Origin of the sequence: Lelliottia nimipressuralis, from assembly GCF_004402045.1 — a bacterium.
In the GTDB taxonomy this organism is placed as follows: Bacteria; Pseudomonadota; Gammaproteobacteria; order Enterobacterales; family Enterobacteriaceae; genus Enterobacter; species Enterobacter chinensis.
In genome coordinates this window covers 1-57,671 of the sequence record NZ_SOMG01000003.1, presented here as the reverse complement: position 1 = coordinate 57,671, position 57,671 = coordinate 1, and the positions used below count along the sequence as shown (strand labels likewise).

Genomic DNA, 57,671 nt, shown 5'->3' with positions numbered 1-57,671 from the left:
TGCGAGCTTCCAGAAACAGTTTAACTACAGCGCGGAAGAGCTGGACTCTGTTATTCGCGTGCTCGGTGAAAACGGCCAGGAAGCGGTCGGATCCATGGGTGACGATACCCCGTTTGCCGTGCTCTCCAGCCAGCCGCGCATCATTTATGACTACTTCCGTCAGCAGTTCGCGCAGGTCACCAACCCGCCAATCGACCCGCTGCGTGAAGCGCACGTCATGTCGCTGGCAACCAGCATCGGTCGCGAGATGAACGTCTTCTGCGAGGCCGAAGGCCAGGCGCACCGTTTGACCTTTAAATCGCCGATCCTGCTGTACTCCGATTTCAAACAGCTCACCACCATGAAAGAGGAGCACTATCGCGCCGACACGCTCGACATTACGTTTGACGTGAACGAATCGAGCCTCGAAGAGACGGTGAATGCGCTGTGTGACAAAGCCGAACAGATGGTACGTAACGGTACCGTTCTGCTGGTGCTTTCTGACCGTAATATCGCGAAAAACCGTCTGCCGGTACCCGCGCCAATGGCGGTAGGTGCTATCCAGACGCGTCTGGTCGACAAAAGCCTGCGCTGCGACGCCAACATCATTGTTGAAACCGCCAGCGCCCGCGACCCGCACCACTTTGCCGTGCTGTTAGGCTTTGGTGCGACGGCGATTTATCCATACCTGGCCTACGAAACGCTGGCCCGTCTGGTGGATACCCGCGCGATCGACAAAGACTACCGTGCAGTGATGCTGAACTACCGTAACGGCATCAACAAAGGTCTGTACAAGATCATGTCCAAAATGGGCATCTCGACCATTGCTTCCTACCGCTGCTCGAAGCTGTTTGAAGCGGTCGGCCTGCATGATGAGGTAGCCAACCTCTGCTTCCAGGGTGTGGTCAGCCGCATCGGCGGCGCCGGTTTTGCTGACTTCCAGCAGGATCTGGTGAACCTGTCTAAACGCGCCTGGCTGGCACGCAAGCCGCTGGATCAGGGCGGTCTGCTGAAATACGTTCACGGCGGTGAGTATCATGCTTACAACCCGGACGTGGTGCGCACGCTGCAGCAGGCGGTTCAGAGCGGCGAATACAGTGATTATCAGCAGTACGCTGAGCTGGTCAACAACCGTCCGGCGGCGACGCTGCGCGACCTCATTGCCCTCAATCCGGGTGATGAAGCGGTCAGCATTGACGAGGTTGAACCTGCATCCGAACTGTTCAAACGCTTCGACACCGCGGCGATGTCCATCGGCGCGCTGAGTCCTGAAGCCCACGAGGCGCTGGCGGAAGCCATGAACAGCATCGGCGGTAACTCCAACTCCGGCGAAGGCGGTGAAGATCCGGCGCGTTACGGCACCAACAAAGTGTCACGTATCAAGCAGGTGGCATCCGGTCGTTTTGGCGTGACGCCGGCGTACCTGGTTAACGCCGACGTGATTCAGATTAAAGTTGCTCAGGGTGCTAAACCGGGCGAAGGCGGTCAGTTGCCGGGTGATAAAGTTACCCCGTACATCGCCAAACTGCGCTATTCGGTACCGGGCGTGACGCTGATCTCCCCGCCGCCGCACCACGATATCTACTCTATCGAGGACTTAGCGCAGCTGATTTTCGACCTGAAGCAGGTCAACCCGAAAGCGATGATATCCGTGAAGCTGGTTTCCGAACCGGGCGTTGGTACCATCGCCACCGGTGTGGCGAAAGCCTATGCGGATCTCATCACCATCGCCGGCTACGATGGCGGCACCGGTGCAAGCCCGCTCTCCTCCGTGAAATACGCGGGTTGTCCGTGGGAGCTTGGCCTGGTAGAAACCCAGCAGGCGCTGGTGGCTAACGGTCTGCGTCACAAGATCCGCCTGCAGGTGGATGGCGGCCTGAAAACCGGCCTCGACATCATCAAAGCAGCGATTCTGGGTGCTGAAAGCTTCGGCTTCGGTACCGGCCCAATGGTTGCGCTTGGCTGTAAATACCTGCGTATTTGCCACCTGAACAACTGCGCAACCGGTGTTGCGACCCAGGACGAGAAGCTGCGTAAGAACCACTATCACGGCCTGCCGTTCAAAGTGACCAACTACTTTGACTTCATCGCCCGTGAAACCCGCGAGCTGATGGCGCAGCTGGGCGTGAAGCGCCTGGTGGACCTGATTGGTCGTACCGATCTGCTCAAAGAGCTGGAAGGTTTCACCGCCAAGCAGCAGAAGCTGGAGCTGAGCAAGCTGCTGGAAACCGCGCAGCCGCACCCTGGCAAAGCGGTTTACTGCACCGAGAACAACCCACCGTTCGATAACGGCGTGCTGAACGCGCAGCTGTTGCAGCAGGCGAAACCGTACGTGGACGACAAGCAGAGCAAAACGTTCTGGTTTGATATCCGCAACACCGACCGTTCTGTGGGTGCCTCCCTCTCCGGCTACATCGCGCAAACGCACGGTGACCAGGGGCTGGCAGCGGATCCGATCACCGCACACTTCAGCGGTACTGCGGGTCAGAGCTTTGGCGTGTGGAACGCAGGTGGCGTTGAGCTGTACCTGACTGGCGATGCCAACGACTACGTCGGTAAAGGCATGGCGGGCGGTCTGCTGGCGGTGCGTCCTCCGGTGGGTTCTGCTTTCCGCAGCCACGAAGCAAGCATCATCGGCAATACCTGTCTGTACGGCGCGACCGGCGGACGTCTGTTTGCTGCGGGACGTGCAGGTGAACGTTTTGCGGTGCGTAACTCCGGTGCTATCACCGTAGTGGAAGGCATTGGCGATAACGGTTGTGAATACATGACGGGCGGGATTGTTTGCGTCCTGGGTAAAACCGGCGTGAACTTTGGCGCAGGCATGACGGGCGGTTTTGCGTACGTACTGGATGAAGACGGTGAGTTCCGCAAACGCGTGAACCCGGAACTGGTGGAAGTGCTGGACGTTGATACGCTGGCCATCCACGAAGAACACCTGCGCGGTTTGATTACCGAACACGTGCAGCATACCGGTTCTTCGCGCGGCGAAGAGATCCTGGCGAACTGGCCGGCGTTCTCAGCGAAATTTGCGCTGGTTAAACCGAAGTCCAGCGATGTTAAAGCCCTGTTGGGTCACCGTAGTCGTAGCGCAGCAGAGCTGCGTGTGCAGGCGCAGTAAGGAATTCAGATGAGCCAGAACGTATACCAGTTTATCGACCTGCAGCGTGTTGATCCGCCAAAGAAACCGCTGAAGATCCGTAAAATTGAATTTGTAGAAATCTACGAGCCGTTTTCAGAAGGCCAGGCCAAAGCACAGGCAGACCGCTGCCTGTCCTGCGGTAACCCTTACTGCGAATGGAAATGCCCGGTCCACAACTACATCCCGAACTGGCTAAAGCTGGCCAACGAAGGGCGTATTTTTGAAGCCGCCGAGTTGTCTCACCAGACCAACACCCTGCCGGAAGTGTGCGGCCGCGTGTGTCCTCAGGACCGTCTGTGTGAGGGTTCCTGTACGCTGAACGACGAGTTTGGCGCAGTGACCATCGGTAACATTGAGCGCTATATCAACGATAAAGCGTTCGAGATGGGCTGGCGTCCGGATATGACCGGCGTGAAGCAAACCGACAAGCGCGTAGCGATCATTGGCGCGGGCCCGGCGGGCCTGGCCTGTGCGGACGTCCTGACCCGTAACGGCGTGAAGGCGGTGGTCTTTGACCGTCATCCGGAAATCGGCGGTCTGCTGACCTTCGGTATCCCGGCCTTCAAGCTGGAAAAAGAGGTCATGACCCGCCGCCGTGAAATTTTCACCGGTATGGGCATTGAGTTCAAACTGAACGTGGAAGTGGGCCGCGACGTGCAACTTGACGACCTGCTGAAGGATTACGATGCCGTGTTCCTCGGCGTGGGCACCTATCAGTCCATGCGCGGGGGTCTGGAGAACGAAGATGCTCCAGGCGTATTTGACGCTCTGCCGTTCCTGATTGCCAATACCAAGCAGATCATGGGTTATGGCGAAACCGCCGAAGAGCCGTTTGTGAGCATGGAAGGCAAACGCGTGGTGGTGCTGGGCGGCGGTGATACCGCAATGGACTGCGTGCGTACCTCCATTCGTCAGAATGCGGCACACGTGATCTGCGCCTATCGTCGCGACGAAGAGAATATGCCGGGCTCTAAACGCGAAGTGAAAAACGCGCGTGAAGAGGGCGTGGAATTCCAGTTCAACATCCAGCCTCTGGGTATTGAAGTGAATGCCAACGGTAAAGTGAGCGGCGTGAAAATGGCGCGCACTGAGATGGGTGCGCCGGATGCGAAAGGCCGTCGTCGCGCAGAAATCGTGGCAGGCTCTGAACACGTGATCCCGGCCGACGCCGTGGTGATGGCGTTCGGTTTCCGTCCTCACAGCATGGAATGGCTGGCGAAGCACAGCGTTGAGCTGGATTCGCAGGGCCGCATCATTGCGCCAGAGGGAAGCGATAACGCGTTCCAGACCAGCAACCCGAAAATCTTCGCCGGTGGCGATATCGTTCGCGGTTCCGACCTGGTGGTGACGGCGATTGCCGAAGGCCGTAAAGCGGCTGACGGGATACTGAACTACCTGGAAGTGTAAAAAAACAGGCCCAATTGGGCCTGTTTTATTATTTCACGACGCGAAGGGCTGGACGACCACCGCGCGGCGGTGGATCGTCATCAGGATCATTGTCGTCGTGATGATCGGGCTTATCACCATCGATAAGTGACATCACCGTGTCGCTTTCGCGCTCATCAGCTGCATTGTCATCATTCAGGCTGGCAACATCTTCATCATACGCCGCTTCCGGCTCGAACATGGTACCCGCACCGTTTTCACGGGCGTAAATCGCCAGCACGGCAGCCAGCGGCACAGAAACCTGACGCGGGATACCGCCGAAACGCGCGTTAAAACGCACTTCGTCGTTTGCCAGTTCCAGGTTACCTACCGCACGCGGCGCAATGTTCAGCACGATCTGTCCGTCACGTGCGTATTCCATTGGAACCAGCACGCCCGGCAACGTCACATCCACAACCAGGTGCGGCGTGAGCTGGTTATCCAGCAGCCATTCATAGAAGGCGCGCAGCAGATACGGACGGCGTGGGGTTAATTGTGACATTTCCACAGTCATTAGCCTCGGCCGAGACGCATTTCACGTTCCGGTTCAGTTAAAGATGCCAGGAAAGAGTCGCGCTCAAATACGCGAGTCATATAGCCCTTCATCTCTTTCGCGCCAGGGCCACTGAACTCAACCCCCAGGGTTGGCAGACGCCATAGCAACGGAGCCAGGTAGCAATCCACCAGGCTGAACTCATCGCTCAGGAAGAACGGTTTCTGGCCAAACACAGGTGCGATTGCCAGCAGTTCTTCACGCAGTTGTTTACGGGCAGCATCCGCTTCAGAAGAGGAACCGTTAACGATAACGTTCATCAGCGTGTACCAGTCTTTCTCGATACGCTGCATGTACAGGCGGCTTTCACCACGCGCGACAGGGTAAACAGGCATCAGTGGTGGATGCGGGAAACGCTCATCCAGATATTCCATAATGATACGGGATTCCCACAGGGTCAGCTCGCGATCCACCAGCGTCGGCACGCTTTGGCTCGGGTTGAGATCGATCAGATCCTGAGGCGGGTTATCCTTTTCCACATGCTCGATCTCAAAACTGACACCCTTCTCGGCCAGCACGATACGAACCTGATGGCTATAAATGTCAGTAGGACCAGAAAACAGCGTCATTACCGAACGTTTGTTGGCAGCGACAGCCATGAAAACCTCCAGGTATATTCAGAATTTTTACTGCTACCAGCCCAACAGGGGCCAGCCAGATGTTGTATCGCCCATCCCAGAGAAAACACATTGTTCAAGAATCGAACAAAAATCGAGTATTCACTGATATTTGGGCAGAAAATTGGATGATAGTTTACCAGATTTTGATGGCTTTGTGGTGAGGGGATTCTGGAAATGTGGAAAAAGAGAAGATATATGCATGGATATTGTGGATAACCTGCGCATTATCCATAAAAAAACCCGCCGAAGCGGGTTTTTCGCCAATCGTTCTGCGTGAGCAGAATGGATTAACGTTTGGAGAACTGTGGACGACGACGTGCTTTACGCAGACCCACTTTCTTACGTTCAACCTGACGCGCGTCACGAGTAACGAAGCCAGCTTTACGCAGTTCAGAACGCAGGGATTCGTCGTACTCCATCAGAGCGCGGGTGATACCGTGACGGATCGCACCTGCCTGACCGGAGATACCACCACCTTTAACGGTGATGTACAGATCCAGTTTTTCTACCATGTCAACCAGTTCCAGCGGCTGGCGAACTACCATGCGGGCAGTTTCGCGACCGAAGTATTGTTCCAGAGAACGCTGGTTGATTACGATTTTACCACTGCCCGGTTTGATGAAAACGCGAGCTGCGGAACTTTTGCGGCGACCAGTGCCGTAGTATTGATTTTCAGCCATTGCCTATAATCCCGATTAGATGTCAAGAACTTGCGGTTGCTGTGCCGCGTGGTTGTGCTCGTTGCCTGCGTAAACTTTCAGTTTACGGAACATAGCACGACCCAGCGGGCCTTTTGGCAGCATGCCTTTAACCGCGATTTCAATCACACGCTCAGGACGGCGAGCAATCATCTCTTCAAAGGTCGCTTCTTTGATACCACCGATGTGGCCGGTGTGATGGTAGTACACTTTGTCAGTACGCTTGTTGCCGGTAACAGCAACTTTTTCTGCGTTCAGAACGATGATGTAGTCACCAGTATCAACGTGCGGAGTGTATTCCGCTTTATGCTTACCGCGCAGGCGACGAGCCAGTTCAGTAGCCAGACGGCCCAGAGTTTTACCGGTCGCGTCAACAACATACCAGTCGCGCTGTACGGTTTCTGGTTTAGCTGTAAAAGTTTTCATTAAAAGCTTACCCAAATAAATAAGTTACACGTTGGTGAACACCCAAACGTTTAGTCAGTTGAGGCTCACACGACAAAGTCCGGCAAACCTACCCCTTCGAATAGCACATGCCGACACATAGAAAGTTTTGGGAAAAAAACCTTCTCGTAACGTGGGGTCGCAAGATTATAGAGAAGTTGAGGTCAAAGATCGACCCTTAAATGCGTTTGAAATTGGGTTTTTCGAGGGTGTGGAAAATGCCGGGTGGCGGTTGCGCCTTACCCGGCCTACAAGGTTCCCTTCTCAGGGAGAGGGTGGCATTTGTTACGGCATATGCTCAAGCTTCAGGTATTCCTCGCTCTGCATCTCCTGCAGGCGCGAGAGACAGCGCTGGAACTCAAACTTCAGCCGCTCCCCCTGGTAGATCTCATATAAAGGTACCTCGGCGCTAACCACCAGCTTGACGTGGCGCTCATAAAACTCATCCACCAGCGCGATGAAGCGCCGTGCTTCGCTCTCCATCAGCCGCGTCATCACCGGAACATTCAGCACCATCACGGTGTGGAACAGACGCGAAAGTGCGATGTAGTCATGCTGGCTGCGGGCATCAACACACAGCGTCGTAAAGGAGACCGCCAGCGTTTGGTTTTCAACGCCGAGCGTTGGCAACGGGCGATGGTTAATCTCAAGTTCCGGGGCGTGCTCACGTTTTGCCCCCGCCAACGCCAGCCAAAGTTTGTCCATCTGGCGGGTGGTCTCTGTATTCAACGGTGAGAGCCACAGATGCGCCTGGGTCAGCGTGCGTAGGCGGTAATCCACCCCCGCATCAACATTCATTATGTCACAATGTTGTTTGATGGCGTCGATGGCAGGCAGGAAACGTGCCCGCTGCAGGCCATTGCGATACAGCTCATCAGGCGGGATGTTCGACGTGGCAACCAGCGTAATCCCACGGGCAAATAACGCTTTCATCAGGCCGCCTAATAGCATGGCATCGGTGATGTCAGACACAAAAAACTCATCGAAGCAGAGCACGTCAGTTTCCGCCTTGAATCTATCGGCCACAATATCCAGCGGATCGCTTTGGCCCTGCAGTGCAGTCAGCTCTTCATGCACTCGCAGCATAAAACGATGGAAGTGCAAACGCTGCTTACGTGCGCCCGGCAGGCTCTGGTAGAACATGTCCATCAGCCAGGTTTTTCCGCGCCCGACACCGCCCCACATATATAAACCGCGCACCGGAGCGTGATCCTGCGGCGCTTTTTTGCCAAGCAGCCGCCCAAATGCCGCCTTGAGCCCACTGCTCTGTTCGACTTCAGCGGGTTTTGCCGTGAGTTCCTGATAGATCGTCTCCAGACGGTTTACCGCCTCACGTTGAACGTCATCCGGCTGATGAGTGCCCTCGTTAAGGGCCAGTTGATAGCGCGATGCAGGGGACAGGTTTTGCATAATCTTATTGTTATTCCTTCAATTAATGCTCACCAGCAGGCGTGACTGATGAAAAAAAGGCCGTTCTACACTACGCGATGATACGTCAGGATTCCACTTCTGCGGAAATAGCGGTTATAGTGGCATTATCAGGCACAGGCAGGAGCCGAGCCAACACCCTACGGAACAACAAGACAACGGGAGAAGTTCATGACCTGGGAATATGCGCTAATCGGTTTAGTCGTCGGCATCGTCATTGGTGCTGTGGCCATGCGTTTCGGTAATCGCAAATTGCGTCAGCAGCAGTCACTGCAGTACGAACTGGAAAAGAACAAAGCCGAACTGGAAGAGTATCGTGAAGAGCTGGTCAGCCACTTTGCCCGTAGCGCCGAGCTGCTGGACAACATGGCAACCGACTATCGCCAGCTGTATCAACACATGGCGAAAAGCTCCAGCAGCCTGCTGCCGGAAATGACGGCGGAAACCAACCCGTTCCGCAACCGTCTGGCAGACTCTGAAGCCGGTAACGATCAGGCTCCGGTTCAGATGCCACGTGACTATTCAGATGGCGCGTCCGGCCTGCTGCGCGGCGGTGTAAAACGCGATTAATCGCACAACCTGAATTTATTTTACGGGCGCAGCGATTGCGCCCGTCCTTTCTTGATGACCCCAGCTATCATTTAGTTAAACACTTCATTGTTCAGCGGTTTAAAATTCAATAACATCAACGTGTTTTTGGGGCCGTTTTTCCTTTATTCCAGGTTACGAGAGTCAACATCGATGAAGAAAAAAAACCAGCTGTTGAGCGCTATCGCGTTAAGTGTCGGGTTATCTCTCTCGGCGTCCGTCCCGGTCTTCGCCGCTATTCCCTCCCAGGTACCTGGCCAGGCGGCCATTCCAAGCCTCGCGCCAATGCTGGAAAAAGTGTTGCCTGCGGTGGTCAGCGTACAGGTTGAAGGCACGGCAGTACAAAGCCAACGCGTCCCTGAAGAACTGAAAAAATATTTTGGCGATGAGTCTCCCGACCAACAGGCTCAGCCTTTTGAAGGCCTGGGTTCTGGCGTCATTATTGATGCGGCCAAAGGCTATATTCTCACCAACAACCACGTCATCAGCCAGGCCGATAAAATCAGCGTTCAGCTTAATGATGGACGTGAATTTGATGCCAAACTGATTGGCGGCGATGACCAGAGCGACATCGCGCTGTTGCAGGTGCAAAACCCGAGCAACCTGACCCAGATTGCCATTGCGGATTCCGACAAACTGCGTGTCGGTGATTTTGCCGTCGCCGTGGGCAACCCCTTTGGTTTAGGGCAGACCGCGACTTCCGGGATCGTCTCGGCGCTAGGACGCAGCGGCCTGAATCTGGAAGGGCTGGAAAACTTTATCCAGACCGATGCCTCCATCAACCGTGGGAACTCCGGCGGGGCATTGCTCAACCTTAACGGCGAGCTGATTGGGATCAACACGGCTATTCTGGCCCCGGGCGGCGGCAGCATTGGGATCGGTTTTGCTATCCCCAGTAATATGGCCAAAACGCTGGCGCAGCAGCTCATTCAATTTGGTGAAATCAAACGCGGGCTGCTGGGTATCAAAGGTATGGAGATGAGCGCAGATATCGCAAAAGCGTTCAACATCAACGTACAGCGCGGGGCGTTTGTCAGTGAAGTGCTGCCAAACTCCGGCTCGGCAAAAGCAGGCTTAAAATCGGGCGATGTGATCGTCAGCCTGAACGGTAAACCACTGAGCAGCTTTGCGGAGCTGCGCTCGCGGATTGCCACAACCGAACCCGGTGCGAAAGTGAAGCTGGGCCTGATACGTGACGGCAAGCCGCTGGACGTTGAAGTGACGCTGGATAAGAGCACCTCTTCCTCTGCCAGTGCGGAGCTTATCGCTCCGGCGCTGCAAGGAGCTACGTTGAGTGATGGGCAGATGAAAGACGGTACGAAAGGCATCAGCATCGACACCGTCGAGAAGAGCAGCCCTGCCGCGCAGGCCGGATTACATCAGGATGACGTTATCATTGGTGTAAACCGCAATCGCGTGCAGTCCATTGCCGAACTGCGCAAGGTGCTGGAAAGTAAACCGGCGGTCATTGCCCTGCAGGTTATGCGTGGCAATGAGTCCATCTATATTCTGTTGCGCTAAGCATTTGCGACCCCGGACATCACCGCTGCGTGTGATGTCCGGATAACTCATGTTATGCTGCAAATCGTTCCTTTTTTAACGACACGCGCATCATGCTTGTAAAGCTCTTACGTTCTATTGTCATCGGTTTGATTGTCGCAGGCCTGCTGCTGCTGGCGCTGCCGTCTTTACGTCAGTTCAACAAACTGTCGGCTCCCCAGTTCGATAGCACGGATGAAACGCCGGCCACCTATAACCAGGCCGTGCGCCGTGCCGCCCCTGCCGTGGTTAACGTCTATAACCGTGGCCTGAACACCTCAGCCCATAACCAGCTGGAGATCCGCACCCTCGGCTCCGGGGTAATTATGGACGAGCGGGGCTACATTATTACCAATAAGCACGTGATCAACGATGCCGACCAGATTATCGTCGCCCTGCAGGATGGCCGCGTGTTTGAGGCATTACTCGTCGGGTCAGATAGCCTGACCGACCTGGCCGTCCTGAAAATCAACGCCACGGGCGGTTTGCCGGTCATCCCGATCAACCGTAAACGTACTCCGCATATTGGCGACGTCGTACTGGCTATCGGTAACCCTTACAACCTGGGTCAGACCATCACCCAGGGGATTATCAGCGCGACCGGTCGTATTGGTTTGAACCCCTCCGGGCGGCAGAACTTCCTGCAAACCGATGCCTCCATCAACCACGGTAACTCCGGTGGTGCGCTGGTCAACTCGCTGGGCGAACTGATGGGCATCAACACCCTCTCGTTCGATAAGAGTAACGACGGCGAAACACCGGAAGGGATCGGTTTTGCCATTCCGTTCCAGCTGGCAACCAAGATTATGGATAAACTGATCCGCGACGGACGCGTGATCCGCGGCTATATCGGTATTGGCGGTCGTGAAATTGCACCTATGCATACCCAGGGCGGTGGTATCGATCAGATTCAGGGCATCGTGGTGAACGAGGTAGCGCCAGGTGGTCCGGCGGCCAGCGCGGGGATTCAGGTAAATGATGTCATTGTGTCGGTCAACGGCACGCCAGCGGTCTCTGCGCTGGAGACAATGGATCAGGTGGCAGAAATTCGCCCGGGTTCTATTATCCCTGTTGAGGTCATGCGCAACGATAAGAAACTGACGCTCCACGTGACGATTCAGGAATACCCGGCAACAAACTGACAGCCATAAAAAAACCGAAGCCATTAGTGCTTCGGTTTTTTTTGCCGGGAGACGGTTCGTTTTACTTGTTAACGAACTCTTCGCCCAGGGTGATATCTTTCTTCAGCGTATCCAGCATGCCTTCCATCGCGTGTTGTTCAAACGCGCTCAGCGTACCAATGGATTTACGCTCTTCGATACCGTTTTTACCCAGCAGCAGCGGCTGAGAGAAGAAGCGAGCGTGTTCGCCATCGCCTTCAACGTAAGCGCATTCAACAACGCCTTTCTCGCCCTGCAGAGCGCGAACCAGTGACAGACCAAAACGCGCAGCTGCCTGGCCCATAGACAGGGTCGCAGAACCGCCACCCGCCTTCGCTTCCACCACTTCGGTGCCCGCGTTCTGGATGCGTTTAGTCAGATCAGCCACTTCCTGCTCGGTGAAGCTCACGCCTGGGATCTGCGACAGCAGAGGCAGAATGGTGACACCAGAGTGACCGCCAATGACCGGAACTTCCACTTCTGTTGGCTGTTTGCCTTTCAGCTCAGCAACAAAGGTGTTGGAACGGATGATATCCAGCGTGGTTACGCCGAACAGTTTGTTTTTGTCGTAAACACCCGCTTTCTTCAGCACTTCAGCCGCGATAGCCACGGTGGTGTTCACCGGGTTAGTGATGATACCGATGCACGCTTTCGGGCAGATTTCAGCAATCTGCTGCACCAGGTTTTTCACGATGCCCGCGTTGACGTTGAACAGGTCTGAACGATCCATGCCTGGCTTACGCGCCACGCCTGCAGAAATCAGCACCACGTCGGCACCCTGCAGTGCAGGACGCGCATCTTCACCGGAGAAGCCTTTGATTTTTACAGCGGTCGGGATGTGGCTCAGGTCAACCGCCACACCTGGGGTTACCGGAGCAATATCGTACAGGGAGAGTTCTGAGCCTGAAGGCAGTTGGGTTTTCAGTAGTAGGGCAAGCGCCTGGCCGATACCACCAGCAGCGCCGAGGACTGCGACTTTCATCCTAAACTCCTTATTATGGTTAACTTAAGTATCTGTAAATCCGTTGCGGCGACCTTAATTCAGCAAGTAAATAATTACAATTTTCGTAGCTAAAGAATTTGAGGTCACGCGACTTTATCTCTCTTCAGAAGACTATCTGAGGACAGACGGCAACGAATTAAGAGGTGGTTACAATACACCCTGCCCCGTCACCAAAACAACATCATTTTGATAACATTTAATTTACTTTTAAGCTTATTTGCGCGGCGTGACCCAGGCATGTTTTCTGATAACGAAATCTGATAAAATCACTCCCTTTCATAACATTATTTCAGCCTGGCGCTGAGTAGATAATTTGCATAAAAATTCATCCACATGCATAATAATGTTGTTTCTATCGTCATATTCCGGGTGACTTATGCGAAGCTCGTCTAAGCAAGAAGAATTAGTAAAGGCGTTTAAGGCGCTACTCAAAGAAGAGAAATTCAGTTCTCAGGGAGAAATTGTTCAGGCGCTGCAGGAACAAGGCTTCGATAACATCAATCAGTCGAAAGTCTCCCGCATGTTAACCAAATTTGGCGCGGTGCGTACCCGTAACGCCAAAATGGAGATGGTTTATTGCCTGCCTGCAGAACTTGGCGTGCCGACCACCACCAGCCCGCTCAAGAATCTGGTTCTGGATATCGATTACAACGACGCCGTTGTGGTGATCCGCACAAGTCCTGGTGCCGCGCAGCTGATTGCCCGCATGCTGGACTCGGTAGGTAAAACGGAGGGTATCCTCGGGACTATCGCCGGCGATGACACCATCTTTACCATCCCGGCTAGCGGCTTCTCCGTTAAAGATCTCCACGAAGCGATTCTGGGTCTGTTCGAACAGGAACTGTAATCCTCTCTCCCCGCAGCGCCGCTGCGGGGATCATTCTGCTCCCGCATCATTTCCCCTTGTCTTCTACTGCCGATAGCTTTGACAAATAGTGCTTTTTACCACCCATTAACATTCACCTAGTGAATGATAAATCAAAAAATCGCACAAAAAATCAAAAGCCAATATCCATATGATTTAATTAGAGATAACGCCACAAAGCGGACAAAAAACAAACAATATTATGCAATTTGGTTATAAAAAAAAGACTGGTTAACACGTAATAACAACGGAAACCATTAGTCTGGTATTAATTTTTACCGTTATTAGTGTATACTTGATTTTGTGATGAGGGTCACGAAACAAGACCCCACTAAAAAATTCGACGAGGTAAGAATCATGAAAATCAAAACAACTGTAGCGGCGCTGAGCGTCCTGTCTGTTCTGTCATTCGGTGTTTTTGCGGCTGACTCCATCAATGCCGATCAGGCGCAATCCCGTCAGGCAATCGGTACGGTTTCTGTCGGTGCGATCGGCACGTCTCCGATGGACATGCGTGAAATGCTGAACAAAAAAGCGGAAGAACAGGGTGCGTCATCGTATCGCATCATCGAAGCGCGTTCTGGTGACCACTGGCACGCTACCGCTGAGCTGTACAAATAAGTTTTAGTAATAACTGACAACGTAAATCTCCACTCAACGGCACCAGGTATAAAAATAGCGGTTCAACCCTTCTCGCCGTTGAGCAAAAACCCTATTCAGGAGTAAAGACTATGAAAACTAAATTGATCATCGCAACCCTCGGTCTGGCTTCCGTTCTCTCTTTCGGCGCGAGCGCAGCCGTACAGCAAGTGAATGCCGACCAGGCACAAAATCTGCAGCGTATGGGCAGTGTCTCCGTAACGTCTGTCACCGGCTCACCGATGGATATTCGTCACGAACTTGCCGCAAAAGCTGAAAAAGCAGGCGCCAGCAGCTATCGCGTCACCGAACTGAATCAAGGTGACCACTGGCATGCTACGGCTGAACTGTATAAATAAACCCTCGTCGTATCTCATCATACGACTTGCCCCTGGCCTCATGGTCAGGGGCTTTTTTTTTTCATTTTCATTCAATGACGAGCGTTAAAACGCAGCTGCCCTTCCAGTTCTTCTTCCGCTTCATCGAACAGTAGTATCAGTGCGCCAAAACGTCTGCGCAGCTTATCGGGCAAATGGATGAACTCAATCTCCAGCGGTAGCGGCAACAGACTACCGGTTACCACGTCCCACAGCGTGTCCAGATTCGTCACGCTTCCCCGTTCAAGATCAAACACCTGGATAAATTCACGGTAGAAGTCTTCCTGACTGTCGATCTCGTCAAAATCAAAGGTATAGGTTTTCATTGCCAGCCACCCAGTCCAGGCGAGCGGCAGATGCCGCCCTGTCTATTATAATCCCCCGATATGCAGGGTTTTAACTTCCAGATACTCTTCCAGCCCCAGCACGGAGCCCTCACGTCCAAGGCCTGACTCTTTTACGCCGCCAAACGGTCCAAGCTCCGTGGACACGGCGCACTCGTTAATACCAATCATCCCGCTCTCGATTGCCTGTGAAACGCGGAAAACCCGTGAGAGATTCTGGGTGTAGAAATAAGCCGCCAGTCCATAGGGCGTGTTGTTGGCGCGCTGGATAACTTCATCTTCCGAGGTGAAACGGAAGCACGCGGCAACAGGGCCAAACGTCTCTTCTTCTGCCAGCTTCATACCTTCATGGCAGTCACCCAGCACGGTTGGCATCCAGAAATTCCCTCCAAGCGGATGAGGCTTACCGCCCGCCAGTACGGTCGCGCCCCGGGCGACGGCATCGTCAACATGCTCACGCACCTTGTTGACCGCAGCAGGTTCAATCAGCGGCCCGACGACGACTCCGTCTTCAAGGCCATTGCCGACCTTCAGCGCCTTCACCGCATCGGCAAGTTTATTCACAAACTTGTCGTAGACGGTTTCCTGAATATAGAAACGGTTCACGCTGACGCAGACCTGCCCGGCATTACGGAACTTGTTGGCGATCGCCCCCTGAACCGCAGCGTCGATATCCGCATCCTCAAAAACGATATATGGGGCATTTCCCCCCAACTCCATGGAGACTTTCTTCATGGTTTCTGCAGCATTACGCACCAGCGTTTTGCCGACGGAGGTCGAACCGGTAAAGGAAATTTTACGCACCTCCCGGCTTGCCATAATCGCGTCGCTAATCTCATGCGTATTCCCGGCTACGGCGTTAAGTACGCCATCGGGCACACCGGCCTGTTTTGCCAGCGTAAGCAGCGCAAAGGCGCTGAGCGGCGTGTTATTTGCCGGTTTGATTACCCCGGTACACCCTGCTGCCAGCGCCGGGCCTAACTTGCGGGTGAGCATGGCCATCGGGAAGTTCCACGGCGTAATTGCCGCGACCACGCCAATCGGTTCACGGGTCGCCAGAATGCGCGATCCGGGTTTGACAGGTGGAATTATTTCACCGTTAGCGCGCTTGGCCTCTTCGGCAAACCACTGGATAAAGCTGGCAGCGTATTCCACCTCACCTTCCGCTTCTTTCAGGGGCTTGCCCTGCTCGGTAGTCATTAACCGCCCGAGCCAGCTTTTATTCTCAATAATCAGTTCGTACCAGCGGTACAGAATGGCCGAACGTTCTTTCGCGGTTTTAGCACGCCATGCCGGGAAGGCTTTGGTGGCCGCTGCGATAGCATCTTCTGTTTCCGCTTTACCCGCTTTCGCCACTCTGGCGATGACCTCACCGGTAGCGGGGTTCAGCACATCAAACGTCGTGTCCAGCGTTTTCCAGATTCCATTGACCAGATAACCGGTCTGAAAAAGGATGTGGTCCTGTAGCGCCTGAGTCGTCATATGCCCTCCCTTTCTGTAATGTAAAAGACTGCCGAAATAAGTATAGCCACAAAAAAACCGACGCTTTTGGCGTCGGCTTTTTTACTTCAGTCAGTTATCCGTGAGGGCACTCTGGTAGCGATGCAGCATTGATACCAGCCGTCCTACCGGCTCGGTCACCTGCGGCGGTGCTTCCCAGACCTTAAGCTTCTCCTGGTAGATATCCAGCTCTTCAAGCAGTTGCGTAAAGTAACGACGCCGTTTGTCGTCACTTGTCGCGGAAAGCACGTGATCGGCGGTACGACGCAGTTGACGGTGGTAAGCCGACAGATCGTCGTTGACCGGCACAGGCGCGTTACGCAGACGCTGGTGTGCAATGATCATGGTTAACGCCAGCCGGAACTTAGCGATATCCCCCGGGAACTTGTTCAGCAGTAAAAACAGCTGCTGATAGAGCGCGGGTAAGTGGTTCTCTTTACGACGCGCGGTATTGGTTGTCATAGACGACACCGCAGCCGACACAAACTGATTCAATAACACGCGGCCCGTTCTTGCCTGCGAGTTATCCCGTACCAGCAGAATAACCATCATCGCCAGGAAACAGCCCACCAACTGACCTAACGCGCTGTCGAGAAACTGGCTGAAATGGAAGGTCATCGGGTTATCCAGCACAAGAATGTTAATCGTACTCGCCAGCGCCCCCAGCGATCCCAGCCGCCGTTTTTGGACTTCAATGCCGATAAAGAACGCCATCACCGCCAGGCTAATACAGAGCAGCAACATGCTCTGTTGCGTAGACGGAATGATGACCAGGAAATAGAGCGCGCCTATCGGCAATGCGGCAATCGTACCGTACAGAAAATCAATGGCGACCATACGCGGGTTAGGCAGACGCATCGCCAGTGCGGTAACGACGGCAATCATCACCATTGCACCGCTGCCGGACGTCCAGCCGGTCCACAGCCAGAACAGCGTGCCGAGCATGCAGGCAAGCGTTGTACGCCAGAAGTTAACCATCGCATGATGACGCTCGGCAGATTCCGCCTTGATCACCACTTCCCCCTGAAGCACCTCTTCTTCCGCCGCGCTGATTTTGGTGTTACCGATCGCGCCACGTTTCAGCAACAGGTAGCGCGTCGCAGCGCCGACCCAGGTGTAGATCGTCACGGGCGTGTCGCGTTCCCCCGTCCAGGCGATGACCCTACGCATGCGCTTAAGCTGCTTGTGCACGTCCTGCACCGTTTCCACCGGCTCGGCAAACAGTTCGCGGAACGTATCGGTCACCACTTCCGGGCGCGTGTTCTGGATAAGATAGGTTTCGCACGCCTGGGTGATGAGCGTCAGAGAGACGGTATTGAGCGCTTTAAGGCGACGGTTAGCGCGGGCCCAGCGCGAAGATTCCATATTAAGATTGCTGCGCATCCCTTCCAGGGCCTGCGTACGACGAACCAGCCCGCTCCAGGCTTTATCCACTTCTTCGCTGTCGCCATGCTTAATGCACAGCTGCATCAGCTGGTACTGGGCAACGATCAGCGCGTCGAGTTCACGGTCAACTTCCTGCTTGATGGAGCGCGGGGAGAAAAGCAGGTCAGCGACAATGGCGCAGACGATACCAATCACAATCTCACTGCAGCGTTCAACCGCAAACTGCGGGGCGAGCAGCGGCTCGGATTGAATGGTGATTACAATAATCAGTGCGGTATAGCCCGCCAGGCCCCAGGCGTAGGAGTTCTCCACTTTCACCAAAGAGGAGATCCAGGTGCAAAAACCCGCCCAGATACAGCAAACCATCAGCATCAACAGCGGCGTGCGGATCATCAGGATAATAATGGTGAGCGCCGCGAAACAGCCGATGAACGTCCCGATGATACGCAGCATTCCGCGGTAGCGGATGGCGCCTGAATAGGGCTCCCCACCCGCGGCGAAGGCAGGACCCGCCGCGACAATCGCAGCCGTCAGCACCGCCCAGCGAGGGGTTTCAAGCTGGAAGTGAAAGCCAACAAACAGCGCCAGCACAATGGCACACGCCAGCTTCACGGCGAAGCGAATGTGCTGGCTGGCGATGGAAAAGATCCCCATAGCGATTAACCAAACTCGCGCAGGCGATGGGCTATTTTACGGAAGAAAGAGTCCTGGCTGGCATCCCTGTCTTTTTCACCGGTTATCACCACCGTTGCAGTCGTACCCGCAGGCCACAGATTTCCCTGCTGCTCGTCAAGGTGGATACGCACCGGCACACGCTGGGCCAGACGCACCCATTCCAGGTTGGAATCCACCGTCGCCATCCCTTTGGCATCGTTAGAACTGCTGGAGTTGGTCACCCCCGCGGCGACGCTGTCGACGGTGCCTTTAAAGACGCGGTTGCTGCCGAGCGGCGTAATTTCCGCCCGGAAACCTGGGCGCACGCCTTCCAGCTTGGTCTCTTCCATATAGGCGAGCACGTAGAAGGAGTTCTGTTTAACCAGCGCCACGGCGGTTGAGCCGCGGGTGATAAATTCCCCGGCATAGACATTAAGGTTAGTGACCCAGCCATCGGACGGCGCGCGGATCACGGTGCGCTCGAGATCGAGCTTCGCCAGGTCGCGCGTCGCTTGCGCTTTCGCCAGCTGGTGCAGCACGGTTTGCAGCACGTTGTTGGACTGGTCAATCTCTTCACGGGACATTGCCTGAACGCCCAGCTGGTTACGGCGGCCTGCCTCACGGCGTTTCTCCGCAGCCAGCGCCTGGTAATAGGCCACGTCCGCTTCCGCTTCTTCCAGCGCTTTCTGGTAACGAGGCTGGTCAATGGTGAACAGGACCTGATCTTTTTTCACCAGCTGGTTATCGTGAACGTTAACCGCCGTGATAAGACCAGCCACGTCGGGGGCGATTGCCACTACATCGGCGCTGAAGCGCGCATCACGCGTCCACGGCGATTCGGTGTAATAGACCCAGGCGCGGAAAATAGCGATGAAGGCGAGGATAACCAGCGCCATCGTGATGGCAGTGCGGGAGATTTTTCTTGTTAGCGTTTTCACATCAACCTCAGACAAACATGCGCGATATCAGGTAAAACAGGCAGCAATACAGCGCGGTATTGAACAATGCAGGGTGCCAGACGAAATCGTAGATCCCGGTAGGGACCAGCACCTTGCGCACCAGCCAGAAGATCGCCAGTGATAAAAGAAGCTCGAAAAATATCGGTGGGAACGACAGACCGAACACCACGATAACGGGAAACAGACTCATGTTGACCTTGATAAGAGAGAGTGCAGGCTTCAGAATTTTTAAGCGCACGCCACCGCAGGAGAGCAAGAAACGTCGGGCGAGAATGGCGCAGCCGTTATGTAATTAATAATATATTAACGTAACTGTTATGCTGTTATCTATAATATGTGATCTAAATCACTTTTAAGCCAGAGTGAACAATGGAACGTTTAAAACGCATGTCGGTCTTCGCCAAAGTGGTGGAACTGGGCTCTTTCACCGCGGCTGCACGCCAGCTTCAGATGAGTGTCTCATCCATTAGCCAGACGGTGTCCAAACTGGAGGATGAGCTTCAGGTTAAGCTGCTCAACCGCAGTACCCGCAGCATTGGGTTAACCGAAGCGGGTAAAATTTACTATCAGGGCTGTCGCCGCATGCTGCTTGAAGTGCAGGATGTTCACGAACAGCTCTATGCCTTCAACAACACCCCCATCGGCACGCTGCGCATCGGGTGTTCTTCAACTATGGCACAAAATGTTCTCGCTGCCATGACCGCGGATATGCTGAAAGAGTACCCCGGGCTTACCGTCAATCTGGTGACGGGCATCCCGGCGCCGGATCTGATTGCCGACGGGCTGGACGTGGTGATCCGCGTCGGCGCGCTGCAGGATTCCAGTCTGTTCTCGCGTCGGCTGGGGAGCATGCCGATGGTCGTCTGCGCCTCGAAGAGCTATCTGGCGCAGTACGGTGTTCCGGAGAAACCCGCCGACCTCACCAACCATTCGTGGCTGGAGTACAGCGTGCGGCCCGACAATGAATTTGAGCTGATCGCCCCGGAAGGGATCTCCACCAGACTGCTGCCGGAAGGACGGTTTGTCACCAACGATCCCATGACCATTTCACGCTGGCTGGTGGCCGGCGCCGGGATCGCCTACGTGCCGTTGATGTGGGTGATCAACGAGATCAACAGCGGCGTACTGGAGATCCTGTTCCCTCGCTATCAATCCGATCCGCGTCCGGTGTACGCCCTGTATACCGAGAAAGACAAGCTGCCGCTTAAAGTACAGGTGTGTATTAATTATCTGACCGAGTATTTTGTGGACGTAGCGGAGTTATTTCAGGGGATGCGGGGAAGAAGGAAAGAATAGCTAATTGGCGCTAATTGACACTACAGCCACTAGCCCTTTACTTTATAAACAGTCTGATATTCAGACTGTTATTGATTTGTTGCTGATTTGAATAACAAAATGTATTCCGCAGGATGACGTTAAACAAGGAAAAGAAATGAATATATTTGAACAAACACCGCCTTCGCGCAGGCGCTATGGACTCGCCGCGTTCATCGGTTTAATTGCAGGGATTGTCTCCGCTTTTGTCAAATGGGGCGCTGAGGTGCCGCTCCCGCCCCGAAGCCCCACCGATTTATTCACCGCCGCGTGCGGGCCCGAACAATTAATAAGAGCCGCAAGTCAGATTGATTGCTCCCGTAATTTTCTAAACCCTCCCTATGTATTTTTACGCGACTGGCTGGGCGTCGTCGATCCTAACGCGGCGGTTTATACCTTTGCCGGACATATATTTAACTGGGTTGGCGTAACACATATTATTTTCTCAATCGTGTTCGCTGTAGGGTATTGTGTAGTTGCTGAAGTCTTTCCGAAAATTAAACTCTGGCAGGGTTTGCTGGCGGGTGCGTTAGCTCAGCTTTTTGTTCATATGATCTCCTTCCCGCTGATGGGGCTGACGCCACCGCTGTTCGAACTTCCCTGGTATGAACACGTGTCAGAGATCGTGGGTCATCTGATCTGGTTCTGGTCGATCGAAATCATTCGCCGCGACTTACGCAACCGCATCACGCACGAGCCGGATCCGGAGATACCGCTGGGTCACTTACGTTAAAAAAAAGGCGCTACTCAGTAGCGCCTTTTTTTATGTGAACGCAGGTCAGGCCGTGCCGCCCACCGTCAGGTTGTCCACTTTCAGCGTTGGCTGACCCACGCCAACCGGCAGGCTCTGGCCTTCTTTACCGCAGACGCCCACGCCGTTATCCAGCTTGAGATCGTTACCAACCATGGAGATCTGCTGCATGGCTTCAATACCGGAGCCAATCAGCGTCGCGCCTTTCACCGCTTTGGTCACTTTGCCTTTCTCGATGAGATACGCTTCTGACGTGGAGAAGACGAATTTACCGGAGGTGATATCCACCTGACCGCCGCCAAAGTTTGGCGCAAAGATACCGTAATCAACGGATTCGATAATCTCCTGCGGCGTGGATTTGCCCGGCAGCATATAGGTGTTGGTCATGCGCGGCATTGGCAGGTGCGCATAGGATTCACGACGACCGTTACCCGTTGGCGCTACGCCCATCAGGCGCGCGTTGAGTTTGTCCTGCATATAGCCTTTCAGCACGCCGTTTTCAATCAACACATTGTACTGACCTGGCGTACCTTCGTCGTCGATAGCCACCGAGCCACGGCGATCGCGCATGGTGCCGTCATCCACAACTGTGCACAGTTCAGAGGAGACGAGTTGCCCGATCTGACCGCTGAATACGGACGTACCGCGACGGTTAAAATCGCCTTCCAGACCGTGTCCTACCGCTTCGTGCAACAGCACGCCCGGCCAGCCGGCACCCAGCACCACCGGGAATGACCCCGCCGGTGCCGCGACAGCATTAAGATTCACCAGCGCCATGCGCACGGCTTCTTTTGCCCACGCGTCAGCGCGCGCTTCACCGTCAACATCCCCCAGGAACCAGTCGTAGCCGAAACGACCGCCACCGCCGCTTGAGCCGCGCTCGCGTTTACCGTCGTCATCGACCTGCACGCTGATGGAAAGACGTACCAGCGGACGAACATCTGCCGCCAGAGTGCCGTCAGTGGCCGCAACCAGAATCAATTCATAGACACCGCTCAGGCTGGCTGAGACTTCCTGCACACGTTTATCGGCAGCACGCGCCACTTTGTCTACGCGGCGCAGGATATCCAGCTTCTCTTCACGGCTCATGCTCTGCAGCGGATCGATGCTGGTATAAAGTGCAGAATGCGACACTTCACCCAGGGTTTTCACACGACCATCGCCGGTATCACGCACAATGGTACGCGCGGCCTGCGCGCTCTGCTCAAGTGCAGCCAGGCTAATCTGATCGGCATAGGCAAAACCGGTTTTCTCGCCGCTGACGGCGCGAACGCCGACGCCCTGGTCGATGTTATAAGAGCCATCTTTGATGATGCTGTCTTCTAAAACCCAGGATTCGTGATAGCTCGACTGGAAATAGAGATCGCCGTAGTCGAGACGGCGTTCGGTCAGTTGACCAAGAATGGAGAACAGGTCCTGATGGCTCAGGCCGTTCGCTGCGAGCAAATGTTCACTTACCAGGTTCAGACTCATCGTATTGCTACTCGTTCGTTGCCGCCCGTGGCGGTATAAAGATCGTATTTATTGAGAGTGAGGCAATTACCTGCCCACGTCAAATCATTGCTGTGCATCTTTGCGCGGCTGGCGCAGCACCTCGTTAATCTGCGGTTTATCCACCGGACCGGTGATGCGGTAGCGCAGAATGGAGACCTTGCTCCAGAGCGGCCCCAGCACTTTACTGGCGGCAAACACCGCCGCACCGACAATCGGGTTCACCACAAAGGCCGCCGCCACGCCTACGCTTGCGGAAATTTCCGGTGCCACGACGGCTTCCATATCCAGTTCACGGCGCACGAGGTTGACTGAGCCTTTCATGGCGATATCCGCTTCCAGGCCGTCCACCAGCGTATCGTCCGTATGCATAACGCCGTCCTTGATCCACGCCGTACTGCGGATGGAATCGTAGTAGAAACCTTCGCTAAAAGTATCGCTGAAATCGAAGCGCAGCTTACGCAGCAGCGCATCAAAACTCAGCAGGCGCAGGATCTGCCCGGCGCGCCCCGTGCTCACGTCGGCGATTTCACCTTTGCCGAAGCGGGTTTTCAGAATGCCGTTCAGCGAGGCCTCATCCGGCTTCCACGGCGCATCACGCCAGTGAAGATCGTAATCGACGTCAAATGACGAACCACGCAGCGGCGTGGTGATACCAAAGAAATTGGCTGCCGCATCCAGCTTGTTGCCTTTAATGTCACCTTTCAGGGACGTACGCTGCTCGCCCGGGTTATTCACCCATTCCCCTGCGGCCGTCATGCGGCCAAAACCGGTATCGACCAGCCCGCCGGTGAGCGTAAGCGAGTTTCCATGAATGGCGAAATCACCGTCGATACGGCCATATTTTTGCCCCCACAGCCAGCACTCTGCACAGCGCAGCTGGAGATCGGGCCAGCCGCTAAAATCGACGCGGGATGTCTTACTCAACGGCGACGTCTCTGCCGGCTGGTCTTTCCCGCTCGCGCTTGCCGGGTTGTAATAGAGATAGCGGATCGCCGCCTGCCACGGTGCATTATTGCGCATAGTCAGCGTGCCGTTAATCTCTCGACCCTGGGCCTCCACCTTCGAGCCGTTAGCGGTGGGCTGTGAGACAATACTTAGGTTGTTCCACTGCTGCCCGCCCAGCATCAGCGACGGCGTGCGTACGGTAATGGCTTGTGGGAACTGAGCGGTTTGATCGACGTTTTGCCCTACGCCTTTCTGGAACAGCGCCAGCCACTCTGCACCGTCCATCGGCGGGAGATTAAGCTCAATGCCTGCCTGCTCCGGCAGCGGCGGCGTGGAACGGCTATCCGTTGTCCAGATAGCTTTATCGAGGGTGAGCTTGCTGTTGAGCAGCCAGCGGCTGTTGAAATGGTTTGTCCCACCCGCGCTTCCGGTAAGCTCGAAGCTGTTCAGGTTACCATCGACGTTTAGCTTCACCGGCAGCGGCTGTCCGGACTGTTTATCCAGCGGTGCAGGCAGCTGGCTATGAAGGTTTTTCAGATCGCCCGTGATGTCGACCTGATAATGTGCCCCCGCGTGATAAGGCAGCTCAATGGCGACTTTGCCCTGCCAGGCTACCGCGCCGTTCACGGATGCCTCAATGGGCTTCGGCAGAACATCCATACGCGATGGCTGCCAGTTACCGTCCAGATTGACGGCCACCTGATAAGCCTTTTCACCCTCGGTGGTCGTGAAGTCGATATTCACGGGCTGATTAAACCAGCTGGCGGTCAGCGGCTCGCTCTTCAGGTTACCGTTCTCAAAGCTGAACTGCCCGCTGAGATTTTTGAGTGTGCTTTCAAGGGGTTTGATGTACAAACTGTTGTTCTTCAGGCGGACGTCGCCTTTGGCGGTGGTCATTTCACCGTCCAGCGGGATATCAAGATGTAAGCGAGCATTCACATCGCCATCAAGCTGCAGCTGCTGGAGCGTCGCCGCCAGCGACTCTTTCAGCGGCGTCTCCTCGAAGTAAGGTCCCACCGCTTTGCCCGGTCCGTTAATGTCGGCATCAATGAGCAGTTTCTCTTTTGAATAATCCGGGATGTTTGCCGTCAGGTTGCTGGCCGTCACGCCGCCCAGCGCAACGCTGTCTGACTTCATCCATAATCCGTCATTGAGAAAGTTAAGCTCGATGTCCAGGTTTTTCAGCGCGGGCCAGCCTGGCTGGAACGCGAAGGTCGCGTTGTGTAACGGCACCAGCACCTGGAACTGACCTTCATTATGCTTGTACGGGAACAGATGCGGATTACCGCCGTAGACCAGCGTGGCACTATCGGCCTGACCGCCCTGAATCGCACCGCTCAGATAGTCCACCAGCGCTTTACCCATCAGGTTTTCCGGGAAATAGCGCCAGGCCTGAGAACCGTCACTGGTACTGATGCCGGCCAGAATACCCAGCCACGGCTCTTCACCTTCTGGCTGCAGATACCGGAAATCGCCACGCGCATGTACCGCTTTGGCTTTTACGTCGATATGGCGGCCATCAAGCTGGAAACCTTTATCGTTACGGAGCCAGTTAAGCACCGCGCTGCCCTGTTCAATTTCCAGCGGCGCGCGGAAGACCGTCTCGTAAGGCATTCTGGCGTCGTGCATATCAACCGTCAGCCTGCCGTTCTCCACGCTGCCTTCCAGCTTGCCGCTAAAGTGCTCCGCCCCCGGCAGCAACTTCCACTGCTTCCAGGCAAGATTTTTCCATTTTGCCTGGAAACGGGTTTTTTCTGTCGCCTGTAGCGGGATATCCAGCGCCAGGGCGTCTATATTCCCGCTCGGCTGCGTGGCCAGCCAGATCTCCCCCAGGTCCGGAGAGAGCTTTGCTGCCATTGAGCGCAGCCCTTCAATGGCGGCCAAATCCAGGTTACTGGCACGGATGCGCAGCTCGTCGCTGCGTTTGCTGGCCGCACCGCCAACGTCCTGCTCCGGCATCCAGGCCAGCGTCAGCGCACCGCGCGGCCATGGCTTACCGTCCATGGTGATGCGCGTATCCGGAATGGCAAACTGCCAGCCCTCTTTCTCCTGCGTCACGTGCGCAGTGAGGTTATCAACGGAAAGCTGATGCTGCTGTTTTTCGCCTTTCCAGCTTGCGCCCCCCTGCTTGAGCCAGATATCACCGCTGGCAAATTCACCTTTCGTCAGGGTCAGCCAGCCTTCAAGGCTGAAACGGGCCGTTTCCAGCTGCATATTTTGCTGGAGCCAGTCGCCCAGCCACGGCTTCACATCCACATCGTCGGCCTGTAGCCAGACTTTACCGTTGTTTAACAGGCCGTCATCGTCTCGCAGATCCATGCGCACCTGCATCACGCCGTGCTGGCCGTTCAGGCTTGAGAGACTGACCAGCCCCTCGGCGCGGTGTCGATCTTTGCCATTGAGCCAGGTTAGCTGGGGGATCGCGAGTTCGGCGCGCTGGCCAGAAAGAGTAATAAAGCTCACTTCGCTGTCGCGCAGATCGAAATGATCGAACTGGCGGAGGAAGAGATCGCTGAAGCGGTTGGCTTCAAGACCCTGACTGCTATCGCCACCAGACAGCGGCGTATTGGTCAGAAACTGGAGTTGATAAAAGGTGAGATCGCGAAACTGCCAGCGCAGATGCAGCAGGCTTTGCCAGACGTCCAGCGCCAGGGTCACACGTTTAATTTTGAGGTAGCCGCCATCTTTCAGGCTGGCGTTGATATCCCGGACATCAAGTGTCGGGCCAAAATTCTGCCAGTTAGCGCTGAGCTGGCTTACGTTCACCGGCACGCCGGTGGTGGACTCGATTTTTGCCAGAAGCTGCGGACGCCAGCTATCCAGATGCGGTAAAACGAGGCGTAGCCCGCTCACGAGCAACGCGACAATCACGACCAGCGTTGCCCCTGTAAGCAATAAAATCCCCGGCAATCGCCTCACGCATCTCTCCTTGTCAGCTTTCGTCACGCAGCGTACTGCGTCTTACATCATCACGACGTCGAACTGCTCCTGGTTATAGAGCGGTTCAATTTGTACTTTTACCTGTTTGCCGACAAAGATTTCCACTTCCGCCAGCGCGTGTGATTCTTCGCCTTTCAGCGCTTCAGCCACCGCAGGGGAAGCATAGACCAGAAAACGATCGGAGTCGTAGGCATGATGAACACGGACGATTTCACGCATAATTTCGTAGCAGACGGTCTCAACCGTCTTTACCGTTCCGCGTCCATGGCAGGTTGGGCATTCATTACACAGCACATGCTCAACGCTTTCACGGGTACGCTTGCGCGTCATTTCCACCAGCCCCAACTGTGAGAAACCGTTGATGCTGGTTTTCACGCGATCTTTACTCAGCGCCTGCTCAAGCGAGTGCAGCACGCGGCGACGATGGTCTTCATTACTCATATCGATAAAGTCGATGATGATAATGCCGCCCAGGTTGCGCAGACGAAGCTGGCGCGCAATCGCCTGTGTCGCTTCAATGTTGGTATTGAAGATGGTGTCATCCAGGTTGCGATGGCCGACAAACGCGCCGGTGTTGATATCGACGGTGGTCATCGCTTCGGTCTGATCGATGATCAGATAGCCGCCGGATTTCAGCTCTACCTTACGCTCCAGCGCACGCTGGATCTCATTTTCGACATCGTAGAGATCGAAGATCGGCTGACGCCCTGAGTAATGCTCCAGCAGGCCGGGCATCTCGGGGATATATTCGGCGGTAAACTCCAGCAGGGCTTCATAGGTCAGGCGAGAGTCCACGCGAATGCGGTCGAGCTGCGCATCGGCAAAGTCACGCAGAACACGTTGAGCAAGGGCCAGCTCACCATAGAGCTGGTAGCGAGTCTGGTTGCGTTTTTTACGCTCCATCACTTTGGTCCAGACGCGCTTCAGGTAAGCCGCATCAGACGCCAGGTCTTCTTCGCTGATCCCTTCCGCGGCGGTACGGATGATAAACCCGCCCTGTTCATCGCAGTAGGCACTGACCACTTTCTTCAGACGTTCGCGCTCAGTTTCGCTCTCAATACGCTGCGAAACGCCCACGTGCGACGCCCCGGGCATAAAGACCAGGTAGCGGGAAGGTAAGGTAATGTCGGTGGTCAGACGGGCGCCTTTGGTGCCGAGGGGATCTTTCACCACCTGCACCATCAGATCCTGTCCCTGACGCACCAGTTCAGAAATATCGCGCACGGCAAACTGCTTTTGCTCTTCGCCCGCAACGCACTCGGTGTGCGGCATGATATCGGAGGCATGTAAAAATGCCGCCTTATCCAGTCCAATATCTACAAAAGCCGCCTGCATACCCGGTAGTACACGACTGACACGACCTTTGTAGATATTGCCTACTATTCCGCGCCGCGCTTCACGCTCAATATGAATTTCCTGAAGAATGCCACCATCAATATAGGCCACACGGGTTTCCGATGGCGTTACGTTTACCAACAATTCAGCCGTCATAATTATCCCTTCCCTCACGCAGTGAGTTAAAATTGCTCAGCAACTCATACGTTTCCACCAGCGGTAAGCCGACTACGGCGTGATAGCTGCCATGAATCTTCCTGACAAAACAGCCACCCAGCCCCTGAATACCGTATGCACCTGCTTTATCCATCGGTTCACCGCTGGCAATATAAGCGGCGATTTCGTCGTCGGTAAGAACTCTGAATGTCACGTCCGTCACCACCAGGCAATCCAGCACGTGCTGGCTGTCAGCCAGCGCGACGGCCGTCATCACCTGATGCGTTTGTCCGGACATTTTGCGCAGCATACGCGCCGCATGATCGGCGTCGCGCGGTTTCTCAAGCACTTCACCGTTAAGAATAACGATGGTATCTGCCCCCAGCACGGGGAGATCGCGTGGCACACTGGCTACGCCGGCCTGCGCTTTCTCGCGCGCCAGGCGAGACACGTACTGTTGAGCACTTTCGCCCTCAGCACGTTTTTCTTCAATGCCGGTCACGATGCGTTCAAAAGAGACTCCTAGCTGCGTCAGGAGTTCCTGACGGCGCGGGGAGCCGGAAGCGAGATACAAAGACGTCATAGAAACCTTTTATTGCACAGCAAACTGCTGGCGAACCTTACGCATCAGCAGGAACAGCCATGGCCAGAGCACACCGTTTACTACACTACTCCAGAACACTTCCGGTCGGAAAGAGACGTTGATCACTAAAAACTCTGCCCAGAAAACAACGATATCCGCCGCGAGCGACAATAGCATCACGACCAGGGCCTGTTGCCAGAGCGCAAGGTTACGAAAGAGCTGGAATTTGAGTGCGACGAGGTACGCAATAATGCTCATGGACAAGGCACGCACGCCAAGCGTAGAGCCGCTAATGAGATCCAGTATGGCACCCATCACAAAACCTGTGCCGACATTTACGCGATGCGGCAGGGCGAGGATCCAGTAGAGCAAAATGAGCAATACCCAGTTTGGCCGGAAAACGAGAATGTCATCCGGCCAGGGCATCACTTGCAGTAACAGTGCAATGAGAAACGAGAGCCAGATGACCCAGCGTCCCTGGCTACGATAGCTTGCCACTACTGCCCTCCCGAAGAGAGTTTAGGCGGTGGCGGCGCATCCGGCAGCGGCTGCGTTAACCCGGTTGCCGGCGCCGGGACTGGCGCAGGCGGTCCCATGGAATCCGCAGGCGGGAGAACCTGTGGCATCATCTGCATCAGGCGTTCATTCGCCACACGATGCACCTCTTCAGGCGTCATCGGGTTAGCACCATTGCGATCGGCGCCCCACAGCAGCAGCAAATAGCGCAGACGCTGTAAACCTGCGGTTGGACGCGCCTGAATCACGGTATAGGCACGCTGAGTATCCAGCTTCACTGACGAGACTACCGCAACCGGATAGCCTTCAGGGAAGCGTCCGCCCAGACCGGACGTCACCAGGACGTCACCCACGCGGATATCCGTGTTAGCAGGCAGGTGTTCCAGCTGCAGATCGTCCGTACAGCCATTACCGGCCGCAATCACGCGAATGTCGTTACGCAGAACCTGGATCGGCAGCGCATGTGTGGCATCGCAAATCAGCAGCACGCGGCTGGTCAGTTTGGCCACGGCAACAACCTGGCCCACAACGCCTTTATCACTGATTACAGGCTGACCTTCATACACACCGTTCACGCTCCCTTTGTCGATCACAACCTGATCGCTGTAAGGGTCGTTCACGGTGGAGATCACCTGCGTCACCATTTTCTGCTCATCCTGACGCAGCGGCGAGCCCAGCAGCTCACGCAGACGCGCGTTTTCCTGCTTATATTGCCCCAGCATCAACAGTTCGCTGTTTTTCAGCAGCAGTTCCTGACGTAATGCCCGGTTTTCGAGTTCGAGTTGGTCACGCGAAGACAGCGTTTGAGAAACGGAGTCGAGCAGTTCACGGGGACCATTTGATACAAAGTAGAAAGGACTGACGGCGGTATCCATGTACGTTCTTATCTGGCTGAACGTACCGAGGCGGCTATCGGCAATAATGACCCCAAGCGCAACCAGAACCGCCAGAATGAGGCGAAACTGTAGCGATGGGCCACGGCTAAAAATTGGCTTCATAGGCTATGCGTATTCTCGCGTCAGAGAGAAAGGGTAGCGATGCGCTACCCTTTCACAATGACTACTCTTCGCTGAACAAGTCGCCGCCGTGCATGTCGATCATTTCCAGCGCCTTGCCACCACCACGGGCGACGCAAGTCAGTGGATCTTCTGCAACTACGACAGGAATACCTGTCTCTTCCATTAACAGGCGGTCGAGGTTACGCAGCAGCGCACCACCACCGGTCAGAACCATACCGCGCTCGGAGATATCAGACGCCAGCTCTGGTGGGCACTGTTCCAGCGCAACCATTACCGCGCTCACGATGCCAGTCAGTGGTTCCTGCAGTGCTTCCAGAATTTCGTTGGAGTTCAGGGTAAAACCACGTGGAACACCTTCAGCCAGGTTACGGCCACGTACTTCGATTTCACGCACTTCATCGCCCGGATAAGCAGAGCCGATTTCGTGTTTGATACGCTCTGCGGTGGCTTCACCGATCAGAGAGCCGTAGTTACGGCGCACATAATTAATGATGGCTTCATCGAAACGGTCACCACCGATACGCACGGAAGAGGAGTACACCACGCCGTTCAGAGAGATAACGGCCACTTCAGTGGTACCACCACCGATATCCACCACCATAGAACCGGTAGCTTCAGAAACAGGCAGACCTGCACCGATTGCCGCAGCCATTGGCTCTTCAATCAGGAACACTTCACGTGCACCTGCACCCTGGGCAGATTCACGGATAGCGCGACGTTCAACCTGGGTTGCGCCAACCGGCACACACACCAGAACACGCGGGCTTGGACGCATGAAGCTGTTGCTGTGAACCTGCTTGATGAAGTGCTGAAGCATTTTTTCAGTCACGAAGAAGTCAGCGATAACGCCGTCTTTCATTGGGCGAATGGCGGCGATGTTGCCAGGGGTACGACCCAGCATCTGCTTCGCGTCATGACCCACTGCGGCCACGCTTTTCGGCGAGCCCGCACGATCCTGACGAATGGCCACAACTGAAGGCTCATTCAATACGATGCCTTGTCCTTTTACATAAATAAGGGTATTCGCGGTACCCAGGTCAATGGACAGGTCATTGGAAAACATGCCACGAAATTTTTTCAACATACTAAGGGATAATCCTGAAAGCTGGGGCGGAAAACAAAATCCGCTTACTTTACCAACCACACGCAGCAGCGACAAGGCGCAAAAATCATCTGCAACGGTGAAAATTTGTGCAGTACGTTTCCTGATGTTACAAATTCATTCCCCGACTCCCTCAGGGCTGAGTAAACAGTAGCGCTCCCCACTGACATTTGTAACCCGTTAAAGGTCGTTCACTGGCTTTTTGCTCGACATACTCAAAGCTACAGGCGCGATATTCTACGTGAAAACAGCGTAAACGGCAGGTCAAACAGAGTATCTTTGCAAATATTTTTTCACGTTGGTGTCAAGCGGTTGAGAGGCAGCAAAAAAATCTCCCTGACCACCCATTACACCGCGCTCTTTTAACATCTGCCATTCGCTTCTGGAGCGCACGCCCGTAGCAAATACTTGTGTCCGCGTTCCTTTGCATGCTTCTACCAGACTCTGTACCAGCAGCTGGTTTTCCGTACGCTTCTCAATATTCCTTACCAGCCCTGGATGTAGCTTTAATAACTCCACATCCAGTTCCTTAATCCAGTTGGTACTGACCAGCGTTAAACCTGCCTGCGTCACCGCTACACGCGCGCCAAGTGCATTGATCAAACGTACCACCGGACGTAACCGGCTGATGTGTTGACCTACATCCGCCTCAGCAAGTTCAAAAATAATGTGTTTGCGTTGCGATTTTTCGCATTGCATTAATATATCACGCAGCCAGCGCTGAAAACGTGGGCGTATTAACGACTCCACGGTAACCTGTAACGCCAGGTTTTCTTCAGGCCAGAAGGATAAAAATGGAATCAACCGGGTTATTTGCTGGCGGTCATACTCTTCGGACAGCCCAAATTGCAGCACCATCGGCAGATATTCCGCAGAGATAACCTCTTCCGTACCGTCAAAAATACGACACATCAATTCACGGTGGTGGACGTTGCCATTTTTCATGACCGCAGGTTTTTGATAAATGCGAGGCCCGCCGCGGCTAAGCATTTGCTCAATCAGCGTTCGCCAGCGCACGTTGCCGCGCCCTTTTTCCGGTAGCGAGTCATCATAAACCGCCCATCCGTTCGCCCCCTGCAGTACGGCGTTGCGGGTGGCGGCTTCGGCATGTTCCATCACCTGTTCTGCCGACTGCCCGCCACGCCAGGCGCAGATCCCCATGTGCACCATATCGTCCCTGTCGAGCATTTTACTTTGCGGCAGCGCATCCACCGCCTTCAGCAGCTGACTGGCGATGCTTTCCGACTCCTTCAGCGTGCGATGAGGCAACAATACGGCAAAGTCGCTGCGGTGATAGCGGGCCAGCAACGCGCCCGGGTAGCGCATAATAAAGGTGGAGAGCAGGTTAATCAGCGTAAAGAGATTTTCTTCTGCGACCCGCAGTCCCCAGGTGTCGCGCAGAAGATCGAAATCGGGCAGGCGAATCATCATCACCACCCCGTGCGTTCCCACCTTTTCCGAATCGTCGAGCAGCGTGGCGAGCTGATTATCAAAGAAAAGGCGGTTGTTCAGGCCGGTTTTATTATCCTGCGCGGCATAAGAGCGGATCAGCGTATCCATACGGCTTCGCTGGTCGCTGGCAAACTGGATTTCGGAGAGCAGGGTATCCAGCGCGCTGCTGGCGCGCGACGGCCACTCGTGGACTGAGCCTCGTACCTGCGGGCCGCGTTCGCCGTTAAGGATCCGCACAGAGCGCATCTCCAGCAGCTCCTGGCCCGAGAGCTGGCGCCGCAGCCAGCGGACCGCGAGAAAGATCAGCAGGACAATAAACGCCACAGCGACGGTAAGTGGCGCGGTGGTCATCATGGAACGGAAGTAGCTGGCCATCGGATCGAGGTAGACCATGTGTATGGTCATGCCCGGATTTTTGAGTGAATGAACCGTCACTTCCCGGTACTGGCTCACCACGCCCGCAGGACGATAACTTCCCTGACGTTCATGGCTTAAAACACGATGCTTTCCCTGCTGAATGTCGATCTGAACAATATCAACAGGTACCATCAACTCATCGAGCTCACGGGACAGCGCCGGTAGCGGCGTCGTCAGCAGACGCGTATCAATCACCGATGCAACAGACTGTACCCGGTTGACCAGCTTGTCCTGAATGGCGTTGTAAAAGCTCAGAGAGCAGCCCAGAAGCGTGACAAAAATTGTCAGCCCCGTCAGCAAGGTGATAAAAGCTGAGAACTTCGTCGTTAATCGCATCCTTGAGATAACTCCGTGGGTTGATGGGGTAGCGAGTAAGCGCTAACTTGCATTTCAAATGCGGCATACTACCAAATCGGGTGTATCTGGCAATTTATTGCGTTAAATCGGCACTGCGTTTCCCTGAGCGAGTATAGTCTTCAGAAATTATTTTCCAATCATCTGAGTCAAGAGGACCCCGTATGCAGGCTTTGATCTTAGAACAGCAGGACGGCAAAACGCTTGCTTCAGTGCAGGCAGTTGAAGAGAGTCGCCTGCCGGAAGGCGAAGTAACCGTCGACATCGACTGGTCCAGTTTAAATTATAAAGACGCGCTGGCTATCACCGGTAAGGGTAAAATCATCCGAAATTTCCCTATGGTGCCAGGTATTGATTTCGCTGGCCGGGTTCATACCAGCGAGGATCCGCGCTTCCATCCAGGCCAGCAGGTGCTGCTCACCGGGTGGGGCGTAGGAGAAAATCACTGGGGCGGCCTGGCAACGCAGGCGCGCGTTAAGGGCGACTGGCTGGTGCCGATGCCGAAAGGCATGGATGGCCGCAAAGCGATGATTATCGGCACGGCAGGCTTTACCGCCATGCTGTGCGTGATGGCGCTGGAAGATGCGGGCGTACGCCCTGAGTCGGGTGAAGTTGTCGTCACCGGCGCCAGCGGTGGCGTGGGCAGCACGGCCGTAACGCTGCTGCACAAGCTGGGTTATCAGGTCGCTGCGGTTTCGGGTCGCGAAAGCACCCACGACTATCTGCGCCAGCTCGGCGCCGACCGCATTCTTAGCCGCGACGAATTTGCCGAAACCCGTCCTCTGGAAAAACAGATCTGGGCGGGTGCGGTGGATACCGTCGGTGATAAGGTGCTGGCAAAAGTGCTGGCGCAGATGAACTACGGCGGGTGCGTCGCAGCTTGCGGGCTGGCGGGGGGATTTGCCCTACCAACCACCGTGATGCCATTTATTCTGCGTAACGTGCGCCTGCAGGGTGTGGATTCCGTTATGACCCCATCAGCCCGTCGTCATGAAGCCTGGGAACGTCTGGTGCGCGATCTGCCGGAATCCTTCTATACCCAGAGCGCAACGGAGATCAGCCTCAGCCAGGCACCGGAATATGCCCGTAAAATCATGGACAATCAGTTCCACGGTCGCGCGCTGGTGAAGATCGCCTAATCTTCAAATTTTCGTGACATATTCGCGTGAATCCCTCTCCTCCGTCATGCTTAGAAAAACGCATGACGGAGGATGCCATGAAAAACCGAAAACTGACGGAAGCCGACGTAACGTCTGAGTCTGTCTTTATGTTACAGCGCCGCCAGATCCTGAAAATGCTTGGCATCAGCGCCACTGCGCTGACGCTCTCGCCGGCAGCACACGCCGACCTCCTCGACTGGTTTAAAGGTAACGATCGGCCGAAGGCGCCTTCCGGCGCACCGCTCACCTTTACGAAACCCGCCCAATGGCAAAACAAACTGACGCTCACGCCGGAAGATAAAGTTACCGGCTATAACAACTTCTACGAATTTGGTCTCGACAAGGCCGATCCTGCTGCCAACGCAGGCAGCCTCAAAACCGATCCATGGACATTGAAAATTGAGGGTGAAGTGGCAAACCCCCTGACGCTGGATCATCACGATCTCACCACCCGTTTCCCGCTCGAAGAGCGTATCTACCGCATGCGCTGTGTGGAAGCGTGGTCGATGGTGGTGCCCTGGGTTGGCTTCCCGCTGCATAAATTGCTGGCGATGGCTGAACCCACCAGCAACGCAAAATATGTCGCTTTCCAGACGCGTTATGCTCCGGACGAGATGCCTGGGCAGAAAGACCGTTTTATCGGTGGCGGGCTGGAATATCCCTATGTCGAAGGGTTACGTCTCGACGAAGCGATGCACCCTCTTACCCTGCTGACCGTCGGCGTTTATGGCAAAGCGCTTCCTCCGCAGAACGGCGCCCCTATCCGTTTAACCGTACCGTGGAAATATGGTTTCAAAGGGATTAAATCTATCGTCAGCATTAAGCTCACCCGCGAACGTCCGCCAACCACCTGGAATCTGGCGGCCCCGGACGAATACGGTTTCTTCGCGAATGTGAACCCGCATGTGGATCACCCGCGCTGGTCGCAGGCAACCGAGCGTTTTATCGGGTCTGGCGGTGCGCTGGACGTGACGCGTCAGCCGACGCTGCTGTTTAACGGCTATGCAGATGAAGTGGCCTCTCTCTACCGTGGTCTGAATTTACGGGAGAATTTCTAAGTGCGTTTAACGGCAAAGCAGATTACCTGGCTGAAAGTGCTGCTACACCTGGCCGGGTTACTTCCTTTTATATGGCTTTTCTGGGCCACCAGCCAGGGGCTCTTTAGCGCAGACCCGGCCAAGGATATTCAGCATTTTACGGGTCGGATGGCTCTGAAGTTTTTGCTGGCAACCTTGCTCGTCTCGCCGTTGGCGCGCTACGCTAAACAGCCCTTATTGATACGTACCCGTCGGCTGTTAGGGCTATGGTGTTTTGCCTGGGCGACGCTGCACCTTACCAGCTATGCCCTGCTGGAACTGGGCATTAACAATCTGGCGCTGCTTGGCCGCGAACTGGTGACACGTCCTTATCTGACGCTGGGTATCGTGAGCTGGCTGGTTTTACTGGCGTTAACGCTGACATCGACGCAGTATGCGCAGCGTAAACTGGGCAGGCGCTGGCAACTGTTGCACAACTTCGTCTATCTTGTCGCGATCCTCGCCCCCATTCATTATCTGTGGTCGGTGAAGATCCTCTCTCCGCAGCCAGTCCTTTACGCACTGGCGGCCGTGGCGCTTTTAGCATGGCGTTACAAGAAGTTCCGCCAGTGGTTGCGATAGTTCGCGAAACTGTGCGTTTTCCCGCAGATTCCCCGTCAACCGCAAATCTTTTTCGGATAGCGGTTGATAATCTTCCCTGATAAGACCAGTATTTAGCTGCTAAATGCTACGAAATCGTTATAATGTGCGACCTTGGTTCGCCTGACAGCGGTTTTAAGCCTCTGAAAAGGTGACAATTGCGCTTCGAAGGTATATTTTGTTTTTTACCGGAAAATCGCAGGAGATGGCAGCACAATGACTGATAAGTTCCATATCTTAGTTTTGAACGGACCGAACCTGAACATGCTCGGCACCCGTGAGCCAGAGAAGTACGGCACGCTGACATTAAGTGAAATTGTTAACCGTCTGGGAACGGAAGCAGCGTCACTGAATGTGGATTTGGATCATTTTCAGTCGAATGCGGAGTACGCACTCATCGACCGTATTCATCAGGCTAAAGACAATGTGGACTATATCCTGATTAATCCGGCCGCGTTTACGCACACCAGTGTTGCTATCCGCGACGCACTGCTCGCGGTGAGTATCCCGTTTATCGAGATCCACCTGAGTAATGTGCACGCCCGAGAGCCGTTCCGCCACCATTCGTATCTGTCGGATATCGCTGCTGGCGTTATCTGCGGACTGGGCGCTGACGGCTATTCATACGCTTTACAGACAGCGGTAAAACGCTTGTCACAATCACACTAAACAAGAGTACGGAACCCACTCATGGATATTCGTAAGATTAAAAAACTGATCGAGCTGGTTGAAGAATCAGGTATCTCCGAACTGGAAATTTCTGAAGGCGAAGAGTCTGTACGCATCAGCCGTGCAGCCCCAGCCGCTAGCTTCCCGGTAATGCAGCAGGCTTATGCTGCGCCAGTGCAGCAGCCTGCGCTCTCCGCAGCCGTTGCACCAGCAGCTGAAGCCGCACCTGCCGCTGCAGCAGAAATCAGTGGTCACATCGTACGTTCCCCAATGGTTGGTACTTTCTACCGCACCCCGAGCCCGGACGCGAAGGCGTTCATCGAAGTGGGTCAGAAAGTCAACGTAGGCGATACCCTGTGCATCGTTGAAGCGATGAAAATGATGAACCAGATCGAAGCAGACAAATCAGGTACTGTGAAAGCGATTCTGGTCGAAAGTGGTCAGCCGGTTGAATTTGACGAGCCGCTGGTCGTCATCGAGTAACGAGGCGTACATGCTGGATAAAATTGTTATCGCCAACCGCGGCGAGATCGCACTGCGTATTCTTCGTGCCTGTAAAGAACTGGGCATCAAGACCGTCGCCGTGCACTCAAGCGCGGATCGCGATTTAAAACACGTATTGCTGGCGGATGAGACGGTCTGTATTGGCCCGGCTCCATCCGTAAAAAGCTATCTGAACATCCCGGCTATCATCAGCGCCGCTGAAATCACCGGCGCGGTGGCAATTCATCCGGGTTACGGCTTCCTCTCTGAGAACGCCAACTTTGCTGAGCAGGTTGAACGCTCTGGCTTTATCTTCATCGGCCCGAAAGCTGACACCATCCGCCTGATGGGCGACAAAGTGTCTGCGATCACCGCGATGAAAAAAGCCGGTGTTCCAACCGTACCAGGCTCTGACGGCCCTCTGACCGACGACATGGATGCTAACCGTGCTCATGCTAAACGCATTGGCTACCCGGTTATCATCAAGGCGTCCGGCGGCGGCGGCGGTCGCGGTATGCGCGTTGTGCGCAGCGATGCTGAACTGGCTCAGTCCATCTCCATGACCAAAGCTGAAGCGAAAGCCGCTTTCAGCAATGACATGGTGTACATGGAAAAATACCTGGAAAACCCACGCCACATCGAAATTCAGGTGTTGGCAGACGGTCAGGGTAACGCAATCTATCTGGCAGAACGTGACTGCTCCATGCAGCGTCGTCACCAGAAAGTGGTCGAAGAAGCACCAGCACCGGGCATTACTCCGGAACTGCGTCGCTACATCGGCGAGCGTTGTTCCAAAGCGTGTGTCGATATCGGCTATCGCGGTGCGGGTACCTTCGAGTTCCTGTTCGAAAACGGCGAGTTCTACTTCATTGAGATGAACACCCGTATTCAGGTTGAACACCCGGTTACCGAAATGATCACCGGCGTTGACCTGATCAAAGAACAGCTGCGTATCGCTGCAGGACAGCCGCTGTCCATCAAGCAGGAAGAAGTTGTGGTGAAAGGCCATGCGGTAGAGTGCCGTATCAACGCCGAAGACCCGAACACCTTCCTGCCAAGCCCGGGTAAAATCACGCGTTTCCACGCGCCGGGTGGCTTTGGCGTGCGCTGGGAGTCTCATATCTACGCCGGTTACACCGTACCGCCGTACTATGACTCAATGATTGGCAAGCTTATCTGCTATGGCGAAAACCGTGACGTGGCGATTGCCCGCATGAAGAACGCCCTGCAGGAACTGATCATCGACGGAATCAAAACCAACGTTGATCTGCAGATGCGTATCATGAGCGACGAGCACTTCCAGAATGGTGGGACCAACATCCACTATCTGGAGAAAAAACTCGGTCTGCACGAGAAGTAATACAGCATCTTTGCTAAAAGGCCGGATTATCCGGCCTTTTTTATTTCTGGGGCCAGGAAAGCCCCATCATGTACAATCCCCGCTTTCTTCATCCACAAGGGATAAACAATGGACAAGCGTTTTGTTCAGGCCCATAAAGAAGCGCGCTGGGCGCTGTGGCTGACCCTTCTCTATCTCGCAGCGTGGTTAGTAACTGCTTACTTACCTGATTCCGCTATCGGTATAACTGGCCTGCCTCACTGGTTTGAAATGGCCTGTCTGCTGGTACCGCTGATTTTCATTCTGCTCAGCTGGCTGATGGTGCGCTTTATCTTCCGCGATTTCCCGCTGGAGGATAGTGATGCAAACTGAAATCATCACCGTGCTGGTTGTCTATTTGATCGTGGTGTTTGGCCTCTCTTTCTATGCCATGCGAAAACGCAGCACCGGTTCGTTTCTGAGCGAATATTTCCTCGGCAGCCGTTCGATGGGCGGGTTTGTGCTGGCGATGACGCTGACTGCCACTTACGTGAGCGCCAGTTCGTTCATCGGCGGGCCGGGAGCCGCATACAAATATGGGCTCGGCTGGGTATTGCTGGCCATGATCCAGGTGCCCACCATCTGGCTGTCGCTGGGCATTCTGGGCAAAAAATTTGCCATTCTCGCCCGTCGCTATAACGCTATTACGCTTAACGACATGCTGCAGGCGCGCTATCAGAGTCGAGCAGTGGTCTGGATTGCCAGTATCAGCCTGATTGTCGCCTTCGTCGGCGCTATTGCCGTTCAGTTTATTGGCGGCGCGCGCTTGCTGGAAACGGCGGCGGGTATCAAGTACGAGACCGGGCTGCTCATCTTCGGGATCACGATTGCGCTGTACACCGCGTTTGGCGGTTTCCGCGCCAGCGTGCTGAACGACACCATGCAGGGCATGGTGATGCTGATAGGCACCCTTGTGCTGCTGGTTGGTGTCATCTATGCGGCGGGTGGATTGCACAATGCGGTGCAAACGCTGGAACAGATCGATCCTAAACTGGTCAGCCCCCACGGTGCTGATGATATTCTGACGCCGGCGTTTATGACCTCCTTCTGGGTGCTGGTTTGCTTTGGCGTGATCGGTCTGCCGCACACCGCCGTGCGCTGTATCTCCTATAAAGACAGTAAAGCCGTTCACCGGGGGATTGTGATTGGTACTGTCGTTGTCGCGCTGCTGATGCTGGGCATGCATCTGGCGGGTGCGCTGGGGCGGGCCGTATTACCCCATCTGACCGTGCCGGATCAGGTCATTCCAACGCTGATGGTGCAGGTTCTCCCACCGTGGGCAGCAGGATTGTTCCTTGCTGCACCGATGGCGGCAATCATGTCCAACGTTAACGCGCATCTGCTGCAGGCTTCTGCCACCATCATCAAAGATCTGTGGCTCAGCGCGCGTCCGGCTAAAATGCATAATGAGCAAAAGCTGAAACGCATCTCGACCTGGACCACGCTGGTGCTCGGCATTCTGATGATGTTAGCCGCCTGGCGTCCGCCGGAGATGATCATCTGGCTGAATCTGCTTGCGTTTGGCGGCCTTGAAGCCGTTTTCCTGTGGCCGCTGGTGTTAGGGCTCTACTGGGAACGTGCGAACGCTGCAGGCGCGCTAAGCGGCATGATTGTCGGCGGTGTGCTGTATGCCGTTCTCGCAACCTTTAAAATTCAGTACCTGGGCTTCCATCCGATTGTGCCTTCGTTACTGCTAAGTTTACTGGCGTTTGTGGTGGGGAACCGTTTCGGTCATCCCGTCCCACAACCCGCTATGATTTCTACTGATAAATAAAGAGTTTTGCCATGCCGTGGATCCAACTAAAACTGAACACAACCGGCGCTAACGCCGAAGAGCTGAGCGATGCGCTGATGGAGGCCGGCTCGGTCTCGATCACCTTCCAGGACACGCATGACACGCCGGTCTTTGAGCCACTGCCGGGGGAAACCCGCCTGTGGGGTGATACCGACGTTATTGGCCTGTTTGATGCCGAAACCGACATGAAAGAAGTCGTCGCGATTCTGGAAAACCATCCTCTGCTGGGCGCGGGTTTTGCGCACAAAATCGAACAGCTGGAAGACAAAGATTGGGAACGCGAGTGGATGGATAACTTCCACCCAATGCAGTTCGGCAAACGTCTGTGGATCTGCCCAAGCTGGCGCGATGTTCCCGATGAAAACGCGGTCAACGTGATGCTCGATCCGGGTCTGGCGTTTGGTACCGGCACCCATCCAACGACGTCCCTGTGCCTGCAGTGGCTGGATGGTCTGGATCTTGACGGTAAGACGGTGATCGACTTCGGCTGTGGATCCGGGATCCTCGCAATTGCCGCCCTGAAGCTGGGTGCGGCAAAAGCCATCGGGATCGATATCGATCCGCAGGCGATTCAGGCCAGCCGCGATAATGCAGAACGCAACGGCGTCTCCGATCGTCTGGAGCTGTATCTGCCGGATGCGCAGCCAGAAGCCATGAAAGCCGATGTGGTGGTCGCAAACATTCTGGCGGGCCCGCTACGTGAGCTTGCCCCGCTAATCAGCGTGCTGCCCGTTGAGGGCGGTTTGCTGGGGCTTTCCGGCATTCTGGCAAGCCAGGCTGACAGCGTGTGTGAGGCCTACGCCGATCTCTTTGCTCTCGACCCGGTGGTGGAAAAAGAAGAGTGGTGCCGTATCACCGGCCGTAAAAAATAAGCAATTGGCGTGGTCATCTGACCACGCCCTTCTCACCACTGATAATCCTCTCTCCCCCAGTCATTCTTCGGTAAAATAACCCTACAAATCACGTTGATTTGTATTACAAAAATTCACCGGAAGAATATGATGAAATACATTACAGGCAAGGCAGCGCTAATGGCGCTGAGCATGATCTCGGCTTCAGCATTCGCATCACACTGGGGCTACGAAGGAAAGGGTTCACCGGAACACTGGGGTGAACTGGACGAAGCATACAAGACCTGTCAAAACGGAATGAACCAGTCTCCCATTAACATTGATTCGACCGTTGACGCACACCTCTCACCGCTACAAACGCACTACATTGATGGCCCCGTGACGCTGACAAATAACGGCCATACCATTCAGGCAAGTGAACCGACTGACACCCGCGACACCCTTACTCTGGATAAGCAAACCTGGGCGTTACAACAGTTCCATTTCCACGCGCCAAGCGAAAACACCGTTCACGGTAAGAAATATGCGATGGAAATGCACCTGGTGCATAAAAATGACGGTGGAGAACTGACGGTGGTTGCGGTCATGTTCGATAAAGGGACCGCCAACCCGGAGCTTGAAAAACTGTGGAGCGTTATGCCTCAACTGGCCGAGCAGAACGTTTCCATCAAACCGGATCTCAACCTGAACAAACTGCTGCCGAAAGATAAAACGTACTGGCGCTTTAGCGGTTCACTGACCACCCCACCGTGCTCAGAAGGCGTCACCTGGATTGTGCTCAAGCACCCCATGACGGTTTCTGCGGAACAGCTCGATAAATTCACCCATACCATGCACCACGATAATAACCGTCCGGTACAGTCGCTGCATGGGCGTGTTGTGGTCGAATAAGGCGCATTTTTCGCATGACGATCATCTTCTAAAATGCGACGCAGATCGCAAAGAAGCGGGATAATCTGCTGCTAAAAACAGCAGATTATCCCGCTTCAGTGATGCATTTATTCAGAAATGATGAGAAGTTACGGGAAATTGTAAGCGTCCATAAAATAACCATTTGCGCATAACATAATGATTTAAATAATGAATAATTTTGAACGGAAAGATTGCGCGGCGATTCCTTGATCTACAACAGTGGATTGTTCAAAGTTTGGCCTTTCATCTCGTGCAAAAAATGCGTAATATACGCCGCCTTGCAGTCACAGTATGGTCATTTCTTAACTCATGCGCATCGGACACCACCAGCTTAGAAATCGCCTGATCGCAGCCCCAATGGCAGGTATTACAGACCGGCCGTTCAGGACGCTGTGTTATGAGATGGGAGCCGGTTTAACCGTATCCGAGATGATGTCGTCTAACCCGCAGGTATGGGAAAGCGATAAATCCCGCCTTCGGATGGTGCACGTTGATGAACCAGGTATTCGCACCGTGCAAATTGCCGGAAGCGTGCCTGAAGAGATGGCAGATGCCGCGCGAATTAACGTGGAAAGTGGTGCCCAGATTATTGATATCAATATGGGGTGCCCGGCCAAAAAGGTGAATCGCAAGCTTGCAGGTTCAGCCCTTCTGCAATACCCCGACCAGGTGAAGTCTATCCTGACGGCGGTTGTCAGCGCAGTGGACGTTCCTGTTACGTTGAAGATTCGCACGGGTTGGTCGCCGGAACACCGTAACTGTGTAGAAATTGCCCAACTGGCCGAAGATTGTGGCATTCAGGCCCTGACCATTCATGGACGCACTCGCGCCTGTTTGTTCAACGGTGAAGCTGAATACGACAGCATTCGGGCAGTTAAGCAGAAAGTTTCCATTCCGATTATCGCGAATGGCGACATAACTGACCCGCTTAAAGCCAGAGCTGTACTCGACTATACGGGAGCTGATGCTCTGATGATAGGACGTGCCGCTCAGGGAAGACCCTGGATCTTCCGGGAAATCCAGCATTATCTGGACACTGGGGAGCTGCTTGCCCCGCTGCCACTGGCAGAGGTTAAGCGTTTGCTTTGCTCGCATGTTCGGGAATTGCATGACTTTTATGGTCAGGCAAAAGGGTACCGAATTGCGCGTAAACACGTCTCCTGGTATCTCCAGGAGCATGCTCCAGATGACCAGTTTCGGCGCACATTCAACGCCATAGAGGATGCCAGCGTACAGCTGGAGGCGTTGGAGGCATACTTCGAAAATCTTGCGTAATGAAATAAAGAGCTGACAGAACTATGTTCGAACAACGCGTAAATTCTGACGTACTGACCGTATCTACCGTAAACTCTCAGGATCAGGTAACTCAAAAGCCCCTGCGTGACTCGGTTAAACAGGCACTGAAGAACTATTTTGCTCAACTGAATGGTCAGGATGTTAATGACCTGTATGAGCTGGTACTGGCTGAAGTTGAACAGCCACTGTTGGACATGGTGATGCAATACACCCGCGGTAACCAAACCCGCGCTGCGCTGATGATGGGTATCAACCGTGGTACTCTGCGTAAGAAACTGAAGAAATACGGCATGAACTAATTTCGGTTAGCGAAATGCTTGTTTAAAAAGGCGCTACTCGGCATGGGGAAGCGCCTTTTTTATTTCCTTTCCCCCTCTCCGTCAACGCTGTGTAAACCTTCGCTTATCCCACTTTTAAAGCGCGTCTTTTCGTGTATATTTTCCCCCACTCTACTGGCGCTCTTCTCGCGGAATGACACAATGATTCGTAAATACTGGTGGCTGGTTGTCTTTGCAATCTCCGTTCTTATCTTCGATGCACTCCTGATGCAGTGGATTGAACTGATGAGCACCGAAACCGATAAGTGTCGCAATATGAACTCCGTGAATCCGCTGAAATTAGTGAACTGCTCAGAGCTCGACTAACCGCCCGATCGCGCAAACCGTCCTCTTATTACCCACTAAAAACGGGGATTTAAATCCCTTTGAGCCGTTACCTTACGGTGATAATGTCTCGCCCTTCTCAACCGCTCTAGCGTAACCTCACACTCGAGTAGAACCGACCATGCTGGTTAGCCAATACAACCATATCCTTGTAGTCCTCTCCTTTGTTGTTGCCATCCTTGCGGCGTATACCGCGCTGAATATGGCTGCGCGTGTCGCCGGGAGTCAGGGCGTCGCTGCCCGCGTCTGGCTAGCTGGCGGCGGTATTGCAATGGGCATTGGCGTATGGGCCATGCATTTTATCGGCATGCTGGCGATGGACCTCTCCATGAGCATGAGCTACAACGCCACCCTGACGGTGTTATCCATGGTCATCGCCGTGGGGGCGTCATTGTTTGCGCTATGGCTCGTGAGCTGCGAGCAATTGCGCTTACGCCGGCTGCTGCCCGGCGCGCTGGTGATGGGCAGCGGTATTGTTGCCATGCATTACACCGGCATGGCGGCGCTGGAAGTGATGCCCGGGATCATCTGGGACAAGGTCTGGGTAGCCATTTCGGTCGCGATTGCGCTTGCCGCTTCACTCGCAGCATTATGGCTGACCTTCCGCCTGCGTCACGAAGCCGCGCAGGTCGTGCTGATGCGCATGGGTGCCGCCATCACGATGGGAGTTGCCATTGCCGGTATGCACTACGCCGGGATGAAAGCCGCACAGTTTCCGATGTCCACAATGGTTCATCATGACGGTATTAACGGCAGCTGGCTGGCAGTGCTGGTCAGCGTCGTCGCGCTCTCTATTCTTGGGATCACCCTGCTGGTATCGATGCTGGACGCCCGTCTTCAGGCTCGTACCGCCCTTCTGGCCTCGTCGCTTGCAGAAGCAAACCGGGAACTCGCTCAACTGGCGCTGCAGGATACGCTGACGCGTCTGCCGAACCGTATCTTGCTGGAAGACAGACTCGATCAGGCCATCAGCAAAGCCGATCGTGAAGGTACCCATTTTGCCCTGATGTTCATGGATCTCGACGGTTTTAAAGCCATCAATGACGCCTACGGACATGATGTCGGTGACAGACTGCTGGTCGCTGTTACGCAGCGTTTGCTGCTTCTGCTGAAAGGCCAGTTCACCCTTGCTCGTATCGGCGGTGATGAGTTTGTTCTGCTGGCAGAGGGAGAAGGTCCGGACGATGCGGCCTCGCTGGCAAATTCGCTGGTGCATGCAATCGATAGCCCGTTCAATCTCGATCCCTATGAACTGGTGGTGACCCTCAGTATTGGTATCGCACTTTATCCTCACGACGGCAAAACCGAGCGCGAGCTGATGTTTAACGCCGATGCAGCGATGTACCACACGAAGCATATGGGCCGGAACGGTTACCACTTTTTCCAGCCTTCCATGAACACCCTGGCGCAGACCCATCTCCAGTTAATGAACGATCTGTGGATGGCGATCGATCGCAATGAGCTGCGCCTGCTATACCAGCCAAAGTTTCATGCACCCGCTGGGCCTATTCTTGGATTTGAGGCGCTATTGCGCTGGCAGCATCCTAAACAGGGGTTACTGACCCCGGATCTTTTCCTGCCGCTGGCGGAAAAAACGGGGCTTATCATCCCCATTGGCAACTGGGTGATGAACGAAGCCTGTCGCCAGCTGCGGGAATGGCATCTTCAGGGGCATCAAAGCTGGTCAATGGCGGTAAACCTGTCAACATTGCAGTTCGAACAACCTTCGCTGGTTAAAACGGTTCTCGACTGCCTGGCACTTCACCATGTGCCACCGGAAATGTTGATCCTGGAAGTGACAGAGACCACGGCAATGAGCAACCCGGATGAAAGTGTACGGGTGCTGACAGAGCTGACGAATGCTGGCGTCAAGGCCTCCATTGATGATTTTGGCACCGGATATTCGAGTTTGCTGTATCTCAAGCGCCTGCCGGCATGTGAATTAAAAATTGACAGGGCGTTTGTGAAAGAGTTAAGCGGGGAGAGCGAGGATGCCACCATTGTTTCGGCGATCGTGGCCCTCGCAAAAACACTTAATCTGAAAGTCGTGGCAGAGGGTGTGGAAACTGAAGCTCAACAAACCTTTTTGACCGAGCTTGGCTGTAACACCCTTCAGGGCTATCTGTTAGGTAAACCGGTTAGCGCGCAGACCATAGAGGCACTTTGTGCCCGAGGGGAAATGTTACCTGGCGCGGAGTTGTAACCATCATCATCACGAGGCGATACGCGAATGACAGGGAGTGTCGCCAGAATGCTATCGACCAGGGCTGGAGCCTGCTGATAAAGATTAAAACTGTCGCTATTCATTAACCAGTTTTTAATTATTCCGCTAAAAAAACCGTGGAATACGATCAAGGTGAGATCAACATTCACCTTTGAAGAAATGATTTTCCGCGAAATACAGGACTCCAGCGCGCCACGTAGCGTTTCATAATTGAACCCGATACGCTTTCTGATTTCACATTCTGAAATCATATCACTGCTAAATTCACATTTATGATACAGAATTTGCAAAAGCGCACATTGCCGGGGCTCATGCGCAATATACTGCAGCGCAGTAATAAATTGCTCACGAAGCATTAACAACGGATCGTCACTTTCGGAAAGAGAAAGCCTGTCGCGAATAATGTCGCGAAGCGGTAATTGCTGTTCCCAGATGGCATTAAATATTTCAGATTTACTGGTGAAATGCCAGTATATCGCACCGCGCGTAACCCTGGCGGCATCTGCGATATCCGTCAGCGTCGTGCTGGCTACGCCACGCGTCGCAAACTGTTCGATTGCCGCCTCAATCAGCTGCTGCCGGGTTTGTTGAGCCTCTTCTTTCTTTTTACGCGCCATAGACAACTACTCGTTATGCACAAGGTTTAAAGGTATTACTGCGTTCATGGAAATGAAAGTATTCATCAAAATCCGTTTTAATTTTGCACAAAAAAAGTCAACGCACATAATTTATAATTATTACAAATACATCAAAGCAAATAAATTCATGAGGTGAATAGCTAGATAACATTAAACCCTGCTTACCTGATTAATATGCCAGAAGTATACCGCTGAAAGTTCCGGGACCGATTCTGATTTTTCTTTCCGGCCTGGTCATTCGCACTTATAAATTAAAGAACATTAAATACCCTCATTATTATACGCAGCTACATTTTATTTTTTATCCCTCTGTCCCAGCTACCGGTTCACGGAATATATCGGTTAATGGGTATTTAAAGGAACAGCAATGACGAATTATTTCAGACGCTTACCCTTATCCGGTTTCATTGTCACCGCGATACTGCTCACTGGATGCGATGGTCAGGAAAAACAGCAACCCCCGCAGGCGCCTCAGGTCAGCGTGCACATCGTGAAAAGCGCGCCTCTGGCAGTCACAACTGAACTCCCGGGCAGAACAGATGCATTTCGGGTTGCGGAGGTTCGTCCTCAGGTTAGCGGCATAATCCTGCGTCGTAACTTCGCGGAAGGTAGCGATGTAAAAGCGGGGCAGTCACTCTACCAGATTGATCCTGCGACCTATCAGGCGACCTATGACAGCGCAAAAGGCGAGCTGGCGAAAGCACAGGCGGCGGCCAGTATTGCGCACCTGACGGTGAAACGTTATCTCCCGCTGGTGGGAACACAGTATGTCAGTAAGCAAGAGTATGACCAGGCCGTGGCCACGGCGCAGCAGGCAAATGCCAGCGTCGTTGCCGCAAAAGCCGGCGTTGAAAGTGCGCGTATCAATCTTGCCTATACCAAAGTGACGTCTCCTGTCGATGGCCGCATCGGTAAATCCAGTGTGACCGAAGGGGCACTCGTCACGAACGGCCAGGCTGCTGCGCTGGCAACGGTCCAGCAGCTTGATCCGATGTATGTCGATGTCACCCAGTCCAGTAATGATTTTTTGCGTCTGAAACAGACGAGTCTGCAAAAAGGCGATACCGCCAGCACCGTTGAGCTGCTGATGGAAAATGGTCAGCCCTATCCGCTGAAAGGCACATTGCAGTTCTCTGACGTCACGGTCGATGAAAGTACCGGCTCAATTACCCTGCGCGCCATTTTCCCGAATCCTCAACATCTGTTGCTACCCGGCATGTTTGTTCGCGCACGCATTGATGAGGGCACGCAGCCGGATGCGATTCTGGTTCCACAGCAAGGGGTAACACGTACGCCGCGAGGCGATGCAACCGTTCTGGTGGTGAATGATAAAAACCAGGTTGAGTCGCGTACCGTCGTCGCCCCTCAGGCGATTGGCGATCGCTGGCTGGTGACGGAAGGGCTCAAAAACGGCGATCGCGTCATTGTCAGCGGGTTACAGAAAGTTAGACCGGGGACAACCGTCGTCGCCACGCCTGATGCCTCCACAGCGCCAGCCAGTTAAGGGACGACGACATGGCTAATTTCTTTATTCAGAGACCGGTTTTCGCCTGGGTACTTGCCATCATTTTAATGATTGCAGGCGGGCTGGCCATTCTCAAACTTCCCGTCGCACAGTATCCGACCATTGCGCCTCCCGCGGTGGCAATATCCGCTACCTACCCGGGTGCGGATGCTCAAACGGTGCAGGATACCGTGACCCAGGTTATCGAACAGAACATGAACGGTATCGATAACCTGATGTATATGTCCTCCACCAGCGATTCAGCAGGTAACGTCACCATCACCCTGACCTTCGAGTCAGGAACCGATCCGGATATCGCCCAGGTGCAGGTTCAGAACAAGCTGCAGCTCGCCATGCCGCTGCTGCCGCAAGAGGTTCAGCAGCAAGGGATTGGCGTGGAGAAATCCAGTAGCAGCTTCCTGCTGGTCGCAGGTTTTGTTTCAGACAACAAGAACCTCTCACAGAATGACATCTCCGACTATGTCGCTTCGAACGTCAAAGATACCATCAGCCGAACGTCTGGCGTCGGTGACGTTCAGCTGTTTGGGGCTCAGTATGCGATGCGTATCTGGCTCGACAGCAACGCGATGAACAAATACCAGCTGACTCCGCTGGATATTATCAACCAGCTGAAAACGCAGAATGACCAGATAGCGGCAGGCCAGTTGGGTGGAACGCCGTCCATTCCCGGACAGCAGCTCAATTCCTCGATCATCGCACAAACCCGCCTGAAATCACCGGAAGAGTTTGGCCGCGTGACGCTTAAGGTGAATCAGGACGGCTCGATGGTGCATCTGAAGGATGTGGCTCGTATTGAGTTGGGTGGCGAAAACTACAACATGGTCACTAAAATCAACGGGCAGGCGGCAACCGGTCTGGGGATTAAGCTGGCAACCGGGGCAAATGCGCTGGACACCGCGGCAGCCATCAAGAGCAAACTGGCGCAACTGCAGCAGTTCTTCCCACAGGGGCTGAAAGTTGTCTACCCCTATGACACAACGCCATTTGTGAAAATCTCCATCCACGAAGTGGTGAAGACCCTGTTTGAAGCGATCATTCTCGTCTTCCTGGTCATGTACCTGTTCCTGCAAAACCTGCGGGCGACGCTCATCCCGACTATCGCGGTGCCGGTCGTTCTGCTGGGTACCTTCGCGGTTCTGGCGGCGTTCGGTTTCTCTATCAATACCCTGACGATGTTCGGCATGGTGCTGGCGATAGGCCTGCTGGTCGATGATGCTATCGTGGTGGTTGAGAACGTTGAACGCGTCATGGTCGAGGACAACCTGCCGCCGAAAGAGGCCACGCAAAAGTCGATGGAGCAGATCCAGGGCGCACTGGTGGGGATCGCCATGGTGCTCTCGGCGGTCTTTATTCCAATGGCCTTTTTTGGCGGTTCGACGGGGGCGATCTATCGCCAGTTCTCGCTGACTATCGTTTCCGCCATGGCGCTGTCCGTACTGGTTGCGCTGATCCTGACGCCAGCACTCTGTGCAACGCTGCTCAAGCCCATATCCCACGATCGTCACGAGAAGAAGGGTGGCTTCTTTGGCTGGTTTAATGCGCTTTTTGATAGGAGCGTGGAGCACTATAGCAATAGCGTAAGCGGTATTTTACGTAAGACCGGCCGCTATCTGGTGGTGTACGTCATTATCGTCGGTGGGATGGCAGTGCTCTTCCTTCGCTTGCCCACCTCCTTCCTGCCCGAAGAGGATCAGGGCGTTTTTATGACGATGGTTCAACTCCCGGCGGGTGCAACCCAGACGAGGACTCAGCAGGTGCTCGACCAGGTTCAGGACTACTATCTGAACAACGAAAAGGCGAACGTTGAATCTGTTTTTACCGTTAACGGCTTTAGCTTTAGCGGCCAGGGTCAGAACGCCGGTATTGCCTTCGTCAGCCTGAAGCCCTGGGAGGAACGCCCGGGCGAGAAAAATGGCGTCGGGGCCATTGTCGGTCGCGCGACGAAAGCCTTCAGTCAGATTAAAGATGGCCTCGTGTTCCCGTTTAACCTGCCAGCAATTATTGAGCTGGGTACCGCTACGGGCTTCGACTTTGAGTTGATTGACCAGGCTAACCTGGGGCATACCCAGTTGACTCAGGCGCGAAACCAACTGCTCGGGATGGTGAAAGAGCACCCTGACCTTCTGGTTCGCATGCGTCCTAACGGTCTTGAAGATACCCCTCAGTTCAAGCTTGATGTCGACCAGGAGAAAGCACAGGCGCTGGGGGTCAGTATTTCTGACGTCAACCAGACGATTTCGACGGCCTTAGGTGGCACCTATGTGAACGACTTTATCGATCATGGGCGAGTGAAAAAGGTCTACGTACAGGCCGACGCAAAATTCCGTATGTTGCCGGGGGATATTAATAACCTGTACGTGCGCAGCGCGAATGGGGAAATGGTCCCGTTCTCAGCCTTTAGCAACGCTCACTGGGTTTATGGTTCACCTCGCCTGGAGCGCTACAACGGAATGCCATCAATGGAAATCCTCGGTGAATCAGCTCCTGGAAAAAGTACCGGTGAGGCAATGGTCATGATGGAAAACCTCGCGGCAAAACTGCCTTCCGGCATCGGCTATGACTGGACAGGAATGTCTTATCAGGAGCGGCTTTCGGGTAACCAGGCGCCTGCACTGTACGCCATCTCACTGATCGTGGTGTTCCTGTGTCTCGCAGCCCTGTATGAAAGCTGGTCCATTCCGTTCTCTGTCATGCTGGTTGTACCGCTGGGCGTCATCGGGGCGCTTCTCGCAGCATCGCTGCGCGGGTTAAATAATGACGTCTATTTCCAGGTCGGCCTGCTGACGACGATTGGTTTATCGGCGAAAAACGCCATCCTGATCGTCGAATTTGCTAAGGACCTGATGGATAAAGAAGGTAAAGGCATTATTGAGGCCACGCTGGAAGCCTCGAGGATGCGCCTTCGCCCGCTCCTGATGACGTCCCTGGCCTTTATTCTTGGCGTCATGCCGCTTGTGATCAGCACCGGGGCCGGGAGCGGCGCGCAAAACGCCGTTGGTACGGGCGTTATGGGGGGGATGCTTTCCGCAACGCTTCTGGCGATTTTCTTCGTGCCCGTCTTCTTTGTGGTTGTCCGGCGACGGTTTACAAACCATAAGGATTAATGTTTCCCTGAAAGGCACCGCTGGTGCCTTTTTTATTTTTAACATAAACAATGAATTAGACATTACATAAAAGCAGTGTTAAAAACATGATGGTTTGCGTTAAGTAAAAACAGCCTCTCGCCGCTTCATAATTTCTCCATTAATTCATCCTCAAACCGATTTTTCTCCACGATTTTTACAAACTACATAATTTGAGATTATTCCTCGTGTAACGAGGACTTACCCCGGTGGTAAAATAACCTCCAGTTCGTTAATAGCCCTCCTGGCTTTATAACGGACGAGAAATAATACTGAGGTAACATCATGAAAAGATTCATTTCCGTTGCACTACTCGCTGCGCTGCTTGCTGGTTGCGCGCACGACTCTCCATGTGTACCGGTTTACGACGACCAGGGCCGACTGGTTCATACCAATACCTGTATGAAAGGCACCACCCAGGATAACTGGGAGACAGCGGGTGCTATCGCCGGCGGTGCTGCCGCAGTGGCGGGTTTGACGCTGGGTATCGTTGCCCTGACCAAGTAAAATCTGTTAAGAAAGCGCGGCTCTGGCCGCGCTTTTGCTTTTAATGAGTGCAGGATTTTCAAATAAGTAAAAAAATAGCCCCGTAATTATTCACCTAATTAATTTTAGCCAGAAGCCAGTCACATCTTTTTCGTATACTCCTTTAAATTTCATATTCTATCGTGATGATTTTCACACATTAATACTATTGAATACTCTGCCAATATTCACTCTGGAAACTATCCTCTCTTTTCCTCTGGCTGTCCTTAAAACTTTTGCTCCGATTTGTGGCACAGGTTGTAATTTCGCACCGTTTCGGGGCGCTCGTTTTATTTAAGCCTGTCTACACTCAGCATTAAGCGTTCAATCATCACTTATTTTGTCGAACGCAAAACTGGCATTACGTTTGCTTTATAAACGTTGGCCAAAGCCACAGACAGGTAAAGCGTTTAAAAACGCCTCTATAACGATAAATTTCGCCACACAGGATGCATTATGAAAAAGACGATGATAGCCAGCCTGGCCGCTGCAGGCATGTTGTTTGCCGTAGCCGGTCAAGCCCATGCGGGAACGACACTGGATGCCGTTAAAAAGAAAGGTTTTGTTCAATGTGGTATCAGTGATGGTTTGCCTGGCTTCTCTTACGCCGATGCGAACGGCAAATTTACCGGTATTGATGTGGACGTCTGCCGTGGCGTCGCTGCCGCCGTTTTTGGTGATGACAGCAAAGTAAAATATACCCCGCTGACGGCGAAAGAACGTTTTACGGCGCTGCAGTCCGGCGAGGTTGACATGCTCTCCCGTAATACCACCTGGACCTCCTCGCGTGATGCAGGCATGGGGATGTCTTTTACCGGCGTGACCTATTATGACGGCATCGGTTTCCTGACCCACAATAAAGCCGGTCTGAAAAGCGCCAAAGAACTGGATGGAGCCACCGTTTGTATCCAGGCAGGCACCGATACCGAACTGAACGTCGCGGATTATTTCAAAGCAAATAACATGAAATACACTCCTGTGACATTCGACCGCTCGGATGAATCCGCTAAAGCGCTGGAATCCGGCCGTTGTGACACGCTGGCCTCTGACCAGTCACAGTTGTATGCCTTACGTATTAAGCTGAGCAACCCGGCAGAGTGGATTGTCCTGCCTGAAGTGATCTCCAAAGAACCTCTCGGCCCCGTGGTGCGCCGTGGCGATGAAGACTGGTTCTCCATTGTTCGCTGGACGCTGTTTGCCATGCTGAACGCAGAAGAGATGGGCATTAACTCGAAAAACGTTGATGAGAAAGCCGCTAAACCATCCAACCCGGACATGGCACACCTGCTCGGTAAAGAAGGTGATTTCGGCAAGGATCTGAAGCTGGATAACAAGTGGGCTTACAACATCATCAAACAGGTGGGCAACTACTCTGAGATCTTTGAGCGCAACGTGGGATCGGAAAGCCCGCTGAAGATCAAACGCGGCCAGAACAATCTCTGGAACAACGGCGGTATTCAGTACGCGCCACCAGTACGTTAAGTCATAGCTGTAACGGGCACTGCTCAGGCAGTGCCCACTCCAGAGTCATGGTTACTGAGGTTTCTTTATGTCCCATCGCCGCTCAGCCGTAAAAGGATCGCTATCCTTTTCTCATCCCGCGGTCCGCGCCTGGCTATTCCAGATTATTGCTATCGTTGCGGTTGTTCTCATCGTCGTGTATCTCATCCATAACACGATCACCAACCTGAATAACCGCGGCATTACCTCCGGTTTTGCGTTTTTGGATCGCAGCGCGGGGTTTGGCATTGTTCAGCACCTTATTGATTACCAGGAAGGTGACACCTACGGACGCGTGTTCGTCGTCGGTTTACTGAATACGCTGCTGGTATCGGCGCTTTGTATTGTCTTCGCGTCGATACTGGGGTTCTTTATTGGCCTGGCGCGTCTTTCTGAAAACTGGCTCCTGCGGAAACTTTCTACCATTTATATCGAGACGTTCCGCAATATCCCGCCGCTGCTGCAGATCTTCTTCTGGTATTTCGCCGTATTGCGTAACCTTCCCGGTCCTCGCCAGGCCGTCGATGCGTTTGAGCTTTTTTTCCTGAGTAATCGTGGGTTATCCATTCCTTCTCCTCAGCCAGGTGAAGGTGCGTATGCGTTCATCGGCGCGATTGTGATAGCGCTTGCTCTCTCTGCGGGGGTATTTCGTTTTAATCGCAAACATCAGGTCAAAACCGGTCAACTTCGCAGAACCTGGCCAACGGCAGTCGTCCTGATCGTTAGCCTGCCTCTCCTGGCACACTGGCTGTTTGGGGCCGCGCTACACTGGGACATCCCACACCTGCGTGGCTTTAACTTCCAGGGCGGGATGGTATTAATTCCTGAGCTGGCAGCCCTGACGCTGGCGCTGTCGATTTATACGTCCGCGTTTATCGCTGAGATTATCCGTGCAGGGATCCAGGCCGTACCTTACGGGCAGCACGAGGCGGCACGCTCTCTGGGATTGCCCCATACCGTGACGCTTCGCCAGGTCATCATTCCGCAGGCTTTACGGGTCATCATTCCCCCTCTGACCAGCCAGTATCTCAATATTGTCAAAAACTCGTCGCTGGCCGCTGCCATTGGTTATCCCGATATGGTGTCACTCTTCGCCGGAACCGTGCTTAACCAGACCGGACAAGCCATTGAAACTATCGCCATCACGATGTCTGTCTATCTGATCATCAGCCTGGTGATTTCACTGCTGATGAACCTTTATAACCGTCGTATAGCACTGGTCGAGCGCTAAGGAACTATGATGACAAAAGCGATAATGTCGCACTCCTCGCGCCCTGCCAACTCGACAGGTGGACGTTTCATTCTCTGGGCGCGTAAGAATCTGTTCTCCAGCTGGAGTAATAGCCTCCTGACGATTGTTTGTCTATGGCTGATGTGGGAATTGATCCCCCCCCTCCTGAACTGGGCGTTCCTGCAGGCTAACTGGGTCGGATCAACCCGAGCAGACTGTACAAAAGCGGGTGCTTGCTGGGTGTTTATTCATGAGCGCTTTGGTCAGTTCATGTATGGGTTGTATCCGCACGAACAGCGCTGGCGGATAAACCTGGCGCTGGTTATCGGCCTGCTCTCTGTCGCGGTCATGTTCTGGAAAAAGCTGCCTCATCGTGGACTCTACATTGCCGGCTGGGCAGTGGTTTATCCCATTGTTGTCTGGGTGCTGCTGTATGGCGGCTTTCTGGGGCTGGAACGGGTAGAAACACGCCAGTGGGGCGGTCTGACGCTGACGTTGATTATCGCTTCAGTGGGGATAGCCGGCGCTCTACCATGGGGGATTTTACTTGCCCTGGGACGGCGTTCAAAAATGCCGATCGTACGCGTGCTCTCCGTTATCTTCATTGAGTTCTGGCGCGGCGTACCGCTTATCACCGTTCTATTTATGTCTTCGGTCATGCTGCCGCTGTTTATGGCAGAAGGTACAACGATCGACAAACTGATCCGTGCCCTGGTCGGGGTCATTCTCTTCCAGTCCGCCTATGTCGCAGAAGTTGTGCGGGGTGGATTGCAGGCGCTACCTAAAGGCCAGTACGAAGCGGCGGAATCATTGGCGCTCGGCTACTGGAAAACGCAGGGACTGGTCATTCTTCCCCAGGCACTCAAACTGGTCATTCCGGGCCTGGTCAACACGATCATTGCCCTCTTCAAAGATACCAGCCTGGTGATCATCATCGGATTGTTCGATCTCTTTAGCAGCGTGCAACAGGCAACCGTTGACCCTGTCTGGCTGGGTATGTCCACCGAGGGATATGTCTTTGCAGCTCTGATCTACTGGATCTTTTGTTTTAGCATGTCGCGCTACAGCCAGCACCTGGAAAAGCGCTTTAACACCGGGCGTACACCGCACTGAGGAAATTATGAGCCAAATTACTATGACACCTGCCGACGCGATGATTACGCTGGAAAACGTGAATAAATGGTACGGACAGTTTCATGTTCTCAAAGACATTAATCTTAAGGTAAAGCAGGGAGAACGCATCGTCCTTTGCGGCCCTTCCGGATCAGGGAAATCCACAACCATTCGCTGTATTAACCATCTTGAAGAACATCAGCAAGGACGCATTGTGGTTGATGGTATTGAGCTGAATGAAGATATCCGCAACATCGAACGCGTGCGTCAGGAAGTAGGAATGGTGTTTCAGCACTTTAATCTATTTCCGCACCTGACCGTTCTGCAGAACTGTACGCTTGCACCGATTTGGGTTCGTAAAATGCCAAAAAAGGAAGCAGAAGCGTTGGCAATGCATTACCTGGAACGTGTACGTATCGCAGAGCATGCCAATAAATTTCCTGGCCAGATATCGGGTGGCCAACAGCAGCGTGTGGCTATCGCCCGCTCGCTGTGTATGAAACCTAAAATTATGCTGTTTGATGAACCGACATCTGCCCTCGATCCAGAAATGGTGAAGGAGGTTCTGGACACCATGATTGGACTGGCACAATCCGGCATGACTATGCTGTGTGTGACGCATGAAATGGGATTCGCAAGAACCGTGGCCGACCGGGTGATCTTCATGGATCGTGGGGAGATTGTTGAGCAGGCGCCACCGGATGAGTTCTTTGCGCATCCTAAGTCAGAACGTACGCGAGCCTTCCTGTCGCAGGTGATTCATTAATCTGCTGTTTTGCCCGGTGGCGCGTTGCCTGCCGGGCCTCTGGGCTATGTAGGTCGGGTAAGGCGAAGCCGCCACCCGACTTTTTCAGACCGCACAAAGCAAAAAACCCCGCACCTTACGGTACGGGGTTCTTCTTATTTGATGTCTGGCAGTTCCCTACTCTCACATGGGGAGACCCCACACTACCATCGGCGCTACGGCGTTTCACTTCTGAGTTCGGCATGGGGTCAGGTGGGACCACCGCGCTAAAGCCGCCAGACAAATTCTTTTACTTCTTGCCGAACTTTAACCTAAGTATAAAGTGGTGCTGATACCCAGAGTCGAACTGGGGACCTCACCCTTACCAAGGGTGCGCTCTACCAACTGAGCCATATCAGCACGCTAAATTTGATGCCTGGCAGTTCCCTACTCTCACATGGGGAGACCCCACACTACCATCGGCGCTACGGCGTTTCACTTCTGAG

At 54.1% G+C, this 57,671-nt stretch carries 51 protein-coding genes, 1 tRNA gene and 1 rRNA gene (1 of these 53 running past the window's edge); 31 read left to right on the top strand and 22 right to left on the bottom strand.

Going from position 1 to position 57,671, the window contains the following annotated elements; genetic code table 11:
• Positions 1-3,100: the 3' portion of a glutamate synthase large subunit gene (gltB, locus tag E3U32_RS01420; protein ID WP_134347389.1), read on the top strand. The gene continues 1,361 nt to the left of window position 1, outside the view; only the last 3,100 of its 4,461 coding nucleotides appear in the window; its start codon lies off the left edge, out of view; the stop codon is at positions 3,098-3,100.
• 9 nt (positions 3,101-3,109) lie between these two features.
• Positions 3,110-4,528: a glutamate synthase subunit GltD gene (gene gltD / locus E3U32_RS01415; RefSeq protein ID WP_134347388.1), complete on the top strand. Its 1,419-nt coding sequence runs from the start codon at positions 3,110-3,112 to the stop codon at positions 4,526-4,528.
• Positions 4,529-4,556: 28 nt separating this feature from the next.
• On the opposite strand, the gene sspB is transcribed toward gltD, so the two are convergent.
• The 5 genes from sspB to zapE all read right to left on the bottom strand — a co-directional run bounded on the left by sspB (position 4,557) and on the right by zapE (position 8,271).
• Positions 4,557-5,054, bottom strand: coding sequence for a ClpXP protease specificity-enhancing factor (gene sspB, locus E3U32_RS01410; RefSeq protein WP_134347387.1), 498 nt, complete (start codon positions 5,052-5,054; stop codon positions 4,557-4,559).
• A gap of 5 nt (positions 5,055-5,059) precedes the next feature.
• Positions 5,060-5,698, bottom strand: a complete 639-nt coding sequence (gene sspA / locus E3U32_RS01405) for a stringent starvation protein SspA (RefSeq protein WP_134347386.1) — start codon at positions 5,696-5,698, stop codon at positions 5,060-5,062.
• Between the two features lie 308 nt (positions 5,699-6,006).
• Complete coding sequence (gene rpsI, locus E3U32_RS01395) at positions 6,007-6,399, bottom strand: 30S ribosomal protein S9 (RefSeq protein ID WP_003860436.1); 393 nt, start codon at positions 6,397-6,399, stop codon at positions 6,007-6,009.
• A gap of 15 nt (positions 6,400-6,414) precedes the next feature.
• Positions 6,415-6,843 carry a 50S ribosomal protein L13 gene (gene rplM / locus E3U32_RS01390; RefSeq protein ID WP_134347385.1) on the bottom strand — a complete coding sequence of 143 codons (429 nt, stop codon included), beginning with the start codon at positions 6,841-6,843 and terminating at the stop codon, positions 6,415-6,417.
• 303 nt (positions 6,844-7,146) lie between these two features.
• On the bottom strand, positions 7,147-8,271 hold the full coding sequence (zapE, locus tag E3U32_RS01385) for a cell division protein ZapE (RefSeq protein ID WP_134347384.1): 1,125 nt from the start codon (positions 8,269-8,271) through the stop codon (positions 7,147-7,149).
• Positions 8,272-8,460: 189 nt separating this feature from the next.
• Here zapE and zapG point away from each other — a divergent pair, with 189 nt between their 5' ends.
• From zapG to degS, 3 genes are all read left to right on the top strand, one after another.
• Positions 8,461-8,859, top strand: coding sequence for a Z-ring associated protein ZapG (gene zapG / locus E3U32_RS01380; protein ID WP_008502832.1), 399 nt, complete (start codon positions 8,461-8,463; stop codon positions 8,857-8,859).
• Between the two features lie 171 nt (positions 8,860-9,030).
• On the top strand, positions 9,031-10,398 hold the full coding sequence (gene degQ, locus E3U32_RS01375; RefSeq protein ID WP_134347383.1) for a serine endoprotease DegQ: 1,368 nt from the start codon (positions 9,031-9,033) through the stop codon (positions 10,396-10,398).
• A 92-nt stretch (positions 10,399-10,490) separates the two neighbouring features.
• Positions 10,491-11,558 (top strand): outer membrane-stress sensor serine endopeptidase DegS, encoded by a 1,068-nt coding sequence (gene degS / locus E3U32_RS01370; protein ID WP_134347382.1) that lies wholly within the window; start codon positions 10,491-10,493, stop codon positions 11,556-11,558.
• A 61-nt stretch (positions 11,559-11,619) separates the two neighbouring features.
• On the opposite strand, the gene mdh is transcribed toward degS, so the two are convergent.
• Entirely contained in the window at positions 11,620-12,558 is a 939-nt protein-coding gene (gene mdh, locus E3U32_RS01365) for a malate dehydrogenase (RefSeq protein ID WP_023309387.1), read from the bottom strand.
• 397 nt (positions 12,559-12,955) lie between these two features.
• Between mdh and argR the strand changes: the two genes are divergently transcribed.
• The 3 genes from argR to yhcN (E3U32_RS01350) all read left to right on the top strand — a co-directional run bounded on the left by argR (position 12,956) and on the right by yhcN (E3U32_RS01350) (position 14,442).
• Positions 12,956-13,426 carry a transcriptional regulator ArgR gene (argR, locus tag E3U32_RS01360; protein WP_134347381.1) on the top strand — a complete coding sequence of 157 codons (471 nt, stop codon included), beginning with the start codon at positions 12,956-12,958 and terminating at the stop codon, positions 13,424-13,426.
• Between the two features lie 375 nt (positions 13,427-13,801).
• A complete protein-coding gene (gene yhcN / locus E3U32_RS01355; protein WP_134347380.1) occupies positions 13,802-14,065 on the top strand; it encodes a peroxide/acid stress response protein YhcN in 264 nt (87 codons plus the stop codon).
• Between the two features lie 110 nt (positions 14,066-14,175).
• The gene (gene yhcN, locus E3U32_RS01350) at positions 14,176-14,442 is read left to right on the top strand and encodes a peroxide/acid stress response protein YhcN (protein ID WP_032659672.1); all 267 of its coding nucleotides are present in this window, start codon (positions 14,176-14,178) and stop codon (positions 14,440-14,442) included.
• A 71-nt stretch (positions 14,443-14,513) separates the two neighbouring features.
• On the opposite strand, the gene E3U32_RS01345 is transcribed toward yhcN (E3U32_RS01350), so the two are convergent.
• The 5 genes from E3U32_RS01345 to aaeX form a co-directional block, all read right to left on the bottom strand.
• Complete coding sequence (locus tag E3U32_RS01345) at positions 14,514-14,786, bottom strand: barstar family protein (RefSeq protein WP_134347379.1); 273 nt, start codon at positions 14,784-14,786, stop codon at positions 14,514-14,516.
• A gap of 45 nt (positions 14,787-14,831) precedes the next feature.
• On the bottom strand, positions 14,832-16,286 hold the full coding sequence (locus E3U32_RS01340; RefSeq protein WP_134347378.1) for an NAD-dependent succinate-semialdehyde dehydrogenase: 1,455 nt from the start codon (positions 16,284-16,286) through the stop codon (positions 14,832-14,834).
• Between the two features lie 90 nt (positions 16,287-16,376).
• Entirely contained in the window at positions 16,377-18,344 is a 1,968-nt protein-coding gene (gene aaeB / locus E3U32_RS01335; RefSeq protein WP_134347377.1) for a p-hydroxybenzoic acid efflux pump subunit AaeB, read from the bottom strand.
• A 5-nt stretch (positions 18,345-18,349) separates the two neighbouring features.
• On the bottom strand, positions 18,350-19,282 hold the full coding sequence (gene aaeA, locus E3U32_RS01330) for a p-hydroxybenzoic acid efflux pump subunit AaeA (protein ID WP_032659667.1): 933 nt from the start codon (positions 19,280-19,282) through the stop codon (positions 18,350-18,352).
• Positions 19,283-19,289: 7 nt separating this feature from the next.
• Complete coding sequence (gene aaeX / locus E3U32_RS01325) at positions 19,290-19,493, bottom strand: p-hydroxybenzoic acid efflux pump operon protein AaeX (RefSeq protein WP_003860416.1); 204 nt, start codon at positions 19,491-19,493, stop codon at positions 19,290-19,292.
• A gap of 179 nt (positions 19,494-19,672) precedes the next feature.
• Here aaeX and aaeR point away from each other — a divergent pair, with 179 nt between their 5' ends.
• On the top strand, positions 19,673-20,599 hold the full coding sequence (aaeR, locus tag E3U32_RS01320) for an HTH-type transcriptional activator AaeR (RefSeq protein WP_023309395.1): 927 nt from the start codon (positions 19,673-19,675) through the stop codon (positions 20,597-20,599).
• A 136-nt stretch (positions 20,600-20,735) separates the two neighbouring features.
• Positions 20,736-21,350: a YagU family protein gene (locus E3U32_RS01315; RefSeq protein WP_134347376.1), complete on the top strand. Its 615-nt coding sequence runs from the start codon at positions 20,736-20,738 to the stop codon at positions 21,348-21,350.
• Positions 21,351-21,395: 45 nt separating this feature from the next.
• Here E3U32_RS01315 and tldD read toward each other — a convergent pair whose 3' ends face one another.
• The 8 genes from tldD to csrD form a co-directional block, all read right to left on the bottom strand.
• A complete protein-coding gene (gene tldD / locus E3U32_RS01310) occupies positions 21,396-22,841 on the bottom strand; it encodes a metalloprotease TldD (RefSeq protein ID WP_047347665.1) in 1,446 nt (481 codons plus the stop codon).
• Between the two features lie 84 nt (positions 22,842-22,925).
• On the bottom strand, positions 22,926-26,726 hold the full coding sequence (gene yhdP, locus E3U32_RS01305; RefSeq protein WP_134347375.1) for an AsmA2 domain-containing protein YhdP: 3,801 nt from the start codon (positions 26,724-26,726) through the stop codon (positions 22,926-22,928).
• A 42-nt stretch (positions 26,727-26,768) separates the two neighbouring features.
• Positions 26,769-28,238, bottom strand: coding sequence for a ribonuclease G (gene rng / locus E3U32_RS01300; RefSeq protein ID WP_010436156.1), 1,470 nt, complete (start codon positions 28,236-28,238; stop codon positions 26,769-26,771).
• Entirely contained in the window at positions 28,228-28,821 is a 594-nt protein-coding gene (locus E3U32_RS01295) for a Maf family protein (protein ID WP_134347374.1), read from the bottom strand. Before E3U32_RS01295 ends, rng begins: the two co-directional genes overlap by 11 nt.
• A gap of 9 nt (positions 28,822-28,830) precedes the next feature.
• The gene (gene mreD, locus E3U32_RS01290) at positions 28,831-29,319 is read right to left on the bottom strand and encodes a rod shape-determining protein MreD (RefSeq protein ID WP_023309399.1); all 489 of its coding nucleotides are present in this window, start codon (positions 29,317-29,319) and stop codon (positions 28,831-28,833) included.
• The gene (gene mreC / locus E3U32_RS01285; RefSeq protein ID WP_023309400.1) at positions 29,319-30,335 is read right to left on the bottom strand and encodes a rod shape-determining protein MreC; all 1,017 of its coding nucleotides are present in this window, start codon (positions 30,333-30,335) and stop codon (positions 29,319-29,321) included. Before mreC ends, mreD begins: the two co-directional genes overlap by 1 nt.
• 61 nt (positions 30,336-30,396) lie before the next feature.
• Positions 30,397-31,440 carry a rod shape-determining protein MreB gene (gene mreB, locus E3U32_RS01280; protein WP_000913396.1) on the bottom strand — a complete coding sequence of 348 codons (1,044 nt, stop codon included), beginning with the start codon at positions 31,438-31,440 and terminating at the stop codon, positions 30,397-30,399.
• 282 nt (positions 31,441-31,722) lie between these two features.
• On the bottom strand, positions 31,723-33,663 hold the full coding sequence (csrD, locus tag E3U32_RS01275) for an RNase E specificity factor CsrD (RefSeq protein ID WP_134347373.1): 1,941 nt from the start codon (positions 33,661-33,663) through the stop codon (positions 31,723-31,725).
• Between the two features lie 182 nt (positions 33,664-33,845).
• Between csrD and acuI the strand changes: the two genes are divergently transcribed.
• From acuI to E3U32_RS01205, 14 genes are all read left to right on the top strand, one after another.
• Positions 33,846-34,820, top strand: coding sequence for an acrylyl-CoA reductase (NADPH) (acuI, locus tag E3U32_RS01270; RefSeq protein ID WP_134347372.1), 975 nt, complete (start codon positions 33,846-33,848; stop codon positions 34,818-34,820).
• Positions 34,821-34,897: 77 nt separating this feature from the next.
• On the top strand, positions 34,898-35,899 hold the full coding sequence (gene msrP / locus E3U32_RS01265) for a protein-methionine-sulfoxide reductase catalytic subunit MsrP (protein ID WP_134347371.1): 1,002 nt from the start codon (positions 34,898-34,900) through the stop codon (positions 35,897-35,899).
• Entirely contained in the window at positions 35,900-36,499 is a 600-nt protein-coding gene (msrQ, locus tag E3U32_RS01260) for a protein-methionine-sulfoxide reductase heme-binding subunit MsrQ (protein WP_134347370.1), read from the top strand.
• A gap of 234 nt (positions 36,500-36,733) precedes the next feature.
• Positions 36,734-37,186, top strand: a complete 453-nt coding sequence (gene aroQ / locus E3U32_RS01255) for a type II 3-dehydroquinate dehydratase (protein WP_023309405.1) — start codon at positions 36,734-36,736, stop codon at positions 37,184-37,186.
• Between the two features lie 21 nt (positions 37,187-37,207).
• The gene (gene accB / locus E3U32_RS01250) at positions 37,208-37,669 is read left to right on the top strand and encodes an acetyl-CoA carboxylase biotin carboxyl carrier protein (protein WP_010436174.1); all 462 of its coding nucleotides are present in this window, start codon (positions 37,208-37,210) and stop codon (positions 37,667-37,669) included.
• Between the two features lie 10 nt (positions 37,670-37,679).
• Positions 37,680-39,029 carry an acetyl-CoA carboxylase biotin carboxylase subunit gene (gene accC / locus E3U32_RS01245; RefSeq protein ID WP_010436177.1) on the top strand — a complete coding sequence of 450 codons (1,350 nt, stop codon included), beginning with the start codon at positions 37,680-37,682 and terminating at the stop codon, positions 39,027-39,029.
• 108 nt (positions 39,030-39,137) lie between these two features.
• Positions 39,138-39,380, top strand: coding sequence for a YhdT family protein (locus E3U32_RS01240; protein WP_032659654.1), 243 nt, complete (start codon positions 39,138-39,140; stop codon positions 39,378-39,380).
• Positions 39,370-40,821, top strand: coding sequence for a sodium/pantothenate symporter (gene panF, locus E3U32_RS01235; RefSeq protein WP_134347369.1), 1,452 nt, complete (start codon positions 39,370-39,372; stop codon positions 40,819-40,821). The genes E3U32_RS01240 and panF overlap by 11 nt, the downstream gene beginning before the upstream one ends.
• An 11-nt stretch (positions 40,822-40,832) precedes the next feature.
• Positions 40,833-41,714: a 50S ribosomal protein L11 methyltransferase gene (gene prmA, locus E3U32_RS01230; protein WP_094945088.1), complete on the top strand. Its 882-nt coding sequence runs from the start codon at positions 40,833-40,835 to the stop codon at positions 41,712-41,714.
• Positions 41,715-41,843: 129 nt separating this feature from the next.
• Complete coding sequence (locus tag E3U32_RS01225; RefSeq protein ID WP_134347462.1) at positions 41,844-42,584, top strand: carbonic anhydrase; 741 nt, start codon at positions 41,844-41,846, stop codon at positions 42,582-42,584.
• Between the two features lie 330 nt (positions 42,585-42,914).
• Positions 42,915-43,880, top strand: coding sequence for a tRNA dihydrouridine synthase DusB (dusB, locus tag E3U32_RS01220; protein WP_047347654.1), 966 nt, complete (start codon positions 42,915-42,917; stop codon positions 43,878-43,880).
• A 23-nt stretch (positions 43,881-43,903) separates the two neighbouring features.
• On the top strand, positions 43,904-44,200 hold the full coding sequence (fis, locus tag E3U32_RS01215) for a DNA-binding transcriptional regulator Fis (RefSeq protein WP_000462905.1): 297 nt from the start codon (positions 43,904-43,906) through the stop codon (positions 44,198-44,200).
• Between the two features lie 180 nt (positions 44,201-44,380).
• Positions 44,381-44,545 carry a DUF2556 family protein gene (locus E3U32_RS01210; RefSeq protein WP_008502862.1) on the top strand — a complete coding sequence of 55 codons (165 nt, stop codon included), beginning with the start codon at positions 44,381-44,383 and terminating at the stop codon, positions 44,543-44,545.
• Positions 44,546-44,684: 139 nt separating this feature from the next.
• On the top strand, positions 44,685-46,766 hold the full coding sequence (locus E3U32_RS01205; RefSeq protein ID WP_134347368.1) for a putative bifunctional diguanylate cyclase/phosphodiesterase: 2,082 nt from the start codon (positions 44,685-44,687) through the stop codon (positions 46,764-46,766).
• Here E3U32_RS01205 and envR read toward each other — a convergent pair.
• On the bottom strand, positions 46,682-47,404 hold the full coding sequence (envR, locus tag E3U32_RS01200) for an acrEF/envCD operon transcriptional regulator (protein ID WP_134347367.1): 723 nt from the start codon (positions 47,402-47,404) through the stop codon (positions 46,682-46,684). The two genes, E3U32_RS01205 and envR, sit on opposite strands and share 85 nt — an antisense overlap.
• 388 nt (positions 47,405-47,792) lie before the next feature.
• On the opposite strand from envR, the gene E3U32_RS01195 reads away from it, so the two are divergent.
• The 7 genes from E3U32_RS01195 (at position 47,793) to E3U32_RS01165 (ending at position 57,207) form a co-directional block, all read left to right on the top strand.
• Positions 47,793-48,929, top strand: a complete 1,137-nt coding sequence (locus E3U32_RS01195; RefSeq protein WP_134347366.1) for an efflux RND transporter periplasmic adaptor subunit — start codon at positions 47,793-47,795, stop codon at positions 48,927-48,929.
• An 11-nt stretch (positions 48,930-48,940) separates the two neighbouring features.
• A complete protein-coding gene (locus E3U32_RS01190) occupies positions 48,941-52,054 on the top strand; it encodes an efflux RND transporter permease subunit (protein ID WP_134347365.1) in 3,114 nt (1,037 codons plus the stop codon).
• 303 nt (positions 52,055-52,357) lie between these two features.
• On the top strand, positions 52,358-52,579 hold the full coding sequence (locus tag E3U32_RS01185; protein ID WP_008502867.1) for a lipoprotein: 222 nt from the start codon (positions 52,358-52,360) through the stop codon (positions 52,577-52,579).
• Positions 52,580-53,053: 474 nt separating this feature from the next.
• Complete coding sequence (locus tag E3U32_RS01180) at positions 53,054-54,079, top strand: amino acid ABC transporter substrate-binding protein (RefSeq protein WP_023333654.1); 1,026 nt, start codon at positions 53,054-53,056, stop codon at positions 54,077-54,079.
• Between the two features lie 67 nt (positions 54,080-54,146).
• Positions 54,147-55,328 (top strand): amino acid ABC transporter permease, encoded by a 1,182-nt coding sequence (locus E3U32_RS01175; protein WP_134347364.1) that lies wholly within the window; start codon positions 54,147-54,149, stop codon positions 55,326-55,328.
• A gap of 9 nt (positions 55,329-55,337) precedes the next feature.
• The gene (locus E3U32_RS01170) at positions 55,338-56,441 is read left to right on the top strand and encodes an amino acid ABC transporter permease (RefSeq protein WP_134347363.1); all 1,104 of its coding nucleotides are present in this window, start codon (positions 55,338-55,340) and stop codon (positions 56,439-56,441) included.
• 7 nt (positions 56,442-56,448) lie between these two features.
• Positions 56,449-57,207 (top strand): amino acid ABC transporter ATP-binding protein, encoded by a 759-nt coding sequence (locus E3U32_RS01165; RefSeq protein ID WP_014171880.1) that lies wholly within the window; start codon positions 56,449-56,451, stop codon positions 57,205-57,207.
• Positions 57,208-57,350: 143 nt separating this feature from the next.
• Here E3U32_RS01165 and rrf read toward each other — a convergent pair.
• Together rrf and E3U32_RS01155 are read right to left on the bottom strand one after the other, a co-directional pair.
• Positions 57,351-57,466, bottom strand: a 5S ribosomal RNA gene (gene rrf, locus E3U32_RS01160).
• 43 nt (positions 57,467-57,509) lie between these two features.
• Positions 57,510-57,585: transfer RNA gene (locus E3U32_RS01155), tRNA-Thr, on the bottom strand.
• Positions 57,586-57,671 lie beyond the last annotated feature (86 nt).

What these genes read in the sequence shown, in the direction of transcription:
- mdh (WP_023309387.1), bottom strand. Translation starts at nt 12,558, where the DNA reads ATGAAAGTCGCAGTCCTCGGCGCTGCTGGTGGTATCGGCCAGGCGCTT.
- E3U32_RS01180 (WP_023333654.1), top strand. Translation starts at nt 53,054, where the DNA reads ATGAAAAAGACGATGATAGCCAGCCTGGCCGCTGCAGGCATGTTGTTT.
- degQ (WP_134347383.1), top strand. Translation starts at nt 9,031, where the DNA reads ATGAAGAAAAAAAACCAGCTGTTGAGCGCTATCGCGTTAAGTGTCGGG.
- E3U32_RS01315 (WP_134347376.1), top strand. Translation starts at nt 20,736, where the DNA reads ATGAATATATTTGAACAAACACCGCCTTCGCGCAGGCGCTATGGACTC.
- yhcN (WP_032659672.1), top strand. Translation starts at nt 14,176, where the DNA reads ATGAAAACTAAATTGATCATCGCAACCCTCGGTCTGGCTTCCGTTCTC.
- zapE (WP_134347384.1), bottom strand. Translation starts at nt 8,271, where the DNA reads ATGCAAAACCTGTCCCCTGCATCGCGCTATCAACTGGCCCTTAACGAG.
- rpsI (WP_003860436.1), bottom strand. Translation starts at nt 6,399, where the DNA reads ATGGCTGAAAATCAATACTACGGCACTGGTCGCCGCAAAAGTTCCGCA.
- argR (WP_134347381.1), top strand. Translation starts at nt 12,956, where the DNA reads ATGCGAAGCTCGTCTAAGCAAGAAGAATTAGTAAAGGCGTTTAAGGCG.
- accC (WP_010436177.1), top strand. Translation starts at nt 37,680, where the DNA reads ATGCTGGATAAAATTGTTATCGCCAACCGCGGCGAGATCGCACTGCGT.
- panF (WP_134347369.1), top strand. Translation starts at nt 39,370, where the DNA reads ATGCAAACTGAAATCATCACCGTGCTGGTTGTCTATTTGATCGTGGTG.
- aaeB (WP_134347377.1), bottom strand. Translation starts at nt 18,344, where the DNA reads ATGGGGATCTTTTCCATCGCCAGCCAGCACATTCGCTTCGCCGTGAAG.
- tldD (WP_047347665.1), bottom strand. Translation starts at nt 22,841, where the DNA reads ATGAGTCTGAACCTGGTAAGTGAACATTTGCTCGCAGCGAACGGCCTG.
- csrD (WP_134347373.1), bottom strand. Translation starts at nt 33,663, where the DNA reads ATGCGATTAACGACGAAGTTCTCAGCTTTTATCACCTTGCTGACGGGG.
- prmA (WP_094945088.1), top strand. Translation starts at nt 40,833, where the DNA reads ATGCCGTGGATCCAACTAAAACTGAACACAACCGGCGCTAACGCCGAA.
- E3U32_RS01175 (WP_134347364.1), top strand. Translation starts at nt 54,147, where the DNA reads ATGTCCCATCGCCGCTCAGCCGTAAAAGGATCGCTATCCTTTTCTCAT.
- E3U32_RS01185 (WP_008502867.1), top strand. Translation starts at nt 52,358, where the DNA reads ATGAAAAGATTCATTTCCGTTGCACTACTCGCTGCGCTGCTTGCTGGT.
- envR (WP_134347367.1), bottom strand. Translation starts at nt 47,404, where the DNA reads ATGGCGCGTAAAAAGAAAGAAGAGGCTCAACAAACCCGGCAGCAGCTG.
- dusB (WP_047347654.1), top strand. Translation starts at nt 42,915, where the DNA reads ATGCGCATCGGACACCACCAGCTTAGAAATCGCCTGATCGCAGCCCCA.
- E3U32_RS01295 (WP_134347374.1), bottom strand. Translation starts at nt 28,821, where the DNA reads ATGACGTCTTTGTATCTCGCTTCCGGCTCCCCGCGCCGTCAGGAACTC.
- E3U32_RS01240 (WP_032659654.1), top strand. Translation starts at nt 39,138, where the DNA reads ATGGACAAGCGTTTTGTTCAGGCCCATAAAGAAGCGCGCTGGGCGCTG.
- mreC (WP_023309400.1), bottom strand. Translation starts at nt 30,335, where the DNA reads ATGAAGCCAATTTTTAGCCGTGGCCCATCGCTACAGTTTCGCCTCATT.
- accB (WP_010436174.1), top strand. Translation starts at nt 37,208, where the DNA reads ATGGATATTCGTAAGATTAAAAAACTGATCGAGCTGGTTGAAGAATCA.
- rng (WP_010436156.1), bottom strand. Translation starts at nt 28,238, where the DNA reads ATGACGGCTGAATTGTTGGTAAACGTAACGCCATCGGAAACCCGTGTG.
- acuI (WP_134347372.1), top strand. Translation starts at nt 33,846, where the DNA reads ATGCAGGCTTTGATCTTAGAACAGCAGGACGGCAAAACGCTTGCTTCA.
- zapG (WP_008502832.1), top strand. Translation starts at nt 8,461, where the DNA reads ATGACCTGGGAATATGCGCTAATCGGTTTAGTCGTCGGCATCGTCATT.
- E3U32_RS01170 (WP_134347363.1), top strand. Translation starts at nt 55,338, where the DNA reads ATGACAAAAGCGATAATGTCGCACTCCTCGCGCCCTGCCAACTCGACA.
- aaeR (WP_023309395.1), top strand. Translation starts at nt 19,673, where the DNA reads ATGGAACGTTTAAAACGCATGTCGGTCTTCGCCAAAGTGGTGGAACTG.
- E3U32_RS01195 (WP_134347366.1), top strand. Translation starts at nt 47,793, where the DNA reads ATGACGAATTATTTCAGACGCTTACCCTTATCCGGTTTCATTGTCACC.
- mreB (WP_000913396.1), bottom strand. Translation starts at nt 31,440, where the DNA reads ATGTTGAAAAAATTTCGTGGCATGTTTTCCAATGACCTGTCCATTGAC.
- E3U32_RS01205 (WP_134347368.1), top strand. Translation starts at nt 44,685, where the DNA reads ATGCTGGTTAGCCAATACAACCATATCCTTGTAGTCCTCTCCTTTGTT.
- sspA (WP_134347386.1), bottom strand. Translation starts at nt 5,698, where the DNA reads ATGGCTGTCGCTGCCAACAAACGTTCGGTAATGACGCTGTTTTCTGGT.
- E3U32_RS01340 (WP_134347378.1), bottom strand. Translation starts at nt 16,286, where the DNA reads ATGACGACTCAGGCGCTACAGGACCACATCCTTTTTCAGACCGGTTAT.
- E3U32_RS01225 (WP_134347462.1), top strand. Translation starts at nt 41,844, where the DNA reads ATGAAATACATTACAGGCAAGGCAGCGCTAATGGCGCTGAGCATGATC.
- fis (WP_000462905.1), top strand. Translation starts at nt 43,904, where the DNA reads ATGTTCGAACAACGCGTAAATTCTGACGTACTGACCGTATCTACCGTA.
- yhcN (WP_134347380.1), top strand. Translation starts at nt 13,802, where the DNA reads ATGAAAATCAAAACAACTGTAGCGGCGCTGAGCGTCCTGTCTGTTCTG.
- msrP (WP_134347371.1), top strand. Translation starts at nt 34,898, where the DNA reads ATGAAAAACCGAAAACTGACGGAAGCCGACGTAACGTCTGAGTCTGTC.
- degS (WP_134347382.1), top strand. Translation starts at nt 10,491, where the DNA reads ATGCTTGTAAAGCTCTTACGTTCTATTGTCATCGGTTTGATTGTCGCA.
- E3U32_RS01210 (WP_008502862.1), top strand. Translation starts at nt 44,381, where the DNA reads ATGATTCGTAAATACTGGTGGCTGGTTGTCTTTGCAATCTCCGTTCTT.
- aroQ (WP_023309405.1), top strand. Translation starts at nt 36,734, where the DNA reads ATGACTGATAAGTTCCATATCTTAGTTTTGAACGGACCGAACCTGAAC.
- gltD (WP_134347388.1), top strand. Translation starts at nt 3,110, where the DNA reads ATGAGCCAGAACGTATACCAGTTTATCGACCTGCAGCGTGTTGATCCG.
- E3U32_RS01165 (WP_014171880.1), top strand. Translation starts at nt 56,449, where the DNA reads ATGAGCCAAATTACTATGACACCTGCCGACGCGATGATTACGCTGGAA.
- aaeX (WP_003860416.1), bottom strand. Translation starts at nt 19,493, where the DNA reads ATGAGTCTGTTTCCCGTTATCGTGGTGTTCGGTCTGTCGTTCCCACCG.
- E3U32_RS01190 (WP_134347365.1), top strand. Translation starts at nt 48,941, where the DNA reads ATGGCTAATTTCTTTATTCAGAGACCGGTTTTCGCCTGGGTACTTGCC.
- E3U32_RS01345 (WP_134347379.1), bottom strand. Translation starts at nt 14,786, where the DNA reads ATGAAAACCTATACCTTTGATTTTGACGAGATCGACAGTCAGGAAGAC.
- rplM (WP_134347385.1), bottom strand. Translation starts at nt 6,843, where the DNA reads ATGAAAACTTTTACAGCTAAACCAGAAACCGTACAGCGCGACTGGTAT.